Origin of the sequence: Pseudoalteromonas sp. Cn5-37 (assembly GCF_021532495.1) — a bacterium.
Taxonomy (GTDB): Bacteria; Pseudomonadota; Gammaproteobacteria; order Enterobacterales; family Alteromonadaceae; genus Pseudoalteromonas; species Pseudoalteromonas simplex.
Genome location: NZ_JAKGBA010000007.1, coordinates 1 through 57,671 on the forward strand (window position 1 = coordinate 1; position 57,671 = coordinate 57,671).

Below are 57,671 nucleotides of genomic sequence, written 5' to 3' on the forward strand. Positions count from 1 at the left end.
TCGATCAACTGCTTGTAACTCATGGTATCTACTCTTGTTTTTTGGCGATTACAGAGTACCACCAACAGGCAGTTGATCTCTTCTCACCGTTTAACCATGAGTGGTGCACTTATTATCTGAATTCGGGGTTCACATCTGCCATTAATAGTTGTAGTCCTTCAGATTGACGTACACCCGTCCCAGCTAATAAAGCCCATAAACAAATATCCCGATAGTTTGATGTTTGGTCTATAAGCTCCTCAGCTAAATCAAGTGGAAAAGCCTTATTATAAAAATCTTGATTACCAGCAGTAGAGCCAACAGTTTTAAACAACGAGCTTTGAACATACTTTGGCCCCCCTGAGAGGACTCCTGCCATCATCGAATTTGCTATTAATGCATTGGCCTGACTTTGGTTTAGCACTCTTCTTGTCGTCAATTCTGAGAACATAATGTCGGCTTCAACGTCGATATTTAGCAACCCACTTTCTTTCATCACAGTGAGTTCTGATTGTAGAATTGCAGAATCCTTTACAAATTGACTAACCGAGCTAAGCATTCTAGAACATGATGTGGCTTTTTTAGGTTCTTGCCCTGTAAGCCTCGCAATCTCACCTATAAAGCCATCAGCATATTCGCCTTCTTTAAGATAAATAGGATACGAAAGTATCAGGTCTGCTAAAACAGTTCTGGATAACAAGCCTGCTTTAAGATTTTTATATTTTTCGCAAACTATAGGAAAAGTGTAAATATACTCGAAGAATGTTTTTAGATCTTGAGCAATAGCTTTGATAGTGTTTGATGGTTCTTGAGCTAGTGCTAGTGCTTCAATGTATTGCTTCGGTTCTTCTAATACTCCAAGCTCCTGATGGAACAAAGCAAATGATGAGAAGCCGTTATGAACTTTATATTCGATTTTGCTGATCATTATGTATGCACTAAGCTCTTTAAGGTTTAACTTAAACCTATTATAGTGCATAAAAGTGCATATAAAAGAAATATCTATAAAATACTTTAAAGTTGTGCTTTTGATTTAAATGCTTGATAAATAATTAGTAAATGAGGGAGTAAGATGGCGTCCGTTCAGGGATTCGAACCCCGGACCGATGCCTTAGAAGGGCATTGCTCTATCCAGCTGAGCTAAACGGACTTTATATTAACTTTTCAACATGCACTAACACAGTAGGTTGATATAAGAACCTTCGACCAACGCCTTAGAAGGGCGTTGCTCTATCCAGCTGAGCTACGGGCGCATCGAAAACTTCATAAGTTTGCCTGTAAGCGCCGCTTCTTAAAGAAGAAGTGGTCGGCGATGCAGGATTTGAACCTGCGACCCCTTGGACCCAAACCAAGTGCGCTACCAAACTGCGCTAATCGCCGATGCTTACTGTTGTTTGCGAGTGACCTCGTTAACAACGGGGTGCATAATAGTGATTTGACCGAGTCAGGTCAAACATTTTTTTAAGAAAATAATTCAATCGGTCACTTTTAGTTCATAATGGTTAAATATTGCAAATATAAGCTAAAATTTGAACTCTTTTTTATAAAGTAGCGCTTTATATAAGATTGCATCTTGGCGCTATGATGCTTTTCTGCGAAAATACGCAGCATAAATAAATATGATCAAACAAACATGATTTGTGTATCCACGCCCCCTTTATTGGATAATCATATTTAGATGTATCAGTATCAAGTTAACTAACCCCAATTAAAGGTCACCCATGACGGCAAACATCATCGATGGTAAGGCAATAGCTAAACAAGTACGCAGCAATGTAGCAGAGCGAGTTGCAGAGCGTGTAGCGAATGGATTACGCGCTCCAGGACTAGCAGTTGTGTTAGTTGGTCAAGATCCAGCTAGCCAAGTGTATGTTGGTTCTAAACGTAAAGCATGTGAAGAAGTCGGCTTTGTATCTAAGTCTTACGATTTACCTGGCGACACAACTGAGCAAGACTTACTTGCATTAATAGGTCAACTAAACGAAGACAAAGAAGTAGACGGTATCTTAGTACAGTTACCTTTACCACAAGGTCTTGATGCTGAAAAAATTCTTGAACGCATCACACCACATAAAGATGTTGATGGTTTCCACCCTTATAACATTGGTCGTTTAGCTCAGCGTATGCCGGCACTTCGTCCTTGTACGCCGAAGGGGATTATCACCCTACTCGACTCTACCGGTGTTCGCTACAAAGGTATGCACGCAGTTGTTGTTGGTGCATCAAACATTGTTGGTCGTCCTATGTCACTTGAGCTTTTACTTGCAGGCTGTACAACAACGGTTTGTCATAAGTTTACTCAAGATTTAGAAACGCATGTTCGCCGCGCTGATTTGTTAGTTGTAGCGGTGGGTAAACCTGAGTTTATTCCGGGTGATTGGGTTAAAGAAGGTGCTATTGTAATCGATGTAGGTATTAACCGCCTTGAATCTGGCAAGCTTGTTGGTGATGTTGAATACGATATCGCTGAACAAAAAGCACATTTCATTACACCAGTACCAGGTGGTGTTGGTCCAATGACTGTGGCAAGCTTAATCGAAAACACCCTTGAAGCGTGTGAAAAGTACCACAGCTAAGAAGAGCTAAATTATTGCAAAAGGCTGCCAATTGGCAGCCTTTTTTGATTTTAAGTTTTTTGTAGTTTGAACAGCCTGAGCTTTAACATCTGGGGGAGCACTGAAAACACAATCATCATAAACATCAATAGGTATTGCCAGTCTTGATATTGTTCGTTTATGAGTAAAACAGCGCATACGATTCCCGCAATTGGGTTAGCTATCGTTCCGAATGAAAACTCAGCTACAGTCATGCGTCCTAATAACCAAACATACAGAATATAAGCGATGGCAGTATTGGGCACGATTAACCAAAATAATGCCGAATATTGCAGCGCTGAGATAGGCTCAAATACCACTTGGTATTGCTCTGGGTGAAGTAAACTGCCATCAATAAACGCAGCCAATAATAAAATAGTGCCGCCAATGATTAACTGCCAGGTAAGCACAACCCACCAATGAATATGCACCGACAAACTCTGTACTAAGGTGCTACCAATCACAATAGTCAGTAAGGCCCCAAATAAAGCAGCCACTCCCAATACATTTAATGACACGTGTGCTGGGTCAAACAACAACCATGCCAATACCACCAGCGCCATAGCGCAGAATGCTTGAATTTTTGCAGGGCGATGTCCTTTAGTAAGCCAAGCATATATCAAAGCCACAACCGGCACAGACACCATCCCTACCCCAGCTATAGCTGCAGGAAGGTTTACTGCCATGATAAAAATAAAGGCAAAAAACAACGCGATATTCACAGCACCTAGCGTTAACAAACTTGGCCACTGCGAACGGGTTGGCAAACTAGGTTTAAGTAATAAAAGTAACAACCCTGCAGGTAGTGCACGCAATGCGCCTAATAAAAGTGGCGGCCAATCAGGTGTGGCATATTTGGTCACGGCATAGGTGGTGCCCCATAAAAAGGCGGGGATCATGGCAAATAAAATATTCAATGTCTGTCCTTGTTAATACGAAGAGATGACAAGGTAAAACCTCAAGTAAAGTTGAGGTCAATAGCTGTATCGAGTTAAAAACAAAAAAGGTTGCCTCGTTGGCAACCTTTTTTAATGAGTTATCTTTCGATGGATACTTAGGCTTTACGCCACGTTGTTTTACCAGCAGAATCTTCGAGTACCACACCAAGTGCATTCAATGCATCGCGGGCTTCATCAGCTGCCGCCCAATCTTTGTTTGCGCGGGCTTCATTACGTTTTGCTATTAACGCTTCGATGTGTGCTACTTCATCATCAGCTTGGCCACCTTGTAAAAAGGCTTCTGGATCTTGTTGTGCAACGCCTAGTACCTCTGCAACACTGCGTAGTACATAAGCGAGCTTACCAGCTTGCTCTGCATCACTGTCTTTAACACGGTTTAGCTCTTTTGCTAGTTCAAATAACACGGGTAGTGCTTCTGGTGTGTTGAAGTCATCATCCATCGCTTTTCTGAATTTAGCCACATATTCATTGCTAGCTAAATCGCATTCGATTGGCGTTACCCCGCGCAGTGCAGTGTAAATACGTTCAAGTGACGAACGTGCTTGCTCAAGGTTTTCTTGCGAATAGTTAAGCTGGCTACGGTAATGACCTGATATTAAGAAATAACGAACTGATTCAGCATCGTATTCTTTTAATACGTCACGTACGGTAAAGAAGTTGTTTAATGACTTAGACATCTTCTCTTTATTAACCTGTACCATACCTGTGTGGATCCACGTATTCACGTACTTGCCGTTATTTGCACAGCATGACTGAGCAATTTCGTTTTCATGGTGCGGGAACTGTAAATCTGATCCACCACCGTGAATATCAAAATGTTCGCCTAAGTGCTTAGAGCTCATTGCTGAACATTCGATATGCCAACCAGGACGACCCTCACCCCATGGTGAAGACCATGACGGCTCTTCTGGCTTGGCTTTTTTCCAAAGCACGAAATCAAGTGGATCTTGCTTATCTTGTGCAACTTCAACACGTGAACCAGCCTGTAGCATGGTTAGGTCTTGTTGTGATAAAGCACCGTATTGCTCAAAAGTTGATACGTCAAACAATACATCACCATCTGCAGCAACATACGCATGGCCTTTGGCAATTAGACGCTCAACCATCGCGATGATTTCATCCATATGGTTTGTTACTGTAGGCTCAACATCTGGACGCAGCATATTTAAGCTGTCGAAATCTTCATGCATGGCTTTGGTCATACGAGTCGTTAAATCATTAATTGACTCACCATTTTCGTTAGCACGTTTAATGATTTTGTCGTCAACATCAGTGATGTTACGAACGTATTTTAAATCGTAACCGATGTGGCGTAGGTAACGCACAATCACGTCAAAACCAACGAAAGTACGAGCATGACCGATGTGACAGTAATCATAAATGGTGATACCACACACGTACATGTCGATTTTGCCATCAACAAGGGGTTTAAACTGCTCTTTTTGTCGCGTAAGTGTGTTGTAAATTTGTACCATTTATAAAATGTCCTTAACGGTGTTTCGAGATTCTCTATGGTAACACTTGCAAAGCCGCTGCTCTAGCGCTTTATCAATTGAATAAGCAGTTTGTTAATCGTTTTAAACAAGCTCTTTGTTAATCAAACACAACTACTATAAAATAGCCCCATTATTAAACCTGATATAGGAAACCTCATGGTTGTACTACACACAAACTTTGGTGACATCACTATCAAGATGCACGAAAGCGATGCACCAAACACAGTTAAAAACTTCTTAGAGTATGCCAGCGCTGGCTTTTACAACGGTACTATCTTCCACCGTGTAATCGATGGTTTTATGGTACAAGGCGGTGGTTTTGAGCCGGGTATGGTTCAAAAAGAAGTAAACAACCCTATCGAAAATGAAGCAAACAACGGCCTTGCAAATAAAGTGGGCACATTAGCAATGGCACGTACGCCGGATCCACATTCAGCGACTGCGCAGTTCTTCATTAACGTTAACGACAATGACTTCTTAAACTTCAGCAGTGAAACATCACAAGGCTGGGGCTACTGCGTGTTCGCAGAAGTTGTTGAAGGTATGGACGTGGTAAACAAAATCAAAGGTGTTGCTACTGGCAGCGCTGGCTTCCACCAAGACGTACCTCTTGAAGATGTTATCATCGAAAAAGTAACGGTTAGCTAATTAAATCGTTTAGTCTTTTTGAGCGGGCCTGTTGCCCGCTTTTTTGCGAGTAACCATGAAACAAAGTTATTTTATTGCCGATCTCCATTTAACAGAAAACCGCCCAGACATCACTGCGGCATTTTTTGATTTTCTTGATAACAAGATTATTAATGATGACGTTGATGCGCTGTATATTTTGGGTGATTTTTTTGAAGTATGGGTCGGTGATGACTATCAAACTGACCTTTCAAAGAGTGTTGCCGCACGTTTAAGCCAAGTCAGTGAAAGTGGTACTGAGGTGTTTTTTATCCATGGTAATCGCGATTTCATTATGCGAGAAGACTATGCAAAAAGCGCAAGTATGACTTTACTACCTGAACAAGTTGTTATTGATTTATACGGTACTCCAACAGTTATCTTGCACGGTGATGAAATGTGCACTCAAGATATTGAATATCAGAAGTTTCGTAAAAAAAGCCGTGGTTGGTGGTGGCCAAAATTAATGCTTGCTATGCCGCTTTGGTATCGCAAAAGGATTGCCCGTAACGCCCGCGAAAAATCAAAACAAAGCCAAGCTGGCAAAGCGTTAGAGATTTTAGATGTAACTGAAGATGCAGTACTAGCCATGTTTGAAAAGCATCAGGTTGCTAATATGATCCACGGTCATACCCACCGCCCCAATGTACATCACTATAATATAAATGGTAAAACGCTAACCCGCACTGTACTGGGTGACTGGTATGAACAAGGTTCATACTTAAGAGCTACTCCTGAAAAACAAAAACTAGTCCATACGCCCTTTAAATAAGCGTATTTTTAACTATGCTGTAAACAGTAATGTTAAATACCTTCTCTGTTTATGAACCGATTAAGCCTTTTCTGTTGCTGTTTACTGTTCAGCTTTTCAGTCCACTGCCAAACTTGGCAATTGGTCACTGAACCATTCCCACCCTATTTTATTGGTGAACAACACAAGCCTGGCTGGCTTCATGAAGTGATCATTGCAGCACTGAAAACACAAAATCAAAAAGCCTCTATCGAATATACTCAGTGGGCTCGAGCATTAAAACTGGCAAAACGACATAGACGTGTGGCAGTACTCGGGGCTTATTATACTGAGTTAAGAACGCGAAGCTTTATTTATTCACAACCTATTGCGACAGCTCACACAGTACTTTTTAAACGCGCAGGCAGCGAGATAACTTTTACTGGCTCACTATATTCACTAAAACCCTATACGATTAGTAAAGGAGAAGACTATGCAGTTAGCCCAGAGTTTGAACAACACCCAGAGCTTACTGTAACAACCACTGATAGCTTAATTGATAGCTTATTACTACTAAAACATGGCCGCGTTGATTTAGTTGCAGGCACAAAAGAAGTCGCTTTGTATTGGCTCAGCAACAGCGAGCGGTTACAACAAGCAAAGCAAGTAGAAGTTGAATATATTACCCCGACTTTAGCTACGCAAAATTTACACGTGATCAGCGACAAAAATCATCCCCAAGCAAAGCAATTTCAACGTAGCTTACATTTAGGTCTAAAAGCGATTGTGGCTTCAGGTGAACTAGAAGAGATTCTCCAAAGCTATGAGTTTACTGACGAGCAAACTCGTCAATTAACTCAATTATTAAGCAGAAACCTGCGCTAGTTGCGGTAATAAGAATTCAAATTTTAAGGAACTGAGCTTACTTGTGATACATAGGTACTCAAAAAAGCTTACCTAAGCTGGCACACCACTATGAAATTTAAAGTCTTCGTCAGGAGTTGATATAAGCTCAGCTTCAAGCAGACCAAAAAATTCAACACGCTCAGTGATATCAAACTCACTGATTTCTTGTGCAAGAGATAAATAGTCTTGGTAATGACGCGCTTCAGAGCGCAGTAGTGAAATATAAAAGTCACCTAAGCGCTTATCAACATGCGGGGCTAATTTAGCAAAACGCTCGCATGAGCGGGCTTCGATGTAAGCACCGATAATTAATTTATCTACCAAAGCATCAGGCTCGTAAGTTTTTACATGGCGCAGCATTCCTTTGGCATAACGACATGGGGTAATGCTTTTATATTCAATGCCGTATTCATCCATGATCTCAAGCACTTGATAAAAGTGATGAAGCTCTTCTTTTATAAGCATCACCATTTTATCGATAAGGTCTTGCCCGTAAGGTGAATTCGATTTTGGGATCATTGATTTAGTCAGCTTGTTTTTATCTGCAAGCTCTCGCCAATCACCTTCACGCTTATAAACAAGCGTTTCAAAGGGTTTTAACCACTCAAGCAACGCATCACTACTTTCTTTATCAACTGCATACTTACGAATTAAAAACATCGCAGACTGGGCTGCTTTTAATTCACAAATTAGGTGATCAATTAAAACCACATCTAAGTTTTCTTTTTTGGTTGCCGCAGCAATCCACTCATCAGGCGTTTCGCACTTTAAAAAAGAATGAATGGGCGCTAATAAATCAGAATAAGGCACTGAATAACTTCTCATCAAAAATCTTAATTCGATTTTATCACATAAATTAGCCCGCATTCCATGACCCACATCAGTGCAAAGTAATTTTCTATATGCACTAAAGAGTTACATTTAATCGGCTATATCGATTATTTCAGCTTCTTGACAAGATTTAATTACTGAACCATAACTTAATCAAAGCTGTACAAAAATAAAACAGCTCATATTCCTTTTTTACAGGGGCAATGATTATGATTCTAAACCACTTATGGGGCTTATACGCTCACCCACTCGAAGAATGGCAGACAATTGATAACCGTCACGAAAGCTTGCGCTATAGCTTATCGCACATTTTATTAATTGCTTGTATCCCTTCACTCATGGGCTACTATTCATCAGTTTATTTGGGCTGGAGTATTGGCGCAGGTGAAGCAGTATATCTAACCCATGATAGTGCATTACTTATCGCGGTTGCGATGTACTTTGCACTAATTGCGGGCGTGTTTGCACTTGCATACTTAGCTCATTGGATGGCAGTGACCTTTGGTGCAAAACCCACCTTTACACAAACCCTAGAACTTGCTGCGTATACAGCCACGCCAGTATTTATGTCTTCATTTGCGGCATTCTTACCTGAGCTATGGTTTGTGGTGTGTGTAGGTCTTGTAGCACTGGCCTACTCAGTTTACTTGCTCTATACAGGAGTGCCAATTTTAATGCATATTCCTGAAGAGCGAGGTTTTATCTATGCCAGTTCAGTAGTCACGTGCGGGCTGATTTTATTAGTAATTATTTTAGCTGCGACAGCTATTTTATGGACTAACGGAATTGTCCACCCTATGTTTACTTAAGTTCATTGTTATTTTCCTTTCTTTCCATAAACAAAAAAGGAGCTGTAAAGCTCCTTTTTTATACCAGTCAAATCAAGGCTGATTAATCAGCGCTGTTTTCTTCTTGGTTATGTAACTCTAAACTTGCTGACATCGCATTTTCACGAGTTGATTTCGCTGAATCATTACGTAAACGGTCAATGTGGTTTAGGTAATCTTGGTCGATATCACCTGTGATGTATTGACCATCAAATACTGATGTTTCAAAACGGGTGATTTCTGGGTTTTCTTGGCTTACTGCTGAGATTAAGTCATCTAGCGATTGATAGATAAGACCATCTGCACCAATGCTTGCGTTGATATCTTCAACTTCACGGCCATGAGCAATTAGCTCAGCTGCCGATGGCATATCAATACCGTAAACGTTCGGGAAGCGAATCTCTGGCGCTGCTGATGCGAAGTAAACGTTCTTAGCACCTGACTCTCGGGCCATCTCAACGATTTGCGCTGACGTTGTACCACGAACAATTGAGTCATCAACAAGTAATACGTTTTTACCTTTGAACTCACGGTCAATGGCATTCAGTTTTTGACGAACTGACTTCTTACGCATTTCTTGGCCTGGCATGATAAACGTACGGCCAATGTAGCGGTTTTTAACAAAACCTTGGCGGTATGGCAGGTTAAGGGCTGATGCAATCTCAAGTGCTACGTCACATGATGTTTCTGGAATTGGAATAACCACGTCGATGTCTTTGTCAGCCCATTCACGTGCGATTTTCTCACCTAACTTAGTACCCATGTTTACACGTGTTGCATAAACAGACATACGGTCAATTGTTGAATCTGGGCGTGCAAAGTAAACAAACTCAAAGATACACGGCGAGTAAGTTGCTTTTTCAGCACACGCTTGTGAGAAAAGTTGACCATCTTCAGTTACGTAAATTGCTTCACCTGGTGCAACGTCACGAACAAACTCAAAGCCATCTGTTTTTAAAGCAACGCTTTCTGATGCAAACATGTACTCAGTACCATTTGCAGTTTCACGCTTACCAAATACTAATGGGCGAATACCGTTCGGATCACGAAACGCAACAATACCGTGACCGATGATCATTGCAATCGTTGCATAACCACCGGTTACTTTATTATTCACTTCAGTAATCGCAGTGAAGATATCTTCAGCATCAAGTTTTAGCTTATTAGATTTGCTTAACTCATGTGCCACGATGTTAAGTAAAATTTCAGAGTCAGATGTTGTATTAACATGACGGCGAGCTTCTGAAAATAATTGCTGCTTTAATGCTTCTGCGTTCGTTAAGTTACCATTGTGCGCAAGTGCGATACCAAATGGCGAGTTAACATAGAAAGGTTGCGCTTCAGACGAGCTAGAAGAACCAGCTGTCGGGTAGCGAACATGGCCAATACCAATTGTACCTTGCAGACGTTTCATATGACGTGTATGAAATACATCTTTTACAAGGCCATTGGCTTTACGTAAGCTAAACGTGTTGTTTTCAATGGTAATGATGCCAGCTGCATCTTGACCGCGGTGTTGCAAAACAGTTAAGCCGTCATATAACGCCTGATTAACAGGAGAAGTTCCGACTATGCCAACGATACCACACATTAAATTTATCCTCGCCGATTAACGGTTTACAGAATTTAAAAAGCTCGAGTTGTTTTCGAGGTACGAGAAGAACCACTCAACAACAAAGCCAAATTCTGGAATCAAAATAGAGTTGCCCCACCAATGCGTATTAGGTGCACCGGTAAAAGCATCAAGAAAGAAGAGTAACGCGCTTACGACCAACACGCCACGAAGAGCACCAAACACTATGCCGAAAACACGGTCTGTGCCAGATAAACCAGTACGTTGTACAAGTTCACCTAAAATATAGTTTAGTAACCCACCCAACAGGAGTGTCGCAAAGAATAATATGGCTATTGCGGCTGCATTTCTTAAAAGGGGTTCTGAAATACTTGTTAGGAAGGATGCTAAATATTGGTAAAACAAACTAGAGATGATAAATGCGCCAGCCCATACAGCTAATGACATTGCTTCTTTTACAAAGCCACGTATTAAGCCGATGATAGTGGATAGTGCAATAATGCCAAGTATGGCGTAATCAACCCAGATCATAAGAACCAACTAGTCGTTAATTTGGGGCGCATTCTATAAGAGGTATACTCAAAATGCCAGATCATTTTGTAATTTCAAACTGAGTAACTTTGCCGTTTAACTTGGTTAACTGCTTTAACTCAGTAAGCTTACTTTCTAACTCTTTCTTGTTAAGTGAAGGTCCTACAAAGACTTTTGTCAGAGTGCCGTTCGGGGTTTTGATTGGGCGAGTGAAGGTTTTGAAACCATTCGCTTTTAATTTTTCTTGTAGTGATTTCACATTAGGTGCGTGAGAAAAACTGCCCAGTTGAATAACATAAGCCATTTGTGTGAGGTTCTCTTCTGGCTTACGGGTTGGCTCAGGGGCTTTAGCGACTGGCTTGGCAGGCTCTTGCACTGCAACTTTTGGCTCAGCTTTGTTAATTACCGGCTCATCGATAGAAGCTTCAACCATTTGCGGCGCAGTATCAATTTGCTGGGTTTCATTTGCGACAAGATCAGCGTCGTTTGCTTGCGTATCTTCAACCGGAATTTGCGAAGGTTGCTCGGCAGAGGCGACTTTATTATCAATCACCTCTTGCAAGTCTATCGTAGTGAACTCAGGGCGTTCAGGAATAGCTTTAAAGCCTTCTTTATAATGAACCTTCTCACCATCCAAAATGTTTGGAATGAAGACAATAGCCGCCACAACCACAATCGTGGTGCCTACTAAGCGATTAATAAACCCTGCGTTCACCGATTTCCTCTCTATTTTTTAAAGTAATTGATGGCTGCAGCCACAGTTATAAACGAGCCGAACACAATCACTAACGTGTTTTCATCAACATTTGATAATAACGTATCTAGCGCAGTTTCAACACTCTCATAGTGCGTACTAGGCGCTGTTGATGTGGTTTCGGCTAGTGCTTTAGCAAGATTCTCAACTTTATCGCCACGGAAACAATCTAAGCTTGCTAACGACCACTGGTCAACAACATTTGCCACGGCTGACATAGCAGCCACCTTATCTTTATCTGCAAGCATAGCGACTAATGCATGAATTTTAAACCCTTGATCTTTATACACGCTTAATTTGCGTGCCAAATATCGAGCTGACTCAGGGTTATGCGCAACATCGGTAAAAATAAGCGGCTGCTCACTTAACTGCTGAAAGCGCCCTTCTACAGTCAGATTCGCTAAGCAATCACGCACTTGTTGCTCGCTTGGTAGTAGCTCAAGCTTTGCAAGTAAGGTCAACGCGGTTGCTGCATTTTGACAAGGGATAGCAGGCTTAGCTAAGCGCCAATCGTTACCTTGGTACTGCCAGTTAAAGCCTTCACTGTCTTCTGTGAATATGAAGTCACGGCCTGATAACACCATATCAGCGTTAATTTCATTACCATAATCAGTCACTGTATGCGGAATCGCTAAATCGCCAACAATAGCTGGTGTGTTGGTACGGAAAATACCGGCTTTATCGTAACCAACAAGTTCTCGAGTATCACCTAGGTATTCTTTATGGTCTAAATCTATGGTGGTGATCACACAAGCATGTGGGTTCACTATATTAGTCGCATCAAAACGGCCACCCAGCCCCACTTCTAGCAGCACATAATCAACGGCGTGACGTTTGAAAATAGCCAGTGCGCCTAAAGTACCGTACTCAAAATAAGTAAGCTGCGTGTCACCACGGCCTTTTTCAAGCATATCGAAAGCATCAACGTGGAATTGATCGTCAAGCTCTTGGCCATTAATACGTACGCGCTCGTTATAACGAATAAGATGCGGCGAAGCATAAGTACCCACACTGTAACCCTGTGCAAGTAATAAACTTTCTAGGCAACGGGCTGTGGTCCCTTTACCGTTTGTGCCTGCAATGAGGATTATTTTGCTTGCTGTATCGAGTAAGCCGACTTGGTTTGCCACGCGTTCTACGCGCTCTAAACCCATTTCGATATTAGCAGGATGGACACTTTCTAAATAACAAAGCCAATCATCAAGGCTTGATGATTGGCTAGGAAGGATTTCTGTCATAGCGTTTAATCAGTTAAGCTGAAATTTACGCTACTCTATGCTCTTGTTCAGTAGAAGGCAAGTTCATAAATTTCGCTAAGATACGTGCAAGGGTGTCACGCATTTCACGACGGTCTACAATCATGTCGATTGCACCATGCTCTAGCAAGAATTCACTGCGTTGGAAACCTTCAGGAAGCGTTTCACGTACTGTTTGCTCAATTACGCGAGGACCCGCAAAACCGATAAGCGCTTTAGGTTCAGCAACGTTTACATCACCAAGCATTGCAAGTGATGCAGATACACCACCCATTGTTGGATCAGTTAATACTGAAATAAACGGTAAGCCTTTTTCGCTCATTTTTGCAAGTGCAGCACTTGTTTTAGCCATTTGCATTAACGACATAAGTGCTTCTTGCATACGTGCACCACCTGATGCAGAGAAACAAATAAGTGGCATGTTGTGCTCTAAGCATTGATCTACAGCTTCAACAAAACGAGCACCTACTACTGACGCCATTGAACCACCCATAAACGAGAACTCAAAAGCAACAGCAGCAACAGGAATACCTTTTAGGCGGCCTTTCATTGCTACAAGTGCGTCTTTTTCGCCGCTTGCTTTTTGTGCTTGGGTAATACGGTCAGAATATTTTTTAGAATCTTTAAACTTTAATACGTCTTTTGGTTCGTGCTCTGCACCAATTTCTTGGCGGTCAGCATCATCTAAAAAGTTTTCAAGACGTTTACGGCCACTTAAACGCATGTGGTGATCACACTTAGGACACACGTTGAGTGCTTTTTCTAATTCTGCTTTATATAAAATTGAATCACAGTCTGTACACTTAGCCCAAACCCCTTCTGGGATTTCTTTACGACCTGACGATTTAGTCGTTTTAGGTAAGATTTTTTCTAACCAACTCATTTGCAACTCTCTTAATGCTGTTCTGTGTCGCAGTCTGTTTAATTGGAAACACTAGCTTGTGTTTCTGATAACAAATAAACAGACAGATTTTTTCAATTAAAACATGAATTACCCGCAGACGATATAAAAAACTGGTCTTAGTAGTAGTCTACTAAAGTCTAACTGTCTGAATCAGGTAAAAACAAAGGCCCTAATGGTGTTTTAGGAATGCCAAAATGTTCTGGGTAATCCACGTCAACTAAGTAAAGGCCAGCGGCTTTTGCTGTTGCACTTGCCTTAGCGCGCTCTTTTAAATCAAGTAATTCTTTTAACCACACAGGTTCATGCTTATGAAGACCTATGTCCATCAAACACCCGGTAATGTTTCGTACCATGTGATGTAAAAACGCATTGGCTTTGATATCAATGATCACATAATCACCTTGGCGTTTTACCGATAAATGGTGAATAGTACGATTTGCTGTATTTGCTTGGCAGTGTAGTGCTCTAAACGAAGTAAAGTCATGCTCACCTATTAAATACTGACAGGCTTCTTGCATTTTAGTTTCGTCTAATGGGTGATGAAAATGGGTCACCCCTTCACTCATGATAGCGCCGCGATAGGTGTAATTATAAATCACATAACGATAGCGACGTGCTGTGGCACTAAAACGAGCGTGAAAGTCTTCGCTTACAGGCTTGGCAAAGCGAATAGCAATATCTTTTGGCAGTAAGGTATTCATACCCATCGTAAACGCGACCATTTCACGCTCAGCGTGAGTATCAAAATGGATCACCTGCCCAGTGCCATGTACACCCGCATCGGTGCGGCCTGCACAAACAATTTCGACTTGATGATTACAAATACGCGACAACGCCGTTTCTACTTCTTGTTGTACGCTATTGACGTGTGATTGACGTTGCCAACCACTGTAACGCGCGCCGTTGTACTCTACTCCAAGTGCTACTCGCATAATGCTCTATTTACCTACTGTACTAAATGACGGGGCATTTTATGCGATCTACGAGCGCAATAAAAGCCACTGTCGTAGATCACATTGTTCTGGTTACTCAGATATCACACCAACTCGCTTAACTATTGTTGCGAGCTAGTATTAATCTTCTTCGATGTTATCGAGGCCCTTGGTGCCATCTTTAGCACGAAGCTTGTGGTGGATGGCTGATTTGATCAGCATATAGCCGCTAATAGGTGCGGTGATCAGTAAGAAAATTGAAATCAAAATTTCTTTCACACTGATGCCATCGTGGGTGTAGCTAAAATACACCATGGCAGCAATTAGCAGTGATGCCATGCCAAGCGTTGTTGCTTTAGTTGGACCGTGCAGGCGCATAAAAAAGTCAGGCATTTTCACAAGTCCGATTGAACCTATAAGAATAAAGCAACCACCAATTAATAATAAGATTGATACAATCCATTCACTCATCATTTGCTACCTTATTCAATAATATCGCCACGCAGCAGGTATTTACATACCGCTACAGTGCTCACAAAGCCAAGCATGGCGATTAATAATGCGGCTTCAAAATATAAATCGGTGCCCATGCTCATGCCATACAGAATAATTAAAGCAATGGTATTTATGAACATAGTATCTAAAGCCAATATACGATCAGGTACCGACGGCCCAACAATTAAGCGCCATAGGTTTAACAATAAAGATATGGCTATCATTGCAAAAACAATTAGAAAAACGGTATCTAGCATCGAAAAATCTCCTTAAGCGGTGCTTCGTAGCGCTGCTTAATAGTATTAATTAACGCTTGTTCATCAGCTAAATCGAGTACATGAATCAATAAGTAGCGCTGCTGAATTTCTTCGCCCTCTTCGAGTGACTCAGGAATAGGATAAACCTCTGCGCTCACTGTACCTGGTGTTAAAGATACTGTGCTGGCCAAAATAGTGATTGGCATTTCATGGCTTAAATCCAACGGTACTTTGATAAAACCTGGGCGTAACTTTTTCGTTGGCCCAAGGATCAACAGGGCTACTTGTAAGTTAGCAGTGACAATATCGTACAGCACTAACAATAAGTGCCTAAACGCAAGACCTGGCCTAACAATAAGCGGCTGAGGATCACGAAATGGGAAAGTGATCCACGGAATAGTAATAGCAAAAAATGCAGCTAAAAACAGGTGTCCTGGCGACACACTGTTATTTAACAACAGCCATACAATGAATAATAAAACACTGCGAAATGGTGTTGGCAACCAACGAAAGCGAGCTTCTAAACGCATTATTGGCCTCCTTGTAATACAGCGTTGATGCTAGTGTTGATATCAAACAACTGCTCTGACGTTGCTAACATATAGTCTGAAATCGGTCCTGCAAATACAACCATTAATGGTGAACACGCAAGTAATGCAACCACAGCTATCACTTTAACAGGGTGTGCTTTGGTGCCTTCAATTGCTTCACTGTCTTTGTGGGTGTGATCCCAAAATAAGCTAGTACCAGCTCGTGAAACCGCCACTAATAACGCTAAACTAGACACTAGGTAGATTGGCCAAAACAACATGGCTTTTTCGCTATCTAGCGTGCTCTTTAAAATCCATACTTTGCCGACAAAGCCAGATAACGGTGGCATACCCACAACAGCAAGCGCAGCCACTACAAAACAAGTACCAAGTAAATATGGCTGTGCAACGGCGCGCCCTGCGACTAGTCGGTCGGCAACTTTACCGCGCTGTTGAGCAATTAAATCAGCAATTAAGAATAGTACAGCGCAAATAATGGTTGAATGCACTAAGTAGTATAGTAATGCCGCGGTTGCAGCAACATTTTGAATCGCAACCAGTGCCACTAAAGTACCGACAGATACAACCACCAGATTCGCAATAAGCTTTCTAAAATCTTGACTCGCTAATACACCAATACCACCCATTACGATGGTCGCTAGTGCTAAGCCCCATAACCAAGGCTGTGCCATATGAGCAAGCTCACCAGCATTATCACCAAATATTACGGTATACACGCGCAACATGGCATACACACCGACCTTGGTCATAATCGCGAATAATGCAGCAACTAATGGCATTGCACTGGCGTAGGTATTCGGTAGCCATAAATGTAACGGTAATAACGCGCCTTTTAACGCAAATACCACGATTAACAGCAAGCCACCAATTTTAGCAAGGTAAACATCATCACCCGTCAGCTGTGGTACTTTTTGCGCTAAATCAGCAATGTTCAATGTGCCTAGCACACCATAAAGTACACCCAGCGCAATTAAGAATACGCTTGAACCAATCAGGTTTAAAATGACGTACTGCAGTGCAGCTCGGGTACTATGTTTATTGCCGGCATGCATCAATAATGAATACGAAGCAATCAACAGCACTTCAAAAAATACGAACAGGTTAAATACATCGCCCGTTAAAAAGGCGCCATTTACACCTAACACTAAAAAGTGCACTAACGGATGGAAAAAGCTCCCTTTTTTATCATCGCCAGCACAGCTGTAAAGCACTACGACCGCACCAAGGAAACTGGTAAGTAGCACCAATAGCGTTGCTAGTCTATCGGCAACCAGCACGATACCAAATGGTGCAGACCAATCACCGATTGCGTAAACAAGCGGTGCGGTATTATTAACGTGGAATAATAAATAAGCACTTACCAAGAGTGTGACAATCGACAAAATAACCGACGAAACACGGCGGATATGTAAGTTTTTTCCACATGGCGGCATGAGTAAAATAACGCCTGCCAACATCGGAATTAAAATCGGTAAAGAAGCTAAATGCTGAATCATTTTTGCTCCTTCGATGATTTAACAAGATGGCCATCAACATGGTCATTACCCAAGTCAGCACGGCCACGAATCGCTAAAATAACCACAAAAGCGGTCATCGCAAAGCCAATTACAATGGCGGTTAAAACCAGTGCTTGAGGGAGTGGATCGGCATACTCACTACCTGTACCAAGTACAGCGGCTTTGTTAATAGTTAAGCGACCTGAAGAGAATAAAAACAGGTTAACTGCATACGACAACATAGTCAGGCCGAGTACCACCGGGAAGGTACGAGCCCGCAATATTAAGTAAATTCCGCATGCAACCAGCACGCCGACGCATGATGCGTACAATACTTCCATTAAATATTTACCTCTTGCTTGGGTGTATCAGCAGTTAATTTACCTAAACTTGCTAAAATCATCAGCGTTGCACCTACAACAGTTAAATACACACCTAAATCAAATACGATAGCACTAGCAAGTTCTGTCTTGCCGACTAGCGGAATATCAAAATAATCAAACCAGGTTGTTAGGAATGGACGTTCGAAGAACCAACTTCCAATACCTGTAAACAATGCAATAGCAATACCTGACGCAATAATCTTACGATAATTCACGTCAAATCTGTCTGCAATCCAATGCGAACCATTAGCCATATATTGCAAAATAAATGCAATCGCGGTAACCAGTCCTGCAATAAAGCCTCCACCTGGTAAGTTATGACCACGTAAGAAAATATACGCAGACACAAGTAATGCAAGTGGTAACAAGCTTTGTGAAATACTCGACAGTAGAATTGGGTAACGCTCTCTTGCCCATGGGCGCCCTTCACTATCACTTGCTGGCATAAACAGCGGCAAGTTAATAAGAAGCTTATAAATACCTAACGCAGCAATACCCAATACGGTAATCTCACCTAGGGTATCAAAACCCCTAAAGTCAACGAGGATAACGTTTACAACGTTAGTACCACCACCGCCAGTTTTTGCATTAGCAACAAAGAAGTCAGAAATTGACTCAAGTGGTCTTGTCAGCAGTGCATAACAAATACTCGCCACGACCACACCAATTGCCGATGAAATACCTAAATCACGCAGAATACGCAGTGAGCTTGACTCTTTCGGAGTACGCTGTGGTAAAAAGAACAGTGCAAGCATCAGTAGCATTACGGTAACAACTTCAACCGTTAACTGAGTCAGCGCTAAATCTGGCGCAGAGAATCGAGTAAATGCAACAGACACCATCAGGCCTACGATTGAAATCATAATCAAAGATATCATTCGTGAGCGGTGCCAAATAACCGTTGCCAGCGCACCAATTATTAGTAAGCCGGCACCAATAGCATTGTGGAAATCAATTGGGGTTAACTCACTTGCTCCCGCTAACTGGCGCATTTCAAATAAAGGCCAGCCCGCACACATGAGCACCACCGCAATCATTACAAAGGCATAGCGCTGTAACGAGCCATTTTCGATACGTTTAATCTTTTCTTGTGACCACTTAATTAAGCTATATAAGCCACGCTCAAAGCCTTTTTTAGCATTAAGAGTTGGTAATGACGCTTGGAAATGGAACAGATGCTTACGCTGCACATAAATCATCACACCCACGCTTGTTGCAATAAAGCTCATTAACAGCGGTAAATTAAAACCATGCCATACAGATAGCTTATAATCTGGGGCTGCATCGCCAAGCACTGCATAAGACGCCGAAGCTAAAATATCACTTACTGCAAAGTGCGGGAACATACCGACGAGTAAACATAGCACAACCAAAATTTCGATTGGTACACGCATATAGCGTGGTGGCTCATGAGGCTGTTTTGGCAAATCGATTGGGTCGCCATTGAAAAACACGTCGTGAATAAAGCGTGCTGAATACGCGACAGAGAGTGCACCAGCAATCGTCGCTAACACTGGTATTAACCACGACATAGAGCCAAGCACTTGTTGATGTAGAGTTTCGGCAAAGAACATTTCTTTCGACAAGAAACCATTTAACAGTGGCACGCCCGCCATGGCTGCCGCTGCCACCATAGCAAGTGTGGCGGTATACGGCATAAAGCGCCACATACCATTAAGTTTACGCATATCACGGGTGCCAGTTTCATGGTCAATGATACCCGTTGCCATAAATAACGACGCTTTAAAGGTTGCGTGGTTAATGATGTGGAAGATAGCAGCCACTGTAGCAAGCTCAGTATCTAAGCCTAAGAGTAATGTAATTAAACCTAGATGGCTGATTGTTGAATAAGCCAGCAAGCCTTTTAAATCATGCTTAAATAACGCGATGTAAGCGCCAACCAATAAAGTCGCCAGACCCGTCATTGCCACTAAGATAAACCAAGTATCTGTGCCTGATAGCGCTGGATAAAAACGCGCTAATAAAAAGATACCTGCTTTAACCATGGTTGCAGAGTGCAAGTAGGCACTGACTGGTGTCGGTGCCGCCATCGCATGGGGTAACCAAAAATGAAATGGAAATTGTGCAGATTTAGTAAATGCACCTAAAAGCACTAATACCAGCGCAGCTTCATAAAGTGCATGAGATTGAATAAGTGCTTTGCTTGCTAAAATCACATCAAGATTATAGCTACCAACAATATCACCAATCAGTAATAAACCTGCTAGTAACGCAAGACCACCGGCACCGGTAATAGCAAGTGCCATGCGTGCGCCTTTGCGAGCTTCTGACTTATGCCACCAATAGCTAATCAATAAGAACGAGCTAATACTGGTGAGCTCCCAGAAAAACCACAGCTGGATCACATTATTCGACATCACGATGCCGACCATTGCGGTCATAAATAGCATTAAATAGCAGTATAGCTTTGGCATTGAGTCGCTACTACTCAAGTAATAACGCGCATAAAAAATCACCAGGGTACCGATACCCAAGATCATATATAGAAAGAGTAACGTTAAACCATCAAGTCGAAACGAGACTTGCATGTTTAAAAGAGGGATCCACTCAGCAGTGTAGCGAATTGTTTCGCCAGAAAAGACTGCAGGGGTATACGAAAATACAATTCCAAGGGCAATCAAAGGCGCTAACATGGTCAAAGCAGTGCTTTGGTTACGTGTTAGTTTTGAAGTGCAGGATGAAATAACACTGCCGATTAAGGATAACAGGGGTATCCAGAGCAAAGTCATAATTAGGAGCCTTTTAGTGTCATAAGAATATCAATACCGCTCTAGTTTTAATTAGTTGCGTACTGTTCATTTGGATGGTTAAAAGTTGGCTTAAAAAAAGCTTACAATGCGTATAGTTATACTGATCAGGTGCTATTTTGTCTATAGGAGACACACCTATTTGCACAACATTTAACCGCTTTGCATACTAAAATAGCAATAAATAGACGATTAGTCAGAAAATTTATGCTCTTTGGAAGCTGTTGTAAACACTGGCTTTAAGCCTAAAAAGGCAAAATATTCAGAAAACCGAATCGGCTTTGTTAAGGGCTGGTTAATTTGTTTTTGCCAAAGCTCTCGGTATTGCTCAGACAGGCTCATAGTTTGGTATTGCATTATTGACCAATTAGGGCTTGGTTTATAGGCTTTTTTGTTGCTACAAGCGATACTTTTTTGCCACCCTTTTGGCGGAGAAACCTCATTTGCAATAAATAGATTTGGCGCAACTAGCCCCTGTTGATTACACAGCCACTGTTGTTTTTGCTCTGCTAAAACATATTCATCTTCAAAACCATTAAAATGCATTAGCTCATGTAGAAATACCGCGTAGGATTGCGATGAATTAATATGCATAATCCCGCCAAGCACATTAGCAGCCCCTTGCTTTGACATCATCACAATAAAGTCAAAACCTTCAGGCCATGAATACTCAGCCGCATTTTGCCAGTTACATTCAAGCGCCCCATCGTTGCCATCACAGCTAAACTTATCGGCAACATAAACAACCTCAGTAAAACAAAAGCTGCCTTTTGCAGGCTCAGGCGCTTTACTGTATTGCTGCTTATACTGCTTTAAAGTATCAATGCCTTTGTAATGATCTGTCATCATTAAAACATTAAATTGGCACTGACTGCTTGCCTGTACACTTGATGTTGATAAGGCTAATTGCTGTTGCTGCGCATAAGCTGGGTCAATTTGAGCTGGCGGCATTTGTTGCTGCAACAGCCAAGCTTGCTTGGCATCTCCGTCAGGTAACTTGCCAGCTTTACCTAGGTAACTTATATCGAGCCACTGGTTTGCTCTAACTAGCTGCTCCGCTAAGGTTTGTTGCTGCGCTGAAGTGAATTTAGCAAAGTAAGGCTGCCACCATAATTTTGCTGCGGTGTAATCATGTTGCTGCAAAAATCTGAGCGCAAGCTGATACGCCGCATTACTATCATTAAGCCTTGCTAACTGACGAAGCTGTGAGTTGCGCAGCACTAAATGCTGCAAATTAACGGCACTGGGTGCTAAATAATAGATAGCTGTTGCTTGTGAAGGAGTAGTATTTGCGTAATAAGCGTAAGCAGGAATAAAACGAGATACTGAGCTTGATACGAAAACCAAGCTCAGTAATAGAATAGCAGTAAAAGAAACCTTAGCTTGCGTTTTCACCAGCCATTAACTCAAGCTCTAAGCGGGCATATTTGTATTCAACAAACTCATGCACATTGGTGGCAAGGGCAAGTCTAAAGTAATCGGCAGCAAGATAGTTATCACCCGCCGCTTGATGCATCTTCGCTAGGTAGAAATAAGCTTCGCATAAGCGGTGCGCATACTCTTGCTCTGAAGTTACACCTTCAATAATGCCAGATAAAAACTCAAACTCACTAATGTCACCTAAATAAAGTGCCAACAGTTGGTAACCCCATTGAGACTCATCAACACCCTGCGAGTTAGCTTTTAAATCAACTAAGGCCTGCGCTTTATCAGCTTCTGATTGGGCTAAATAAAGCCATAGCACACGATAAGGATCGCTTGGCGAACGATTTAAAAACTGCTGTAAATCATCTTGTGCAAGTGATGGACGATCACCATAGTAAAGGGCAATACCACGATTTAAATAGGCATACTCATGCTGCTCGTTAAGCTCAAGTGCCGAATCAAAAAACTCATATGCTTGTTCATACTGCTGCATTAGTGTGTGATGGATGCCTAAGAAGTTATACACTTCTGCTAGGTCTGGTTTGAGCTTAATCGCACGGTTAAAGTCAATACGCGCCAAGGTCGACATACCTAAGCTGTCAAATAATACACCGCGATCATAATAAAGTTTGGCTTGTTGCTCGGCACTTAAATCAGCACGGTTTAGTAATTCAGAATAGCGAGCAATCGTAATTTCGTTACGAAAATCAGGCGCTAATGGTGCGGTAAAAGGCACATTAACAATAGGGACTGACTCAGGTTGTGAAGTTGTTTGACATGCACTTAAAGAAAAAATAGCCACAGCGGTCAATGCTAAGTGTTTAAAAATCATTAAATTCCTTAATACCTGAATTCTCTGTAGACAAAGGCGAAGCGGATAGGTTTCATTAAAGCATAAAAAAAGGGGCTAAACAGCCCCTTTTTCTTATATCCAGCAAATAACTGGTTATTCAATCATCATTAAGCGTCTTTAGACTCTTCTGCTTTTTCTTCAGCAGCTGGTTCCATAGCTTCTTTGATGCTTAGACGTACACGACCTTGGCGATCTACTTCAAGAACTTTAACTTTAACTTCTTGGCCTTCACTTAGGTGGTCAGTTACGTTGTTAACACGCTCTGTGCTGATTTGTGAAATGTGCACTAGACCGTCTTTACCCGGAAGGATATTAACGAACGCACCAAAATCAACGATACGTACAACTTTACCAGTGTAGATAGTACCTACTTCTAGCTCAGCAGTTAATTGCTCGATACGCTTGATTGCATCGTTTGCGCTGATGCCGTCAGTTGCAGCGATCTTGATTGTACCGTCATCTTCGATTTCAATCGTTGTGCCCGTTTCTTCAGTAAGTTGACGGATAGTTGCGCCACCTTTACCGATAACTTCAGCAATTTTCTTCGCAGGGATTTGCATTGTGTAGATGCGAGGTGCGAATTGAGATAACTCTTCAGAAGGTGCTGCAATCGCTTCGTCCATAACACCTAAGATGTGTAGACGTGCTGCTTTCGCTTGTTTAAGGGCGATTTGCATGATTTCTTTAGTGATACCTTCGATCTTGATATCCATTTGTAGTGCAGTGATACCGTTTGAAGTACCTGCTACTTTAAAGTCCATGTCACCTAAGTGATCTTCATCACCTAAGATATCTGAAAGAACAACGAAATCGTCGCCTTCTTTAACTAGACCCATCGCGATACCAGCAACAGATGCTTTAATTGGTACACCTGCATTCATAAGTGCTAGTGATGTACCACATACTGATGCCATAGACGATGAACCGTTTGATTCAGTGATTTCTGAAACAACACGGATTGAGTATGGGAAGTCAGTAAGTGTAGGTAGTACCGCAGCGATACCACGCTTAGCTAGGTTACCGTGACCAATTTCACGACGCTTAGGAGAGCCTACAAAACCTGTTTCACCAACGCAGAATGGAGGGAAGTTGTAGTGAAGCATGAAGTGATGCTTGTTAGTACCTGTTAAGTCGTCGATTAACTGTGAATCACGCTCAGTACCAAGCGTTGCAGTTACAAGTGCTTGCGTCTCACCACGCGTGAAGATTGCAGAACCGTGAGTACGTGGTAAAACACCCGTCATTACGTCTAGTGCACGAACCATATCTGGTTCACGACCATCGATACGTTTTTCACCAGCGATGATACGGCCACGAACGATTTCTTTTTCTAAAGAACCGAATAGTTTACCAACTTCTTGCGTATCTAGCTCTTCGCCTTCAGCAAGTTCAGCTGTTAATGTAGCAACCACTTCTTCTTTCGCTGCACCTAGTGCTTCTTTACGCGCTACTTTGTCAGTGATGCGGTATGCTTCACCTACTTTATCAGCAGCAATTGCAGAGATTTTCTCAGCAAGTGTTACGTTTTTCTCTGGTGCAGTCCAATCCCAAGCTGGTTTACCCGCTTCAGCTTTGAACTCGTTGATTGCGTTGATGATAGCTTGAGATTGCTCATGACCATAAACAACCGCACCTAACATTACGTCTTCAGATAGTGTTTCAGCTTCTGATTCAACCATAAGTACTGCGTTATCAGTACCAGCAACTACTAGGTCTAATTGGCTTTCTTCAAGCTCAGCTAGTGTTGGGTTAAGTACGTATTCACCGTTGATGAAACCAACACGTGATGCACCGATAGGACCATTGAATGGGATACCAGAGATAGCAAGTGCTGCTGAAGTACCGATCATAGCAACCATGTCAGGTTGGATTTCTGGGTTAACAGAAACAACTGTCGCGATTACTTGTACTTCGTTTACGAAGCCGTCTGGGAAAAGTGGACGGATTGGACGGTCGATTAGACGAGCGATAAGTGTTTCGCCATCGTTAGGACGACCTTCACGCTTAAGGAAACCACCAGGGATACGACCCGCAGCGTACATACGCTCTTGGTAGTTAACTGTTAGTGGGAAGAAGTCTTGACCTGGTTGTGCATCACGCTTACCAACAACAGTAACTAATACTGAAGTGTCGCCAATGCTTGCTAGTACTGCGCCGTCAGCTTGACGAGCGATAGCACCTGTTTCTAGGGTCACAGTGTGTTGACCTAGTTGAAATTCTTTAATAATTGCTTGCACTTAAAAATGTCCTTTAAATGTAAAAGCAACTCAGAGCTATGCTCCGAATTGGTAAAAAATAGTCCATCAAAGTACCAATTACAGTACTTAATTGTGCTTATGAAAACACGATTAAGTACTACAATTGGCAATGATGTTTTTTGATATCTAAGCAGTATCCACTACCTAGGTGTGCGCTAGTATACCTTTCATGCGCGCACAAAAAAAGGGGCTAAATAGCCCCTTTTCTCGTAATCTAGTTCTTAGCGACGTAGGCCAAGCTCTTGGATTAACGCAGTGTAACGTGCAATGTCTTTACCTTTAAGGTAGTCAAGCAGTTTACGGCGTTGGCTTACTTTGCGAAGAAGACCACGACGTGAGTGGAAGTCGTGCTTGTGGCTAGCAAAGTGACCTTGAAGCTTGTTGATATCGAAAGTTAGAAGTGCAACTTGTACTTCAGGTGAACCAGTGTCGCCTTCAGCGCGTGCAAATTTAGCGATGATTTCAACTTTTTCTTGATTGCTTAGTGACATAGTAACTCCAAAAATTAATTTAAATTGTGTTTTAGCCGATCACTAATTCAGCCAAAACGATTGAGCGGGGCGTATTCTACCCAGCTTTGCTAATAACTACAAGGTAATCTTTACTCAGGCAGTTGATTTGATAAGCCACGCTTTGATTTTAAGTGACCGTCTTTATGACGCTCACCAGTACCAATGAACACCCCATCAGCCATTACCTTTACCACACCATCTGGTACAGGCTTACCAATCACCACTGTTTGACCATGACTAAATGCCACTCCCTGCTCTTGAGTGATCTCAATCACAGGTAAATCAACCAAAGCAGTATCCATTGGCAGTAGTAGCTCATCGAGGTAGCTTGAAGGCGCAACATCGTCTGCTTTTGCCTGCTGTAGCTTTTCTTCAAGTTGCTCAAGAGTAACCATTTTTTCACTTGGATAGTGGCCAACAGCACTGCGATGTAACATGATGACATGCGCACCACAGCCAAGTTTTTCACCTAAGTCGTCAACAATAGTACGAATATAAGTGCCTTTAGAGACGTGTGCCGTCATTTGTACTTCGTTATTAGCTTCATCAAACTCATCAAGCGTTAAACTAAATACATTAATTTTTCGACACTTACGCGGCACTTCAATACCTTCGCGGGCATATTTATACAAAGGCTGACCTTGGTATTTAAGCGCAGAGTACATCGAAGGGTATTGATCCGACTCACCTAAGAAACTGGCAATTTGCTCAGCTAATTGTTCACGGGTGACCGATACGTCACGCGTTTCAACCACTTCACCATCTGAATCAGAGGTCGTGGTTCGCTCACCAAGTTTGGCGCGTACAACATAGGTTTTGTCAGTATCAAGCAAGAACTGGGTAAACTTTGTCGCTTCACCAAAACAAATAGGCAGCATACCCGTCGCGAGCGGATCAAGCGCACCGGTGTGGCCTGCTTTTTGTGCAAAGTAAATTCCCTTTGCTTGCTGCAATGCTTTGTTTGATGAAATACCTTGCGGCTTATTAAGTAATAAGATGCCGTCAATAGCACGACCTTTACTGCGTCTAGCCATTAGTCTTTAGTGCCTTCTTCGCTGTCATCTTCGTCTACATGCTTGGCATTGTCTTCACGAATAACTGAGTCAACCAAGTTTGAAATACGCATACCTTCCATAAGCGAGTTATCGATCACAAAACGTAACTCAGGCATGATGCGCGCACGAATGCGTTTACCTAATAAAGAACGAATATAACCCGTTGCTTCATTTAAGATCTTAGCGCTTTGCTTGGCTTTATCTTCATCGTCAGTATTAAACACTGTGATAAATACTTTTGCGTAAGATAAATCGCGAGATACCTCAACCGCAGACACTGTCACCATGCCTAAGCGTGGATCTTTGATTTCGCGTTGCAGAATAACAGCAATCTCTTTTTGAATTTGCTGTGCAACACGATCAGTGCGAGAAAATTCTCTCATTTCATTTCACTCTAAAATAATAACTTATTGATGTTAAAGAATAAGTTAATTTAATTACGAATACACAAATGGGGGCTAGGCCCCCATTTAAAGCAATAACTTAAACGAAATTAAAGTGAACGTTGTACTTCAACCGTCTCGAATACCTCGATTTGGTCGCCAACTTTAACATCGTTGTAGTTCTTAACGCCGATACCACATTCCATACCGTTACGAACTTCTTGTACGTCATCTTTAAAGCGACGTAGTGACTCAAGTTCACCTTCATAGATAACCACGTTATCACGAAGTACACGGATAGGCGCGCTACGCTTAACGATACCTTCAGTAACCATACAACCTGCGATTGCACCAATCTTAGGTGACTTGAACACGTCACGAACTTCAGCAAGACCAATGATCTCTTGCTTGAATTCTGGTGCAAGCATACCTGACATCGCTTGTTTAACTTCTTCAATCAGGCTGTAGATTACGCTGTAGTAACGTAAGTCTAAGTTTTCTGACTCAATTACTTTACGAGCTGATGCATCAGCACGTACGTTAAAGCCAACAACGATTGCGTTTGACGCCGCTGCAAGCGTTGCATCAGTTTCAGTGATACCACCTACACCTGAACCAACAATCTTCACTTTAACTTCATCAGTAGAAAGCTTAGTTAATGAATCAGCGATTGCTTCAATTGAACCTTGTACGTCAGCTTTAAGAACGATGTTAACTTCTGATACATCGCCTTCAGCCATGTTCGTAAACATGTTTTCAAGCTTCGCTTTTTGTTGACGAGCAAGCTTCACTTCACGGAACTTACCTTGACGGTAAAGTGCTACTTCACGCGCTTTACGCTCATCTTTAACTACTGTTGCTTCATCACCAGCAGCAGGGATACCAGACAGACCTAAAATCTCAACTGGGATAGACGGACCCGCAGACTTGATGTCTTTACCGTTCTCATCTTTCATCGCACGTACACGGCCATATTCAAGACCACACAGTACGATATCACCTTGGTTAAGCGTACCAGACTGAACTAGGATTGACGCAACTGGACCACGGCCTTTATCAAGACGTGATTCAATTACAACACCTGCAGCCATACCTTCAGCTGGTGCAGTTAGCTCTAGGATTTCAGCTTGCATTAGTACTGCTTCAAGTAGGTCATCAATACCTAAACCTGTTTTTGCTGAGATATGAACGAATTGCGTGTCACCACCCCACTCTTCTGGGATAACGTCTAATTGTGCTAGTTCGTTCTTAACGCGATCTGGGTCGATGCCTTCTTTATCCATCTTGTTTACTGCGATGATTAAAGGAACGCCTGCAGCACGGGCGTGCTGAACCGCTTCTTTAGTTTGAGGCATTACACCATCATCCGCAGCAACGACTAGGATTACGATATCCGTTGCTTTAGCACCACGAGCACGCATTGATGTAAACGCGGCGTGGCCCGGAGTATCTAAGAACGTGATCATGTGACCATTTGTTTCAACGTGGTATGCACCAATGTGCTGTGTAATACCACCTGCCTCACCTGAAGCAACTTTTGCTGAACGAATGTAGTCAAGTGTTGACGTTTTACCGTGGTCAACGTGACCCATTACTGTTACAACCGGTGCACGAGGAATTGCTTTACCTTCTTCGCTACGATCGCTTAGTACTTTCTCTTCTAATTCGTTTTCTTTAACGATAATAACCTTATGACCCATTTCTTCAGCTACAAGTTGTGCTGTTTCTTGGTCGATCACTTGGTTGATGGTAACCATGTCACCCATCTTCATCATCGTTTTAACAACTTCAGCACCTTTAACAGCCATACGTGATGCAAGCTCAGCAACAGTGATTGTTTCACTGATACGAACTTCGTTTTTCACGTCTGCTGTTGGTTTTTGGAAACCATGTTGTAAAGACGTTGGTGCTTTCAGCTTACCTTTCTTGCCTTTAGGACCAGTAGGCTGTTTCTCTTTTTGAGGTCCTTTTTTCTTTTTCTTACGACGAGCGCTTTGCTCTTCACGTGCATCAGATTCATCTTCTGCTTCACGTGCGTAAGTAGAAGTCGTAAGGTGGTGATCAGCGTTTTCTTCACGCTGCTTACGCTCTTCTTCTTCCTTTTTCCAGCGAGCTTCATTTTCTTCAGCTAGCTTTCTTGCCTCTTCTGCTTGACGTTTCGCTTCTTCTTCAGCTTTTCTCAATGCGGCCTCTTCTGCTTCTTTTTGCAGACGCTCAGCTTCGGCGCGATCTTGTTCAGACTTAGCACTTTGCTCTGGGGTCATCTGCTTCTGTTTCGCTTTACGCTCAGCTTCAGCTTTACGTTTAGCCTCTTCTTTGGCTTTACGCTCAGCTTCTTCTTTCGCTTTGCGCTCTGCCTCTTGTTTCGCTTTAAGCTCTTCAGCTTCTTGCTGGGCTTTAAGCTCTGCTGCTTTACGTGCAGCTTCTTCTGCAGCTAAACGCTCTTCTTCTTGCTGTTGCTCAATGGCGCTTTTCTTAACGTAAGTACGTGTTTTACGTACTTCAACTTGCACAGACTTCGCTTTACCTGTAGAGCCAGTTACGCTTAGCGTACTTTTGCTTTTACGTTGCAAAGTCATGCGAGCTGGGCCTTCTGAGCCCGTGCCGCCGTGCTGCTTGCTCAAGTGATCTAATAACGTCGACTTTTCAGACTCAGTTACCATATCACCTGCTTTTTTAGAAATACCGGCTTGTTCTAGCTGCTGTAGTAATTTATCAACAGTTGTACCAATATCTCCGGCTAGTTTTTCAACATTTACTTCTGCCATAGTGTGTAATACCTCCGTTAATAAATTACTCGTCTGCGAACCAACAAATGTTACGCGCAGCCATAATTAGTTTGCCAGCTTCTTCTTCTGAAAGTTCAGTGATGTCTACTAACTCATCAATGCCTTGCTCAGCTAAGTCTTCAAGTGTTACTACACCTTTACTTGCCATAACAAATGCAAGGTGACGCTCTAAACCTTCAAGTGCTAGTAGGTCTTCTGCAGGTTCTGCACCTTCTAGGCTTTCTTCTGTTTTAAGCGCTTTCGTTGTTAATGCGTCTTTTGCACGTGAACGTAAGATATCAACTGTTTCTTCATCTAAACCGTCAATTTCTAAGAATTCTGATGCTGGTACGTAAGCCACTTCTTCAAGTGTTGAGAAACCTTCGTTGATAAGTAAAGTTGCAAACTCATCATCAATATCTAGGTATTCAGTGAATAAGTTGATTAACTTATCTGATTCAGCTTCGTTCTTCGCACGCATGTCATCAACTGTCATTACGTTTAATTCCCAACCAGTTAACTGGCTAGCAAGACGAACGTTTTGACCATTACGACCGATTGCTTGTGCTAGGTTATCGGCTTCAACAGCGATATCCATTGAATGTGTATCTTCGTCCATTACGATTGACGCAACTTCTGCTGGCGCCATTGCATTGATAACGAATTGCGCTGGGTTGTCATCGTAAAGAACGATATCAACACGCTCACCACCAAGCTCAGTTGAAACTGCTTGTACACGTGCACCACGCATACCAACACACGCACCTACTGGGTCGATACGTTTGTCGTTAGATTTTACCGCGATTTTTGCACGAGAACCTGGATCACGTGCAGCTGCACGTAGTTCAATCATCTCTTCGCCAATCTCTGGCACCTCAATGCGGAAAAGTTCCATTAGCATTTCTGGCTTAGAACGCGTTACAAATAACTGCGCGCCACGAGCTTCTGGCTTAACTTCGTATAGAAGACCACGGATACGGTCACCCGGGCGGAAGTTTTCACGCGGTAACATATCATCACGGTAGATAACCGCTTCAGCATTGTTACCAAGGTCAAGTACGATAGCATCACGGGTTGCTTTTTTAACAACACCTGTTACTAATTCGCCTTGTTGATCTTTGTATTCTTCAACCACTAATGCACGCTCAGCTTCACGTACTTTTTGTACGATAACTTGCTTAGCCATTTGTGTTGTAATACGGTCAAACTTGATTGACTCAATTTGTTCTTCAACGTAATCGCCTAATTGTAGGCTTTCGTCTTCAACCTGTGCCGCTTCAAGTGTGATTTCGCTGTAAGGGTTTTCTAAAGAACCATCTTCAAGAACTTCAGCAATCTTCCAACGACGGAATGTGTCGTAATCACCTGTTTTACGATCGATTGATACGCGAACTTCAATTTCGCCATCGTGTTTTTTCTTTGTCGCAGTCGCTAATGCGAACTCTAACGCTTCAAAAATCTTTTCTTTTGGAACCGCTTTCTCATTGGAGACGGCTTCAGCAACCAATAATATTTCTTTTGCCATGGGTTATGCCTCGCTTGCCCTATTCCTTCGCACTCGAATTAAAACTTTGCGATGATGTTCGCACGTTCAATGTTACTGATCATAATCATATGCTCAGTGCCATCTGCTGAAAGTGTGATCATATCACTGCTAACTGATACTAAATCGCCTTTAAAGTTACGACGACCATCTTGCGGAAGCTTAGTACGCACACGTACTTCTTCTCCTTGCGCCTTCTCGTAGTGATCTTGTTTGAATAATGGACGATCAACACCAGGAGACGAAACTTCCAAATCATATTCATTTGTAATTGGGTCTTCGACGTCTAAAATTGCGCTAACTTGACGACTAACGTCGGCACAATTGTCAACCGTAATCCCTGCATCGTGATCGATATAAACACGTAATGTAGAGTGGCGACCAGCTTGCACAAACTCAAGACCATGTAACTCAAAGCCTAACATTTCAACGGCCGGTGAGAGCATGGCTACTAAATCTTGCTCAAGTTTTGTCACGAAAATCCTCCATACAAACAAAAAAAGGGCATATAGCCCTGAAATACTGAGTTTAATAATGATTTAAAATCACCGCCAAGCAGATACAACAACGCCCCGAACCAAGCGGGGCGTCACACCTAAAGCATAAAACTGTGTGGCCTAGGGCCAAGCTTGGTTGCGAGTCAGTCACCTGACTAAATTAAACTAGATAGCCTAAACGCAAAACGCGCATTACCAGAATGCGCGACTTCATACAGTAAAAATTACTGTGCATACTAAGTACACTTACAATGCCTTAGCATGTATTTGGTTGCGGGAGCCGGATTTGAACCGACGACCTTCGGGTTATGAGCCCGACGAGCTACCAGGCTGCTCCATCCCGCGCCAATAGATATTAAAAGTAACTTAATATCGTTTAATCGAGTGCTAAACACCTCAATTCAATGGCGGCTATTATAAGCATGTAGCGCTCAATTAGCAACCTTCCTACATGAATTAGTTAGACTATTTTTTGCCTAAAAATTTTATGACAACCTTGTCATAAAATTTCCCATAACTGAAAATTCTCGTCTATATTTAGTCATATAATAAGAATAACCTATAGCCTTGGCTATTAAGCGATTTACTATGAGTCTATCTTCATTTCAAAAAAGACTGTTACTACAAGATATTGAATTGCTAAAACCAGATTTCCATCAGTTTACAAGCGCATATCATCGCAGTCTTAATGCTCGTCAGTTAACCATGACAGTGCCTGAGCAAGACAGCATAACTAAGCGCAGCTATATTCTTTACTGTGCGCTCAACAAAGTTGTAAGTCACCTTGATGACTTACAGCAAGTCACGCCGTTTATTCATTATTTAGCGAATAACCTGAGCTTTTTAAACGTAGCGTCAAAAGATATTGATATTCTTTGTGGGGCTTTTATTGAGACTCGTCTACTCTTTATCAAGACCTACAATAGCCATCAGCAACAAGCTTGGGAGCTGGCTATTCGTATTTTTTCTAATATTGTGAAAAGTTACTTATTTTCACACTCTACCGTGGTTTCTATTAAAACAAGACGCTTCGTTTATAAAGCTCACAATTGACTCAGTTCATTTCGAAGTCTATCAATTTGCCTTTGCTCAACAGAGATAAGTGTATTGAAGCGGCTTGTCAACGCACTCATTTTATCAACTAAAGCTTGATCACTATTTGCGTCAGCTAAGTTATTTGGTCTATGACTAACTTGCTTTTCTAGTAGGCTAATCTGTTGGTTTAGTTGTTCGTTATAAGTATCGATCTTATTTTCATGCTCAGCGATTTGTTGCATGATTTGTTTGCTGCGAATAAAGCTATCAACCTCATCGTTATTTGATAGTTCATTGAAACTATTGTTTATTCTGTTATTTTCGGCGATTAGTCTGTCAATACTTCGCTGTTCATTGTCAATAAGAACAGCATAACGCTCAGATACAGCACTCATTTGCTTTGCAATAGCGGCTTGTTTTTTTGCACCAACTAAGTTTTGTAACTGCGCATCGGACTGATTATTTAATGCTGCAATTTCATTATTCATACGAAGCTTAAAGGTATCTATTTTATTATTATGCTCAGCTATTTCTGCTGCTATTTGTTTGGTCCTGATATAGCTATCAACTTGACCAGTCGTTTGAGAATATACTGACTCAGTACTTTTTCCTTGTACAGCATTGGATAGGAAAGGGTTTTGCTCTTTTATTGTTATTAATTTAGCATCTTCCCCACATGGCAACTGACTAAACTCAACCACACCATTTTTTTCGCACTGATACACTGATGCACTCGCCGCAGTGCTTATAAATAAACATGTAGCCCAAATAATATGAGTATTAATAGTGTTAGATTTCATTTTTTGCCTTCCATAGTTATACCTTATTTATACACTAACTTTATCGATCTATCTCCTAGTTTGTTTCGTAGTTAATTCAATTATGATCCACTAAGGTTTTTAGAAGTGCAATATGCCACCCTGAGATTTATCTTTGGCGATCAACTCAATGCAAGTCATAGCTGGTTTAAAAATAAATCACAACCAGACACGCTGTACGTGATTGCCGAATTGAAACAAGAAACAGACTATGTAAAGCATCATTTGCAAAAAGTGACCGCTTTTTTTGCTGCAATGAAAAACTTTGCTACAGCACTCAAAAATGCCAACTTGAACTGCCTGCATTTAACACTTGATAATACAGAAGATGATGCCACGTTACCTGAATTGCTCACCCGCTTAGCGAAGCAGTATCAATGCCAAAATATTGAGTATCAATATCCAGACGAATACCGCCTTAAAAAGCAACTTGCAGATTTTTCACAGCAGAGCGAATTTAATGTCAATGCAGTTGATTCGGAACACTTCTTGTTACCTTTTAACGATATTGACCAGCACTTTAAGCCAAATAAACCGGTAAAAATGGAGTTTTTTTATCGTGCTATGCGCAAACGTTTTAATATTTTAATGGACGATGATAACCAACCTCGTGGAGGCAAATGGAATTTTGATCAGCAAAATAGAAACAAGTTAAAACCAAGCGATCTTAAAGAAATTCCCGAACCTTTGTGCTTCGGTCACGATGTTAGCCACATCCTTAAACGGATAGAAAAGCACAAAATAAATACCTTTGGTGAGTGCAGCGATACCTTAATTTGGCCAACCACGCGCGCTGAAGCAAAGCAGTTACTTGATTTTTTTTGCGACCATTTACTGGTGCATTTTGGTCAGTTTCAAGATGCCATGACATGCCAGTCCCAGTACCAATGGTCTTTGTATCACAGCCGTTTATCGTTTGCTCTTAATACGAAAATGCTGCACCCGATGCAGGTCATCGAACAAGTGTTAACTAGCTTTGATAAGCAACCTATTGATATTGCTCAAGTTGAAGGTTTTATTCGGCAAATTCTCGGTTGGCGCGAGTATGTACGTGGTATTTATTGGCAAAATATGCCTGATTACGCCAGCAAAAATGCCTTAAATGCAAAGCGTGCCCTACCCGACTATTTTTGGCACGGCAAAACAAACATGAATTGTATGCACCATGCCATTACACAAAGCCTGCAAACGGCTTATGCACACCACATACAACGTTTGATGATCACGGGTAACTTTTGCTTATTAACCGCTATTAAGCCTAGTGAAGTAGATGAATGGTATTTAGGTATTTATATCGATGCCATAGAATGGGTAGAAATGCCCAACACTCGGGGAATGAGCCAATTTGCTGACGGGGGATTAATTGCCACTAAACCTTATGCTGCCAGTGGAAATTACATCAACAAAATGAGTGATTATTGCAAACACTGTAGCTACAACATTAAAGAAAAAACCACTGAGGATGCTTGCCCATTCAACAGCCTATATTGGCATTTTATGTTAGAACATGAACAGCAGCTATCACAAAACCCTCGTATCGGTATGATTTATAACAACTGGTATAAGCAAGATGAATCTGTTCAGCAAGCAACTCTTAAACGTGCTAATTGGTGCTTGGATAATTTAGAAAAACTGTAATGACAAAGTACCATATTGGGTAAACTTGTTAATTAAATGCTTAATTATTTTGTCACTCTAGTGTAATCACGCTCTTTTTTAATAGCGCTGCATATTAAATAACACTTTGAGGACACAATGAAAAAAACACTTATTAGCGCAGCGTTTTTAATTGCATGCAGCAGTAACGTACATGCGTTTAGTCAAGAAACCCACAAACGTATCGTGATTGATGCCGTTAACTACATGCAACAACACCCAAGCACAACACAATACGCTGCGTTAGTCAGCTATGCTCAGCAAAATAATATGACTGTCGCTCAGCTTGGCGAGCTACTTGGGCAAGCAGCCTATGACGTCGATGATTTTGAGGACACGTTTTTTTGTGGTGCTATTACAGGTTCTTGCGTACAAGCACCAGTTTGGGGTGCTGCAGAAAGTATTGTGAAATACACCAGTTATTGGCACTTTCAAAATCACACCCAAGGTGCTGATCAACATGGCAACGACTTTGGCGGCTACAACTATCAAAAACTAACAGTATGGGGAGCTGTTGATAATCTTGCCGCAACGTGGCTCAAAGGTGATTACCTTGATGATGGTAAAGGTGGTGAAACAGGCTGGTTCAATGCTGACTCTTCAAAATATAATAGCTATGGCGTTACTGAAGCCCATTACCGTATTGATAGCCAATCAAGTTACAGCATGTATGATGACTTTGAGGAAATGCCATTCCAACCTATCGATAACTTAGGGCAATATTGGTATCAAAGTTACTTACAAAGCGGTAATCCACAGATTTTAGGTTTTGTATTTCACACTACCGATTTACTCCAACCTCATCATACTTGGACAACCTCCGATTTAAATCACTCAAGCTGGGAAAGTTGGGTGAATGACTACTACGACCAAGAAAACCTCAATGATCCAGCACTCGTTTCACAAGCCATGGCGACCTTTGCTGCATTAGATACACAATCAACTGATGTACGCCCTTTGTTAACCCAAGGCGGTGCATTTTCGTATGCACAAGGTGGGATCGTGTTAAATTCAAAAGATCATTACGACCGACTCGATACTGCAAAACAAGTGGTTCCCCATGCGATTGCAATGGTGGTTCACCTACTTAATCATGCCATGGTTGCTCGATAATGCGTGGGCTTTACATTTTGACAGCACTGCTAGGTTTGCTTTTTAGCAACCTAGCAGTTGCTGCGTTTAATCAATACACAGAATCTGAAATTGATCTCATGTGGCAGGTCTACAAAGAACAAAGCCCAGATATTAGCAAACAGCAAACACGTGAACGCCTTTACGAAAATCAATTTTTACTTAAGTACGCACAGAAAAACATGCCTGAGCTTGTAGAGCGCCAAGCGAGTGTTGGCTTTTCAACTCATTACCATGTAATGCGCTACTTAGATAATCTGTTTATTCATCAGTTAAATCTCACCGGTAAACCAGCTACAACTGGGCTTGAACCATTTGATAAACACTGGCTGAAAACCAACTTAGGGCTATATCCTCTGGATGGTCAGTACAGTGATGCCCAAATCAAACAGTTCAATGATATTAAACTCGATATGTTTGAAAACCCAATGACGCTGTACGAATTTATTGCACCTCTTTCTATGCAGACTCGCTTTCGTTTGCATCAAGGAGATAGCGAACTGTTCAAAACCGAAGTTTTAAAACATCGACAATTTCTTTTGCATTTAAAGCAAGCTGATGCGGTCATACAAACACAGCAAATTTCGCTTCCCCATCTTTATTCTATAGCCAAGGGCGATATCCTAAGGCCTTCGATTCAAAGCTGGTTAGGGGTAAAAGGTATTATGCATGTAGAGAGCCCTGTGTTAACTCGCTTAGAGAACAAGGTTACTGACGCTGAAATCCAGCAATATTACCAACAACACAAAGAAAGATTTCATTATCTAAAATCGGTTAAGGCCCATGGCGGCGAATTTACCGATAGAGAAGCGGCTTTAGCATTTAAAAAGCAAGCTGAAACAAGCTCAATACAACACGCACTAAAGCAATTAAATCAGCCCGATATTTACGCTCAATATAATAACTACTTAACCCGAGAGCATAAATGAAATTGGGCAGTACAATTAGCATTCACACAAAAGCCTCAACAGTTAAGTGAGGTAATACGCTCACCGAATGGTTTTTGGGTGGTAGTAATGAGCTATGATCATGCGTTTGGCTACTTTGACGCAAATGACGAAACAGTACGCTATCAAGCCAAAAAAGCCATCGCAGTTGAAAAAGCCATAATTAACTACCAACAGAGTTGGTTGGCGTGGCAAAAAGCGCATGGGATTAAGTTATGAAATGGCTAGCTTTAGCACTTTGTGTACTTTTTAGTGCTGCGGTTATTATGCATGTGCAATCAAAACATATTGCTTTAGTGCCTGCTGAAAAAGCACTGGTGTCCGTTGAGGTTGAGAAAAAAGATGTTCGTAATCAACAAGCAATGACCAGTATGCACGTAAAGCCAACTTTAATTGCCAGTGAAACAATCGATGAGGCCGTTACAAATGCGGCAATCACAACTCCCGATTACTTTCCACCCATTGCAAAGCAGCCCCAGCAGACGAAGCGGTTTACAGGTGATCTTAATGACCATAAAGCGTATCAGGCATACCATCAAACACAACAAACTGAATTAGAACTTCGCTTTATTGATGCCGCAGAAAGTAAAATTGCTACTCTCGAATCCCTTTTAGAACGTGGTAAGCAAGCGGGATTGTCAGAAGATAAGCTTAATGAAGCCGAAGATAAAATTGCGGCTTTAAAGACGATGCAAGCGGAATTAGTTGCTAAACATAACGAAAAAAGCCGCCTCAAATGAGGCGGCAAAACTAACTAGGGGAAACAATGCTGTTGGTAATTACTTGTTTTCGAGTAATTTACCATTACCGATTTCAATTTTACGTGGTTTTAAAGCTTCTGGAATTTCACGCTCTAAATCGATACTTAGTAAGCCGTTTTCAAGGTCTGCACCAAGTACTTTAACGTGGTCACCTAATTGGAACTTACGTTCAAAGTTACGCTCTGCAATGCCTTGATGGATAAACTTACGCTCAGCATTATCTTGTTTATCAGCTTTAGTACCGCTGACTTTCAATGTGTTGTTTTCTGACTCGATGGTCAATTCACTGTCACTAAAACCTGCTACAGCCATAGTGATACGATATTTGTCTTTATCGAGTGCTTCGATGTTGTACGGAGGAAAACTTGGCTGCTTGTCTGTGCGAGCTGCCGCATCCATTAATGATGCTAAATGATCGAAACCGATGAATGAACGATAAAGTGGTGATAAGTCTACTGTACGCATAATTATATCCTCATATTTAAGCGATATTCTGTTAGTACTCTTCTATTGAACCAGTGCTAACAAAGTTAAATTAATACTATATATTTCAATTACTTTAGTTTGTTTGGGACCCATCAGGCGTCCTCACTAAACTATTTATGGGCGGGTAAAATCTTTTCAAGATTTTTAGCAAAAAAAATTGTAATTTTTTTAAATTAAATGAAAGTTAAGTGCTCTCAAACTGGTCTGAATAGGTTGATTTTAAAGGGCTAACCACGTACAAAATAGCAATGAAAAAAAATCCAACTTTTTTAAAAAAATTTATCCGTGTGCTAAAAAATGTCGTTTTAATGGCAGTCGTTGTGTATGCCGTGACCGCATTTCAGCAACGTAATTTACTCTCAACTGATAAAACCCCTGCCCCCTATTTTAATTTAGCAACTTTAAAAGACCCGACAGAGCGGATGACCATTGCACAATTACAAGGCAAGCAAACAGTGGTGTATTTCTTTGCGCCTTGGTGCTCAATTTGTCGTTACAGTATGCCAAATTTAGAAAAGGCTCATCAGCAAGGTAAGTTAAATGCCATAGCAATTGCCCTTGATTACCAAAACATTACTGAAGTAAAACAGTTTACTGATTCACTCGAATTAACAATGCCGGTGCTACTTGGCAGTAAAAGTACAGGTCAAGATTATAAAATCAGTGCCTACCCAACTTATTATGTTATTGATGAACAGTTGGCCATTACTGCGCATTCTATGGGTTACTCAACAGAACTTGGCCTTAGAATGCGAACTCTAGATTAGCTCAATCGCTAATAATGAGAAAAAACAGAATAGTGCAATCGATTTTATGCGCTGTTTTTATTCATTTAATCCGTTAAGATGATAACCAGATAAACCATCGAGGAGAGCGATATGTTAACTGTAATTTTTGGCCGCGAAGGCTGCCCATACTGTGTTCGTGCAAAAGACGTTGCTGAAAAACTAGCAAATGAGCGTGACGATTTTAAATACCGTTATATCGACATCATTAAAGAAGGCATCAGCAAAGCAGATTTAGAACAGTCTGCAGGCAAACCTTGCCCAACCGTACCACAGATTTTTATTGACCAAGCCCACATTGGTGGCTTTACTGAATTCGAAGCATACGCTAAAGAAAATTTAGGGTTATATCAATAAATTGTAAACGTGGTTGATTTTGGTAATTTTAAACTGATTAAATTATGACCAACATCAACCACATACAAATTAGTTGTAATTTATACAAGCAATTGCCTTGTATTTCCTATACAATGCGCGCCTCTTTAAATTCGTTGAGGCGTATTAATGTCAGAACCAGTCACGTTTGAATCTCTAAATCTTTCTCCTGCAATCCTTAAAGCAGTTGAAGAGTTGGGTTACAAGACTCCATCTGAAATCCAAGCTCAATGTATACCGTTATTGCTAGAAAGAAAGGACGTACTGGGACTAGCGCAAACGGGTACAGGTAAAACAGCAGCATTTGCACTGCCGTTACTAAATAATATTGACCCGTCTGTGAAGCAGCCACAGATCCTTGTTTTAACGCCTACGCGTGAACTTGCGATCCAAGTAGCTGAGGCATTCGAACAATATGCTAAGCATACTCGTGGTGTTGAAGTTTTAGCCCTTTATGGTGGCCAAAGCTATAGCATCCAACTAAGTGCACTTCGTCGTGGCGCGCAAATCATTGTTGCAACGCCAGGTCGCTTAATTGACCACATTAACCGTGGCACAATCAAGTTTGAGAGCTTACAAGCCCTTGTTCTTGATGAGGCAGACGAAATGTTACGCATGGGCTTCATTGATGATGTAGAAAGCATCATGGAGAAAACGCCACGTGAAAAGCAAACATGTCTTTTCTCTGCGACCATGCCTAAGCAAATTCAAAATATCAGCAGCAAGTACATGAATGAGCCTGAGCAAGTTCATATCTCTGCGCGTAACTCAACTGTATCAACGGTTGAGCAAGTATTTTGGAATGCACACGTACACAAAAACAAAGCTATCGTTCGCTTCTTAGAAGCAGAACAATACGATGGTGCAATTGTTTTCGTACGTACACGTAACGACACGGTACAGTTAGCTGAATTACTTGAGCGCGAAGGTTTCTCTGCGGCACCACTTAATGGTGACATGAACCAACAAGCACGTGAACGTACAGTAGATCGTTTGAAAAACGGCCTAGTTGATATCGTTATTGCAACAGACGTTGCTGCACGTGGTCTTGATGTAGACCGTTTAAGCTTAGTAATTAACTACGATATTCCACAAGATTCAGAAGCCTACGTTCACCGTATTGGCCGTACTGGTCGTGCGGGTCGTCAAGGTAAAGCGATTCTTTTCGTAAAACATAACGAGCGTTATTTACTTAAAAATATCATTCGTCATACGAAATCTGATATCGCACAAGTTGATTTACCAACAGCTAAAGTTGTTGAAGAAAAGCGCATTAAAGCGCTTCAAGACAAGCTTACAATTGCGCTTGAAAACAAAGACATCACTTTCTTTAATCAAGTTGCTGCTGATATGGCAGAAAAACTTGAATTAAGTGCTGAAGACTTAGCAGGTGCATTACTTTGTTTAGCGCAGCAACAATCACCAATCAAGGTTGAAGAAGTTAAAGTTCAACCGCGTGGCGAGCGCAACGAGCGTCGTCGCAATGACCGTGGTGATCGTGGCGACCGCCAAGGACGCGAGCGTAAACCTCGTGAGCCGCGTGAGCGCAACAGCCGTAACATGGGTCCTATGGATACTTACCGTATCGAAGTAGGTCGTGAGCACGGTGTACAAGTTAAAAATATCGTTGGTGCGATTGCTAACGAAGCTGATATCTCAAGCAAGTTCATTGGTGATATTCGCTTACATGACAATCACAGTACGGTACAGTTACCACAAAACATGCCAAAAGATGTGCTTGATCACTTCCAAAAGGTATTTATCTGTAAACGTCCGATGAATATGACGCTAACGCAAGACCAAGGTCCTGCGGCTCCTCGCTCAGAGCGCCCAAGCGGTGATCGTGGTGATAAGAAGCGTAACTTCAAAGACCGTGGTGAAAAACGTGGTGGCCCTCGTAAAGAGCGTCGTCCTGTGAGCTTCACTGCGAACTAATTCAAGATTAAGCTGTAAGCAATAAAAAACCTTGTCATGAGAGTGACAAGGTTTTTTTGTGTCTGTAGTAAAGCTGTCAGCCGTCAGACTTCAGTTTTTAAAGCCTCACGCTGGATTGCTGAGGCTTTGTCATTATGAGCCAATGGCTGGGTATGCGTAGCTTGATTGAAGACCTAGTGGAATGCCTAAGCCCCAGTACGCGAGTAAGAAGATACTCCAACCGATTAAGAAGGCGATTGAGTACGGTAACATCATCGCGATTAAGGTGCCGATACCGGTGCCTTTAACATACTTTTGGCAGTACACAACAACCAGTGGGAAGTATGGCATTAGTGGCGTGATGATATTCGAGCTTGAGTCACCTACACGGTACGCAGCTTGCGTTAAATCAGGTGAAATACCCAGTTGCATCAGCATGGGTACAAAGATTGGCCCTAATAGCGCCCATTTTGCTGAGCTTGAGCCAACAAATAGATTCACGAACGCTGTTAAGAAGATAATACCGACCACAGTGACTGAACTTGGCAGAGCCATTGCTTTTAATAGTTGCGCCCCTTCAATTGCAAGTAATGCACCTAGGTTTGATTTACTAAATGCAGCAATAAATAACGCACAGAAGAACGCCATAACAATATAGTAAGCCATACCGCTCATCGCTTTGCTCATTGCATCGATCATATCTTTAGAGCTTTTGAAGGTACCCACGGCAAAACCGTAGACGGCACCTGGGATCCAAAACAGTAAGAAGATAAGTGGCACAATTGATTGCATTAACGGTGAACGGAAATTAGTTAATGAGCCATCACTGCTTCGCATTGCAGAGTCGGCTGGCGCTGAGACAAACCAAAGTAGAGCAAGGCCTGCAATCATCACTGTGCTTGCAATATAGAACGCACGTTTTTCATCACTGCGTGCTTCATCAAAGGCAGGTAGGTCTTCTGTATCACCATCAAGTGGCGTATTTTGTAAACGCGGCTCGATGATTTTATCTGTGATATACCAGCCTAATAAGATAATAAACAGGCTCGAAGCTGAGGTGAAAAACCAGTTATTAAGCGGGTTAATCGCCATATCTGGGTCAATAATTTGCGCCGCACTTTGGGTAAAGCTTTGCAGTAACGGATCAATCCCTGATGGAATAAAGTTTGCGCTAAAGCCACCACTTACCCCAGCAAACGCTGCTGCAATACCAGCAAGCGGATGACGCCCCATCGCATAGAAGATAACCCCAGCAAGTGGGATAACTAGTACGTAACCGGCATCAGTTGCGGTATGGCTGACAATCGCCACTAAAATAATAGACGGTGTTAAAAGCTGCTTAGGCGTTACTTTTAACATTAATTTAAGGCCGGTATTGATAAAGCCAGAATGCTCAGCAACACCAACACCTAACATAGCAACCAGCACTACACCAAGCGGCGCAAAGCCAGTGAAGGTTTTCACCATCGAAGATAAGAAGGTGGCAAGGGAGTCCCCTGCTAATAGGTTATTTACAACGATGGCTTCGCCAGTGCGCGGATCGATTGCATCAAATGTAGTGCCCGAGAAAAGCCAAGATAAAAACCAAATAAGTAGCATTGCGACTAAAAAGATAATCGCTGGATCAGGTAGCTTGTTACCCACCCTCTCAATGGTATTTAGAAAACGTGCGATTGCACCACTTGGTGCCTGCACATCATTATTGTTATTCATTTTCAAATTCCCTAGAAAAATATCTCGTTAACCTTAACGTATCTAACTAATAAGGTAAATTTTAAGTTAATGGAATTACCTGATAAAGGTAAAGTGATTATGTAAAAAAAGCGACACAGGTCGCTTTACAGAATTTTATTTAATTAGATTAGGCTGCAAGTGCTTTCACTTCATCCCACAGGCGCACAACAAGCTCTTTATCTTCTTCGTTTAACTCACCGTTGCGATAAGCTTTAACGAGGCTAGATTCAACTTGATTGTTTAACTCATCAATCGATAAGTTTAATTCTTCTACTTGTGCATAGCCTACAGCTAAGTCAAAGTGACCACGTAAATAGCCACCAGCAAATAGCTCGTCGTCAGTTGCTTTATCGACTAAATCATCAAAATATTGCTGCGCTGCATCAATATAACTTACTAAACTCATTGTTACTTCTCCTCTGGGTGCAGCCCATCTTGATGACCCACTGCATACATAATATGGTCATTGAAACCGGTGGTTACGCGAATATAACCACTTAATTCATCGTCTAACTCACTATCACCCGTATCGGCAATCAGTGGTCGGCCATTCAAGGCCTGTAATTTAGTTTTAGTGGCTACAACAATAATGTTGTCGCGGCCAATAGCACGAATAAGTGCAGGGCTTAATTGCTGATTACCTCGGCCGAAGATATGGCCTTGGCCACCAATTAAGGTGATCACCAATTTGGTTTCTTTACCTTGTGTGAGCTCAAGTAATTGCTGAGCAGTTAAATCCTGCGCGATAAGCTCTTGGTCTGCCACTAAGTCTACACCTAGCAAGGTATTTTCAAGACCCATTTCTTCCATAATTGCCGCGACTGTAGAACCACTGCCCATCACATATAAGCAGTCTTCATCCATTTCACTAACAACATAGGCAGCTATATCGGCAAGCACTAATTCATCGGTTTCTTTACCGCCATTTTTAACTGCCTGTACATAACGTACTTCACTAGGCACTTGCATTTCACCATAGCGCTTAGCTTTTACCGTGCCTTCGCGAAATGCTTCTTCGTCGATATCCATCACATCAGCATCGCCAAGGCTGACAAGTTCACCTTTAACTAGCATCTCAACAACACGCCCAGCTGCTTTTGGGGTAATAGCATAAACCCCAGAATGAATTTTGCAGCCTGCAGGAATACCTAATACAGGAGTGCTATCGCCAACCGCATGACAAACATTGCGGGCAGTACCATCGCCACCTGCAAATAAAATTAGGTCGACACCTTGCTCAACTAATAGCTTGGCTGCCTGCTCTGTGTCATCTGGGGTGGTGATATCGTTTGTTTGGTAAATAACGTGGCTTTGAAAGCCTAGCTGCTTTGCCGTTTGCTCGCCCATTTCACCGTTTACAGTGTAAATGGTTAAATCATCTTGATGGGCAAGCAGCACTTCAAGTGCCGCGCGGGTGCGTAAGTTTGCTTTTGGCTCAGCACCAAGTTGCATTGCTTTTGCGGCGGTATCTGCGCCATCACTGCCCTTTAGTGCGACACTGCCACCTAAGCCGGCAACCGGATTTACAATCAAACCTAATTTAAACTGCATCAGATAAAGCTCCTGGGTTGCCATGAAAATCGCGCTGCCACGTAAACTGTGCAGCCGTTAGTGGCCATGGGGTTTTATAGAAATCACTCAATGCTTTAAGCAGTGCTGTCGTGCGCTGGTTAAAGCCAGATGCTAAAAAGCTCAACACTTGCTGGTGAACGCGCGCTTGAAAATCGAATCGGCAGGTTTGCTCGCCATTTAAATTATCAACCGATACATTAAAATCGAAACCTGCTGCAGTACTGAGCGCCCATTCAATAGCTTGGGGCTTTACTTCAACTGCTTCAAATTCAGCTTGCTGGTGCTTATCACGACCATCTGGGCAATACCAATAGCCATAATCTTCTTTTAACCGACGTGCCTCACCAGCCACCAGCCAATGGGCAATTTCGTGTAAGGCGCTGGCATAAAAACCGTGGGCAAACACAATTTGGTGATAAGGCGTTTGCTCATCAGCAGGCAGGTAAATAGGTTCATCATCACCCTTTATCAAACGCGTGTTATGGCTTTGATAAAAGGTGCTTTCAAAAATAGCGATTAAGTCAGCAATCTGATGCATACGGCTTGAATTCATCTCGTTAAAAGCGTCACTAAAAACGAGGCGAATTGTACGGACTTTTCACTCCAAAGTAAAAGCAACCGCCCTCAGTTACAGGTATTTTGCGATATCAACATCATCGATTTGCTCTGGGTTTAAATAGCGTTTTGCATACTTTAGGTAAATACCAGAAGTTAAAAATAGCTCAAATACATCATGGTCAATGTGATCGTCAGCAACCATTTTCGCTAAAATATCAATGGCAACACTGAGTGGTTTGGCTTTTTTGTAAGGTCTATCTGCCGCGGTTAATGCTTCGAAGATATCAGCAAGTACTAACACACGTTCGGGTATTGATAACTGCTCAGCGGTTAATTTTCGCGGATAGCCTGTCCCTTTTAAAGTTTCGTGATGAGTAGAAGCATAGCGCGGAACTTTCGCTAATTCTTTCGGGAATGGCACACTACCTAGCATACGAATTGTGCTGATCACATGCTCATTGATCTTAAATCGGTCTTCCGCTGTTAACGTGCCTCGTGCCACAGATAAGTTATACACTTCACCAAGGTTATATTTATACTCAGGAATTGCCATGTTAATGCCTAAACTTTCTGGGTACTCAACGGCTTTTTCGTGTGGAATTAAATCACTTGGCTTATCGCTCAGGAGTGACTCTTCAACAGGTAAATGCTGATTTTTCAAATCAGCCATACGCATTTCTTCAAGGGGCGATAAACCTAAACTTGCGTCAAAATGACGCTGCCACTTGATGCTAGCAACCTCATGTAAACGAGACAACTGCGCTTCATCCATAAACTCACCACCAACATTACAAGCGGCAATGAAGCTAAAGTCTGCGTGTAACTTCTCTGTTTGTTGCTCAAGCTTTTGTTTAAGCACAGATTGCTGCTCTGGATGCGCTAATAGTTGCTCATAGTAGGTAATTTTTGCATCACGTAGTAGCACTTCAAATCGGGTGCGTACCTCATGAATACGGTTATAAATGGTTTCGAGCTTAGTGCCTTTATCAACAATATGCTCTGGTGTAGTGATTTTACCGCAGTCATGTAGCCACGCTGCTAAGCGGAATTCTCGTCGCTCATCCGGGGTTTTAAAACTGAACTCAGAAAACGCCTCATCTGTTGAACCTGATGCTGCATCAGCAAGCCAAATACCCAACTCAGGCACCCGCTCACAATGCCCTGCCGTATATGGCGATTTATCATCAATGGCTTGCGCTATAAGCTCTACAAACGACTCCATCAACGCTTTTTGTGAGTTTTCATGTTGCTCAATCGAGCGACTCATATCAACCATCGAACTAGCTAAATAATGAATTTCTAAAATATGACTCGAAAGCGTTGAAACCTCATTGTAGTCACGCTGTTGAATTTTTTTATTCTCACCCACTAATTTAAGTATTGGGTTAACGATTGAAGAGGCAAAAAACCAAGAGACAGGCAGCAGCAAAAGCAAACATAACCCTGTAACTAATATTGAGATCTGAATCTTTTCTTTAATAATTGCTAGTACATCGTTTTTAGCCACAAGAACCGCAAAATAATCAATTTCATCAGATTGCATTTCACTACTGAGTGGCAGTTGCAATACAAACATATATTTCTCAACACCATCCTCATTCACACTTAGCATTTTGCCAAATTGATGTTGTCCATTAGCGAGTCTTATGGTTTGCTCATTTGTTTTGATTATCTTGGATAAGTCATCAAACGAGTGATGATGACCTTGTGTTTTACTTTTAGCGATTATTTCACCATCTCCACGATAAACGTACATTTCGGAAGAAACTAGAAACTGCATTTTTTGCTGTTGTTTAATTAAAAATGCACTCAAGCTAGAACTTGCAACATCAATAGCAAGCACTCCTCCCGTTTGTTCAGATTTTATTGTGTACGTATAACCAGGTATCTTTAGTAGATTAAAAATATACTGTTGAGTTTTGGTAACTGTGCCAACTTTTGCATCGTTAAACCATAACCGCTTTCGAGGGTCGTAATCTGGAGTTTGTTTGTATTTCCTATTTAATGATAGGTTTTCATCTAAATAATATGTAGTTTGATGACGAGACTCACCCTGCCCTAACACCTTAAAAATAAGCCATCTATCTTCAGCTCTAAGATCGTTAGGTTTTGGTAATTGAGCATGACCACGTAAATTCACAACTTCAATGAAGTCACCATTAGCATACCCTAACAACAATGAATGGAAGTCTGGGTGTTTGTTTAATACTTCTATTAGAATATTTCGCAAAGAATTATTTTCATCAAAGTTCCCTGAAAACAGTCTGTTATCGTGGATCATAACACTTAATGTATTATCTACCCGCTGATTTATTCGAGTGATGTGGTCAGCTATTTGTTGGCTGGTTGATTTGAATTGTTCGGTTTTGGTTTGAAGGACTAATTTTTCACTGAAATAATAGTGCAGACTGATCGCCACAATTCCAGTTAGCAAACTCGCTAGTGCAAATATTAATAACACACTTACGCGTATTGAAATTTTAAATCTTCTTTCATTCTGTGAAAACAATGTGCGACTCCCTGCTAGCTCTAAATAATTATCCAGATATAAATAAATCTAATACATTTTGCTAAACTTACACATAAACCAAATAATCTAGACTCGTTAAATTTTTACTACTAACTGATTTCTACCACTACCTTTTGCTTCGTAGAGTGCAGCATCAGCTCTAGCTATCACTGATTTTTGCTGCTCCTCTCGCATTACTGTTAAACCAAAGCTAGCTCTAATTAATAATGAAAGCTCTCCAACTTCAAATGGTTCAGTATTAAGCTTGGTGATCATATTTTCGATTATTTTTGCAGCATCAGACACCGAACAAAGCGGTAAAACAATAACAAACTCTTCACCACCAAAACGATAAACATCATCGGAAGTGCGTAATGACTGAGTTAAGAAAGTAGAAAAAAGCTCAAGTATACCATCGCCAACTTCATGACCATGGTTATCATTGACCTGTTTAAAATAATCTATATCAGCCAAAATAACGCACACTTGCTTCATTTTTTGCTGCTGTTGCTTAGTTATCCGTTGATAGTCTTCATAACTATTATCAAAAGCTCTTCTATTCGGTAATTGAGTCAGTGCATCTTTAAATGCTTGGCTCTGCATTTCTTGCGCTAATTGACCTAGTTGCGTATTTCGAACAAAAAGTTCGCGGCGCATTAGGTGCTGATGGGCTGACATAATCATACCCGTTAAGTTCGCTGCAACATGTGCCAAAATAACCATATACGAGGTATGGCTATTAATTTCTTTTGTAAAAAAGATCACAGATAAAGCTATTAAGCTGTAAGCCCACCCGAAAAATGCCGACAATTTGAAAGGCAGTAACGCCGAAAAGTAAAACGTAATAAGAATAATGACGTCAAAAAACAGATGTAAAACATAGGCGCGGTCAAAAGTATAAGCCATTGATTGCATGCTGATTGATAAAAAAACCATAAACAAAGAAATTGCAAGCTTAAACTGCCTTAGAGTTTGAATGTAAGCAAGAACAACAGCACTAAAGATACAAACTGAGACAATAATGCTACGACCAGTCAAAGCAATATTTGGCCAAAAAAATGATTGGATGATCATTTTATCAAAAAAGGTTATAAAAATAGTGAGAAGCGCGATGGTGCAACACAAGAATTGGGCAATTTTTTTATCCTGTTTAAATTTGCTTTGTAAAAATATTTGCTCGACCTGCAATGAATTAAACTGGCAAGCAAAGCGCTTTATTGTCAGATCTTTGTTTAATAACTTTGCAGCAAATGCGCCCATAAATACGTGCCTAATGAAATGAGTAACAGAGGAATGTTCAAATAAAGAGCTATTCCCCTATTATAGAATGATAGTTCATTAATTAAACTAGTCATTTTGTATAGAAATACCTCAAATTAGCCATTAAAAAGCAGGGATTGGTTACAAAGTATTAATAAAATACTCTTTATTTTTTTACCAAGCATTCTCGCCGGCCTCATCAGACTTGACTATATCGGTTTCTTTTAACGCTTCTCGAATCCAGGTTTGCATGACTGGACACGCAAATACATGCTGACAATAAGCTTGTGCAGCACGCGAAAGCGTAACCTGATACGTTTTAAAGCGCAGTACCACAGGTGCAAACATCGCATCAACAATAGAGAACTCACCAAATAACCACGCATTAGGATACCTTTGCTGCTGAGTAGAAAATATCTCATCTATACGGGCAATATCTTTTTTAGCTTGTTCTGATAATTCAACATGCCTTTTAGCGCGAATATTCATTGGCATTTCATTACGAAGTGCAGCAAAACCAGAGTGCATCTCGGCAGCTAAACTGCGTGCTTTTGCTCTTTGGGCTATTTCACTAGGCCAAGCAGCACCATTTAGATAAGCATCATTGATGTATTCACAAATAGCGAGTGAATCCCACACGATTAACTCAGCATCAATAAGGGCCGGCACTTTTTGCACGGGAAACTTACTTTTTAATGCTTCATAAAACTCAGGCGTATCTAGAACTAATTGTTGTTCTGTAAAAGAAACATTGAATTTACTCAGTAAATACCACGCTCGTAATGACCAAGTTGAGTAGTTTTTATTGCCAATAAATAATTGCATTGTACTTCCTTTAACGTTTAGATTGGACTCACTATAAAACAGCAATTGGGCAATTACTCGCCAATTGTTTTTATGTTAACTATAAGAAATGCTGATACATTATGGATATTGATGCCCTTAGGACTTTTTGCGCCTTTGTTGATACAGGCAGTTTCACCCGCGCTGCAGCACAAATTTGCAGAACCCAATCTGCAGTAAGTATGCAAATGAAAAAGCTGGAACAAGACCTCGCAAGTCCGCTATTTGAAAAGCAAGGCCGTCAACTGGTGCTAACCCATCAAGGCCACCAGCTAGCAAGTTATGCAAAGCAATTGATAGCGCTTCATGATGAAGCCTTTAAGCAATTAAAAGCTGGCACTGGCAATTTACGTGTGCGCATTGGTTGTCCTGACGACTATGCCCACTCTTTACTACCAGAGCTTGTTGATACTTTACACCAACAGTTTAATGCGCTGGATCTACAAATAAGCTGTGCCCCAAGTACTGAGCTTAGAGCCAAACTAGACCAAGGTATGCTCGATTTGGTGATTGCCACTCGCTCGCCAGACAGCGAAGAAGGCTACTTATTACAATCAAGCCAAGGTGTGTGGGTGAAAAGCCCTGCTTTTGAGATTAACGATTCAACCCCACTTCCAATCGCCTTGTTTCAACGAGACTGTAAGTTTCACCAAGCCAGTATTGAGGGTCTATTAAAAACTGAGCGTCGTTTTAATATTATTGCCTGTTGTGGCTCAGCGGAGCGTTACATGGCTTGATTAAACAGGGACTGGCAATTGGCAGTATGGCACGAATAAGCATGCAATCAGGTGTGGAAGAGGTGAACGACAACTCCCTACCGACACTACCTGTCATTGATATCGTCCTGCTATACGGTAATCATGCCCACAACCCTCTCAGTCATGAGCAGCTTAAGCAGCTTGTAGAATTAATTAAGACATAAAAAAGCGCGATGATAATCATCGCGCTCATTAATTGCGTTTTCTTTATTTAAGACTGCGCTTAAATCGAACCTTTTATTGGTCCATGTTCGTGACTTACATGTGGGTTTTGACCACGTTGGCGCAATAAGTGATCCATTAAGGTAATCGCCATCATCGCCTCAGCAATAGGAATTGCACGAATACCTACACATGGATCATGACGTCCTTTAGTGATCATCTCTACCGCTTCGTTGCTGGTATTAATGCTATTACCCGGTATGGTAATGCTTGAAGTTGGCTTAAGTGCGATAGAGGCAATGATGTCTTGCCCTGTCGAGATACCTGCAAGTACACCACCCGCATGATTTGATGTAAAACCATCAGGAGTTAACTCATCACGGTGTTCAGAGCCCTTTTGCTCTACCACATCAAAGCCATCACCAATCTCAACGCCTTTTACTGCATTAATGCTCATTAATGAGTGTGCAAGCTCTGCATCTAGGCGATCAAATACTGGCTCGCCAAGACCAACAGGTACATTTTTAGCAACCACTTTAACTTTAGCGCCTACCGAATCACCTTGTTTTTTTAGGTCGCGCATGTACTCATCAAGCGCTTCTAGCTTGCTGGTGTCTGGAAAGAAAAATGCATTGTTTTCCACTTCATCCCAGTTGTAATCTTCAGCTTTAATTGGCCCAAGCTGGCTCAAACAAGCACGCACTTCAATATCGTGAAATTGTTTTAGGTATTTTTTTGCAATTGCACCCGCCGCTACACGAATCGCCGTTTCACGGGCAGAAGAGCGACCACCACCTCGGTAATCACGGATACCGTACTTATGCCAATAGGTATAATCACCATGACCTGGGCGAAATACATCGGCAATTTTGCCGTAGTCTTTTGAACGTTGATCGGTGTTTTCAATCAGTAAACCAATGCTAGTACCTGTGGTTTTACCTTCGAATACACCAGAAAGAATTTTTACTTCGTCACTTTCGCGGCGCTGTGTTGTATATCGACTTTGCCCCGGCTTGCGACGGTCTAAATCAATTTGTAAATCGGCCTCGCTAATTTCAAGACCTGCTGGTGTGCCATCAACAACGCCGCCTAATGCAACGCCGTGGCTCTCACCAAAGGTGGACACTTTAAATAGTTGCCCGATGCTATTACCTGCCATTAATTTTCCTCATTCCTAATGACTACTGAGACCGAGCCCTCAGGCTCGGCTTTTAAAATCTGCTGTTAATCTGCGAAATATTTAACAAGTTGCTGTTTGCTGATCACAAACACGCCAAGACCACCTTGTTCAAATTCAACCCACTCAAATGGTGCGCCTGGGTACAGCTCTTCCATATGTACCATAGAGTTACCAACTTCGACAAATAACAAACCGTTATCAGTTAGATGCTCAGCAGCTTCAGCTAGGATGGAGCGAGTAACATCAAGACCATCATGACCCGATGCTAAACCAAGCTCTGGCTCGTGATGGAATTCACGTGGTAAATCAGCCATATCTTCAGCATCAACATACGGTGGGTTAGCTACGATCAGGTCATATTTTTGACCCGGGACACCACTAAACACGTCTGACTGAATTGGCAGTACACGATCATTCAGCATGTAATCGCTAATATTAATATCAGCAACTTCGAGCGCTTCATATGAAATATCAACCGCATCGACCTGCGCATCTTCAAATGCTTGTGCAAGTGCAATAGCGATACATGCAGAGCCGGTACATAAATCAAGTATGCGCATTACTGAGCTTGGCTCTTCTAACCAAGGTGCAAAGCGATTATTAATTAACTCTGCAAATGGCGAACGTGGAATTAACACGCGCTCATCAACATAAAACGGCATACCTGCAAACCACGCGGTGTTGGTCAGGTACGGTACTGGCGTACAATCATTAATACGTTCTGCAATAAGTTCAGCTAAGCGGTTTTTCTCGGTGCTGGTTAAACGCGCATGCATAAGCTCTTTTGGCGCATCGATTGGCAAGCTTAATGCTGGTAATAGTAAGCTAACTGCTTCATCCCACGCATTATCTGTGCCGTGCCCAAAGAAAATACCACTGCTGGCAAATTGACTGGTTGTCCAACGTAACCAATCATGCAACGTTGAAAGTTCTGCAATTGCCTCGTCTAAAATTGCGTCTTCTATCTGGAAATGGTTCATGTATGTTCCTTAACTTTCAAAGTCTGTTCTGACGCGTATTGTACCGTCTTTTCAGTTGGTTTTTACTCGATTTTTAGCGTTTTTTTGTTTAGACTGCCGCCATGAAAAAAGATCCCCACGCCAACAACCACATTAGCACTGACGATATTGACTTATTTCGTCAGAGTATCAGTGGTGCCAAAGCATTTAAACAAGACACTATTCGATTCACCAATAAGCCTAAAGTGTCACAAGCGAAGCAATTTTCCCAGCAAAAAAAGCAACATCAGGCAGAATTTTTCTTTTCTGATGAATATGTACCAGACATCGACACTCATGGCACCGTAAGTTATGTCAAACCAGGTCACGATAGCTTTTTAGCAAAGCAACTTCGCCGTGGAGATTACCCACCTGAGTTAACCCTTGATTTACATGGCTTAAATAAAGAATTAGCCAAAGATGAGTTGGCGGGTTTAATTCATGAGTGTAAAAAACAGCATTACTATTGCGCTTGTGTTGTGCATGGCATTGGTGAGCGCATACTTAAACACAAGGTACCGCAATATTTAGTTCAACACCCTGATGTGATTGCTATGCACCAAGCGCCTCTTGAATTTGGTGGTAAAGGTGCTGTACTTATTTTAATTAATCTTCCACAAAGTGATGAGTTCAGACGCTAACGTCTTCTTGTCATAAGGCCTAAAGTGCATATTTTTTCGATTATCTTTCCACTGATTTTTATCGTGTTAAGTGGCTATATCAGCTCGCGAAGCACGTTTTTATCGAAAGAGCATATTGCAGGGTTAAGTAAGTTTACTTTTTACATTAGCGTGCCTGCTTTTCTATTTTTAAATATGGCCCAAGCCGATTTACAAAATAGTGTATCTATTGCAGGCTTTTTGAGTTTTTACATCCCGGTATTGGCCATTTACGCCCTCGGCTATGTTATTGACCGCTACCTCATTAGCAAGCAATCTGCGCCGTCACGTCATGCTGTATTTGCCCTTGGCAGTAGTTACTCAAATACGGTACTGGTAGGTTTGCCTATTATTATTGCAGCACTTGGGCAACAGATGGTCGGTATTGTATTTATGATCATCACTTTTCATAGCGCACTTTTGTTTACCCTCACCTTTTTGCTCAGCGCTAAATCGCAGCAAACATTCTCTTGGCGAGCATTTGCTAAAAACATGCTGCTCAATCCAGTCGTGTTAAGCATCAGTAGCGGCTTGGCTGTTAACCTGCTTGGCTTAACACTTTTTGATGATTTTGCAAATGGCCTGAGTCTACTTGCGAAACCTGCCATTGCCTGTGCGTTATTTGTATTAGGGGCAAACCTTGCATTTTATAAAGTGGCCGACAACTTACAAGCATCACTCATTGCAACCATCATCAAGCTTTTAGTGTTACCGTGCGGAGTCTACTTTTTTGCAGGCAGCGTATTCAACCTAGAGCAATCATTACTGAACGTGTTAGTACTTTTAAGCGCCTCTCCTTTAGGGGTCAACGCTTATCTAATCGCCAATCAAATTAAGCAACACCAAGCGACACTGGCAAGTAGCGTCGTGCTTTCAACAGTATTGAGTGTAGTGAGCTTTAGTGCTTGGTTAAACGTATTACTCTAGCTAGAAGTCATTACTAAAAATATTGAAAAAGCAGTATTTAATATATTCGCTATAATGAACTTGACTTATAATTGCACAACATCGTCTTTTAACTAATCACAAATTTATAAGCACCACTTTAGAAAGGCTTTCAGTGAAAACGATTTTACGGCATCAACGAAACTTATATAGCATTTTAATTTGCATCATTTTCGTCATTGGTTACGCATCTTATCTCACTATAAGTAATATAGTGGCTGAACAAAGTCGCTTACAACAACAGTCTATTGCCCCTGTTTTTTCATTGGTTGTCGAAGAACTCTACAAGCCTGTTCATACTGCTCAAGCCTTAGCGAGCACAGGAAGCTTAAGTAACTTACTTACTGATAGTGAACTAGACCAAGCCGCCATTCTAAACCACTTAGAACAGCTTCAGGAAAATTTAAATATGCTCGTTTTTGTAGCAAGTGAGCAACAACAAATGCAATTTAATTCTGATGGCACAACGATTGATTTACAAAAAGAGAATATCGAGTGGTATCCAAAAGTAAAAGCAATGCAAGGCGATACCGTTGCTATCTTAGGAAACCGCGAGAACGTACATTTATACGTAGATATCAAAGTTTATTCTGAGCAAGGCAACTTTTTAGGCTTTATAGGTGTAGGTAAAAGTCTTCAGTCATTTTGGGAAGCTTTTCAACAATATAAAGCTACACATGGCTACGACTTACTTTTTGTCAATAACGTTGACGAGGTGGTGCTTTCTTCTCATCGAGACTTTCAAGCACAGTTTACTGATATTGTTAACTTAAATGAACTTAGTTGGTTCAAAAATGCGGCACAAGAGCTGGCCAACATGGAGAATTTGAGCAGTATCATTATCCAAATAGAGCAGGATGATCATGTTGTTACGCAATTCAACTTGCCCCAACTAGATTGGCGAGTTTTTTTAATATCGCCTATGGCTAAAAGACAAGCAGAAATTAACTATGCATTTTTCAGTCACAGCGCTCAATTGGCTGCAATTTTGTTTTTCTTATTATTGTTTATTTATGCTGCATTTGCTTATCAGCGTAAAAGTATTGAGGCGAGAATAAACATAGATCCACTCACAAAACTGGCGAATAGAGACAAAATAAACCACTGGTTTGAAGAACACACCGAAAAAGAGAATAGCCTCGCTTTAATCATGGTTGATATTGATCATTTTAAGAACATTAATGATCTGTATGGCCATAATACCGGAGATAAGGTTATTAAAGAGGTAGCAAAAATACTCAGAAGCAACCTAGGAGAGCAAGATGTTGCTAGCCGTTGGGGAGGTGAAGAATTTATTATTTTGATGCCTAACACAAGTCTATCGGTTGCGAGCCAGTTAGCTGAAAAGATTAGAAAAGACATTGAGTTAAATTTATTTACCGTAAATAGTCAATCATTAAAGGTGACGGCAAGTTTCGGAGTTACTCAAGCACAAAGAGCTGAAAAACTTGAGAGCATTGTAGCTGATGCTGATAGAGCGTTGTATGAAGCAAAGCAGCAAGGCCGCAATCGTGTGTGTAAAGCTTTTTAACTTAACGACTTAAAGCCCGCCTGATACATCGATAAAACTGCCTGTTGTGAATGAGGCTTGCTCACTTGCCAAAAAGTAAATCGCTGAGGCGACCTCTTCTGCTTCACCACCACGCCCTAGCGGCAACTTAGATTTTAACCTATCAACTCGGTTTGCTTCACCGCCATCGCGGTGCATATCGGTATAAATAAGGCCTGGTCTTACCCCATTAACCCGAATACCTTTACTCGCGACTTCTTTAGCAAGGCCTATCGTGAAGGTATCAAGCGCTCCTTTTGATGCGGCATAATCTAAATATTCATTTGGTGAACCTGTGCGTGAAGCACCCGATGAAACATTCACAATACTGCCTTTGTCCATACGCTTTACTGCTTCGCGCGCGCACAGAAAGGCGCCAGTAACATTACAGCTTAAAATAGCGTTGATACGCTTAGCATCCATCTCTAATAACGGCATTTGTGGCATCATCATCGCTGCGTTATTAACTAACACATCTAACCGAGAAACCTGAGTATCTAATTTAGCGAACATGGCGAGTACTTGCTGCTCATCGGCGATATCGGCTTGCAACAAATAGGCATTCACGCCAAGCGCTTTTATCTCATCAGCGACCGGCTCTGCACTTGCGTGATCTGACTTATAGTTAATACACACATCATAACCATGTCTCGCAAACAGTTTTGCTGTCGCTGCCCCTATACCGCGGCCGCCTCCGGTAATAAGAACCACTGGATTCGTATTCATTCTGACTCCTTGAAAACTAACCTAAACTGCTCACACACCAACGGCATCTCAGGGTGACATTGATAGCCTGTACCTGCGAGCTCTCGCTGATAATAATCCCAATGCACATGCTGCCAGTACTCAAGGCT

The 57,671-nt window shown here is 41.6% G+C and carries 56 protein-coding genes, 3 tRNA genes and 1 pseudogene (1 of these 60 running past the window's edge); 19 read left to right on the forward strand and 41 right to left on the reverse strand.

What is annotated here, in order from left to right:
- Positions 1-112: 112 nt before the first annotated feature.
- The 3 genes from L1266_RS10675 to L1266_RS10685 form a co-directional block, all read right to left on the reverse strand.
- A complete protein-coding gene (locus tag L1266_RS10675; protein WP_235377508.1) occupies positions 113-907 on the reverse strand; it encodes a hypothetical protein in 795 nt (264 codons plus the stop codon).
- Positions 908-1,052: 145 nt separating this feature from the next.
- A tRNA-Arg gene (locus L1266_RS10680) sits at positions 1,053-1,129 on the reverse strand.
- A 153-nt stretch (positions 1,130-1,282) separates the two neighbouring features.
- Positions 1,283-1,359 (reverse strand) — tRNA-Pro (locus tag L1266_RS10685).
- Positions 1,360-1,700: 341 nt separating this feature from the next.
- Between L1266_RS10685 and folD the strand changes: the two genes are divergently transcribed.
- A complete protein-coding gene (gene folD, locus L1266_RS10690; RefSeq protein WP_235377509.1) occupies positions 1,701-2,555 on the forward strand; it encodes a bifunctional methylenetetrahydrofolate dehydrogenase/methenyltetrahydrofolate cyclohydrolase FolD in 855 nt (284 codons plus the stop codon).
- 50 nt (positions 2,556-2,605) lie between these two features.
- Here the strand turns inward: folD and L1266_RS10695 are convergent, their stop codons facing one another.
- Together L1266_RS10695 and cysS are read right to left on the reverse strand one after the other, a co-directional pair.
- Positions 2,606-3,490 (reverse strand): DMT family transporter, encoded by an 885-nt coding sequence (locus L1266_RS10695; RefSeq protein WP_235377510.1) that lies wholly within the window; start codon positions 3,488-3,490, stop codon positions 2,606-2,608.
- A 137-nt stretch (positions 3,491-3,627) separates the two neighbouring features.
- Positions 3,628-5,007 carry a cysteine--tRNA ligase gene (cysS, locus tag L1266_RS10700; protein WP_054553153.1) on the reverse strand — a complete coding sequence of 460 codons (1,380 nt, stop codon included), beginning with the start codon at positions 5,005-5,007 and terminating at the stop codon, positions 3,628-3,630.
- Positions 5,008-5,184: 177 nt separating this feature from the next.
- Here cysS and L1266_RS10705 point away from each other — a divergent pair, with 177 nt between their 5' ends.
- From L1266_RS10705 to L1266_RS10715, 3 genes are read left to right on the forward strand one after another with little or no spacing between them, the layout of a single operon-like run.
- Positions 5,185-5,676 carry a peptidylprolyl isomerase gene (locus L1266_RS10705; protein ID WP_054553154.1) on the forward strand — a complete coding sequence of 164 codons (492 nt, stop codon included), beginning with the start codon at positions 5,185-5,187 and terminating at the stop codon, positions 5,674-5,676.
- A gap of 55 nt (positions 5,677-5,731) precedes the next feature.
- The gene (locus L1266_RS10710) at positions 5,732-6,466 is read left to right on the forward strand and encodes a UDP-2,3-diacylglucosamine diphosphatase (protein ID WP_166341594.1); all 735 of its coding nucleotides are present in this window, start codon (positions 5,732-5,734) and stop codon (positions 6,464-6,466) included.
- 51 nt (positions 6,467-6,517) lie between these two features.
- Positions 6,518-7,309, forward strand: a complete 792-nt coding sequence (locus L1266_RS10715; protein ID WP_235377511.1) for a transporter substrate-binding domain-containing protein — start codon at positions 6,518-6,520, stop codon at positions 7,307-7,309.
- Between the two features lie 72 nt (positions 7,310-7,381).
- Here the strand turns inward: L1266_RS10715 and miaE are convergent, their stop codons facing one another.
- On the reverse strand, positions 7,382-8,140 hold the full coding sequence (gene miaE / locus L1266_RS10720) for a tRNA isopentenyl-2-thiomethyl-A-37 hydroxylase MiaE (RefSeq protein ID WP_138599049.1): 759 nt from the start codon (positions 8,138-8,140) through the stop codon (positions 7,382-7,384).
- A gap of 230 nt (positions 8,141-8,370) precedes the next feature.
- Between miaE and L1266_RS10725 the strand changes: the two genes are divergently transcribed.
- Positions 8,371-8,970, forward strand: coding sequence for a Yip1 family protein (locus L1266_RS10725; RefSeq protein ID WP_054553157.1), 600 nt, complete (start codon positions 8,371-8,373; stop codon positions 8,968-8,970).
- Positions 8,971-9,052: 82 nt separating this feature from the next.
- Here L1266_RS10725 and purF read toward each other — a convergent pair whose 3' ends face one another.
- The 22 genes from purF to L1266_RS10835 all read right to left on the reverse strand — a co-directional run bounded on the left by purF (position 9,053) and on the right by L1266_RS10835 (position 32,527).
- Positions 9,053-10,579 (reverse strand): amidophosphoribosyltransferase, encoded by a 1,527-nt coding sequence (gene purF, locus L1266_RS10730; RefSeq protein ID WP_054553158.1) that lies wholly within the window; start codon positions 10,577-10,579, stop codon positions 9,053-9,055.
- Between the two features lie 18 nt (positions 10,580-10,597).
- Entirely contained in the window at positions 10,598-11,092 is a 495-nt protein-coding gene (locus L1266_RS10735; RefSeq protein ID WP_036969851.1) for a CvpA family protein, read from the reverse strand.
- A 61-nt stretch (positions 11,093-11,153) separates the two neighbouring features.
- On the reverse strand, positions 11,154-11,807 hold the full coding sequence (locus tag L1266_RS10740; protein WP_235377512.1) for an SPOR domain-containing protein: 654 nt from the start codon (positions 11,805-11,807) through the stop codon (positions 11,154-11,156).
- An 11-nt stretch (positions 11,808-11,818) separates the two neighbouring features.
- Entirely contained in the window at positions 11,819-13,084 is a 1,266-nt protein-coding gene (gene folC / locus L1266_RS10745) for a bifunctional tetrahydrofolate synthase/dihydrofolate synthase (RefSeq protein WP_235377513.1), read from the reverse strand.
- A 25-nt stretch (positions 13,085-13,109) separates the two neighbouring features.
- Complete coding sequence (gene accD / locus L1266_RS10750) at positions 13,110-13,985, reverse strand: acetyl-CoA carboxylase, carboxyltransferase subunit beta (RefSeq protein WP_054553161.1); 876 nt, start codon at positions 13,983-13,985, stop codon at positions 13,110-13,112.
- A 158-nt stretch (positions 13,986-14,143) separates the two neighbouring features.
- Positions 14,144-14,938 carry a tRNA pseudouridine(38-40) synthase TruA gene (gene truA / locus L1266_RS10755; RefSeq protein WP_235377514.1) on the reverse strand — a complete coding sequence of 265 codons (795 nt, stop codon included), beginning with the start codon at positions 14,936-14,938 and terminating at the stop codon, positions 14,144-14,146.
- 141 nt (positions 14,939-15,079) lie between these two features.
- On the reverse strand, positions 15,080-15,412 hold the full coding sequence (locus L1266_RS10760) for a Na+/H+ antiporter subunit G (RefSeq protein WP_054553163.1): 333 nt from the start codon (positions 15,410-15,412) through the stop codon (positions 15,080-15,082).
- Positions 15,413-15,420: 8 nt separating this feature from the next.
- On the reverse strand, positions 15,421-15,690 hold the full coding sequence (locus L1266_RS10765; protein ID WP_054553164.1) for a K+/H+ antiporter subunit F: 270 nt from the start codon (positions 15,688-15,690) through the stop codon (positions 15,421-15,423).
- Positions 15,684-16,220: a Na+/H+ antiporter subunit E gene (locus L1266_RS10770; protein WP_054553165.1), complete on the reverse strand. Its 537-nt coding sequence runs from the start codon at positions 16,218-16,220 to the stop codon at positions 15,684-15,686. The genes L1266_RS10765 and L1266_RS10770 overlap by 7 nt, the downstream gene beginning before the upstream one ends.
- Positions 16,220-17,737 carry a monovalent cation/H+ antiporter subunit D gene (locus tag L1266_RS10775; RefSeq protein ID WP_235377515.1) on the reverse strand — a complete coding sequence of 506 codons (1,518 nt, stop codon included), beginning with the start codon at positions 17,735-17,737 and terminating at the stop codon, positions 16,220-16,222. Before L1266_RS10775 ends, L1266_RS10770 begins: the two co-directional genes overlap by 1 nt.
- Positions 17,734-18,078: a Na+/H+ antiporter subunit C gene (locus L1266_RS10780; protein WP_054553167.1), complete on the reverse strand. Its 345-nt coding sequence runs from the start codon at positions 18,076-18,078 to the stop codon at positions 17,734-17,736. The genes L1266_RS10775 and L1266_RS10780 overlap by 4 nt, the downstream gene beginning before the upstream one ends.
- Positions 18,078-20,870 carry a monovalent cation/H+ antiporter subunit A gene (locus L1266_RS10785; RefSeq protein ID WP_055021722.1) on the reverse strand — a complete coding sequence of 931 codons (2,793 nt, stop codon included), beginning with the start codon at positions 20,868-20,870 and terminating at the stop codon, positions 18,078-18,080. Before L1266_RS10785 ends, L1266_RS10780 begins: the two co-directional genes overlap by 1 nt.
- Before the next feature lie 210 nt (positions 20,871-21,080).
- On the reverse strand, positions 21,081-22,283 hold the full coding sequence (locus tag L1266_RS10790) for a hypothetical protein (RefSeq protein WP_235377516.1): 1,203 nt from the start codon (positions 22,281-22,283) through the stop codon (positions 21,081-21,083).
- Positions 22,267-23,145, reverse strand: a complete 879-nt coding sequence (gene nlpI / locus L1266_RS10795; RefSeq protein WP_054553170.1) for a lipoprotein NlpI — start codon at positions 23,143-23,145, stop codon at positions 22,267-22,269. Before nlpI ends, L1266_RS10790 begins: the two co-directional genes overlap by 17 nt.
- Positions 23,146-23,273: 128 nt before the next feature.
- Complete coding sequence (gene pnp, locus L1266_RS10800) at positions 23,274-25,403, reverse strand: polyribonucleotide nucleotidyltransferase (RefSeq protein ID WP_054562096.1); 2,130 nt, start codon at positions 25,401-25,403, stop codon at positions 23,274-23,276.
- Positions 25,404-25,645: 242 nt separating this feature from the next.
- On the reverse strand, positions 25,646-25,915 hold the full coding sequence (gene rpsO / locus L1266_RS10805) for a 30S ribosomal protein S15 (RefSeq protein ID WP_054553172.1): 270 nt from the start codon (positions 25,913-25,915) through the stop codon (positions 25,646-25,648).
- A 110-nt stretch (positions 25,916-26,025) separates the two neighbouring features.
- Complete coding sequence (gene truB, locus L1266_RS10810; RefSeq protein WP_054553173.1) at positions 26,026-26,970, reverse strand: tRNA pseudouridine(55) synthase TruB; 945 nt, start codon at positions 26,968-26,970, stop codon at positions 26,026-26,028.
- The gene (rbfA, locus tag L1266_RS10815) at positions 26,970-27,374 is read right to left on the reverse strand and encodes a 30S ribosome-binding factor RbfA (protein WP_054553174.1); all 405 of its coding nucleotides are present in this window, start codon (positions 27,372-27,374) and stop codon (positions 26,970-26,972) included. The genes truB and rbfA overlap by 1 nt, the downstream gene beginning before the upstream one ends.
- A 110-nt stretch (positions 27,375-27,484) precedes the next feature.
- Positions 27,485-30,142, reverse strand: a complete 2,658-nt coding sequence (gene infB / locus L1266_RS10820; protein ID WP_054553175.1) for a translation initiation factor IF-2 — start codon at positions 30,140-30,142, stop codon at positions 27,485-27,487.
- Between the two features lie 25 nt (positions 30,143-30,167).
- The gene (gene nusA, locus L1266_RS10825; protein ID WP_054553176.1) at positions 30,168-31,667 is read right to left on the reverse strand and encodes a transcription termination factor NusA; all 1,500 of its coding nucleotides are present in this window, start codon (positions 31,665-31,667) and stop codon (positions 30,168-30,170) included.
- A 38-nt stretch (positions 31,668-31,705) separates the two neighbouring features.
- Positions 31,706-32,161, reverse strand: a complete 456-nt coding sequence (gene rimP, locus L1266_RS10830; RefSeq protein ID WP_054553177.1) for a ribosome maturation factor RimP — start codon at positions 32,159-32,161, stop codon at positions 31,706-31,708.
- Between the two features lie 289 nt (positions 32,162-32,450).
- Positions 32,451-32,527 (reverse strand) — tRNA-Met (locus tag L1266_RS10835).
- Positions 32,528-32,770: 243 nt separating this feature from the next.
- Between L1266_RS10835 and L1266_RS10840 the strand changes: the two genes are divergently transcribed.
- Positions 32,771-33,235, forward strand: coding sequence for a hypothetical protein (locus L1266_RS10840; protein ID WP_235377517.1), 465 nt, complete (start codon positions 32,771-32,773; stop codon positions 33,233-33,235).
- On the opposite strand, the gene L1266_RS10845 is transcribed toward L1266_RS10840, so the two are convergent.
- Positions 33,226-34,017 carry a DUF4124 domain-containing protein gene (locus tag L1266_RS10845; protein ID WP_199529210.1) on the reverse strand — a complete coding sequence of 264 codons (792 nt, stop codon included), beginning with the start codon at positions 34,015-34,017 and terminating at the stop codon, positions 33,226-33,228. The genes L1266_RS10840 and L1266_RS10845 overlap by 10 nt on opposite strands.
- A gap of 105 nt (positions 34,018-34,122) precedes the next feature.
- Between L1266_RS10845 and L1266_RS10850 the strand changes: the two genes are divergently transcribed.
- The 5 genes from L1266_RS10850 (at position 34,123) to L1266_RS10870 (ending at position 38,509) form a co-directional block, all read left to right on the forward strand.
- Positions 34,123-35,673: a cryptochrome/photolyase family protein gene (locus L1266_RS10850; protein WP_235377518.1), complete on the forward strand. Its 1,551-nt coding sequence runs from the start codon at positions 34,123-34,125 to the stop codon at positions 35,671-35,673.
- A 117-nt stretch (positions 35,674-35,790) separates the two neighbouring features.
- On the forward strand, positions 35,791-36,804 hold the full coding sequence (locus L1266_RS10855; protein ID WP_235377519.1) for a phospholipase: 1,014 nt from the start codon (positions 35,791-35,793) through the stop codon (positions 36,802-36,804).
- A 17-nt stretch (positions 36,805-36,821) separates the two neighbouring features.
- Entirely contained in the window at positions 36,822-37,751 is a 930-nt protein-coding gene (locus L1266_RS10860) for a peptidylprolyl isomerase (RefSeq protein ID WP_235377520.1), read from the forward strand.
- Between the two features lie 87 nt (positions 37,752-37,838).
- Positions 37,839-37,988 carry a hypothetical protein gene (locus L1266_RS10865; protein ID WP_235377521.1) on the forward strand — a complete coding sequence of 50 codons (150 nt, stop codon included), beginning with the start codon at positions 37,839-37,841 and terminating at the stop codon, positions 37,986-37,988.
- Positions 37,985-38,509, forward strand: a complete 525-nt coding sequence (locus L1266_RS10870; protein WP_235377522.1) for a hypothetical protein — start codon at positions 37,985-37,987, stop codon at positions 38,507-38,509. The genes L1266_RS10865 and L1266_RS10870 overlap by 4 nt, the downstream gene beginning before the upstream one ends.
- Before the next feature lie 39 nt (positions 38,510-38,548).
- Here L1266_RS10870 and L1266_RS10875 read toward each other — a convergent pair whose 3' ends face one another.
- The gene (locus L1266_RS10875; RefSeq protein ID WP_054562102.1) at positions 38,549-38,995 is read right to left on the reverse strand and encodes an Hsp20 family protein; all 447 of its coding nucleotides are present in this window, start codon (positions 38,993-38,995) and stop codon (positions 38,549-38,551) included.
- 329 nt (positions 38,996-39,324) lie between these two features.
- Here L1266_RS10875 and L1266_RS10880 point away from each other — a divergent pair, with 329 nt between their 5' ends.
- From L1266_RS10880 to L1266_RS10890, 3 genes are all read left to right on the forward strand, one after another.
- Complete coding sequence (locus L1266_RS10880) at positions 39,325-39,783, forward strand: TlpA family protein disulfide reductase (protein WP_235377523.1); 459 nt, start codon at positions 39,325-39,327, stop codon at positions 39,781-39,783.
- Between the two features lie 111 nt (positions 39,784-39,894).
- On the forward strand, positions 39,895-40,158 hold the full coding sequence (locus tag L1266_RS10885; RefSeq protein ID WP_054553185.1) for a GrxA family glutaredoxin: 264 nt from the start codon (positions 39,895-39,897) through the stop codon (positions 40,156-40,158).
- A 147-nt stretch (positions 40,159-40,305) separates the two neighbouring features.
- The gene (locus L1266_RS10890) at positions 40,306-42,111 is read left to right on the forward strand and encodes a DEAD/DEAH box helicase (protein ID WP_138619858.1); all 1,806 of its coding nucleotides are present in this window, start codon (positions 40,306-40,308) and stop codon (positions 42,109-42,111) included.
- Between the two features lie 132 nt (positions 42,112-42,243).
- Here the strand turns inward: L1266_RS10890 and L1266_RS10895 are convergent, their stop codons facing one another.
- The 7 genes and pseudogenes from L1266_RS10895 to L1266_RS10925 form a co-directional block, all read right to left on the reverse strand.
- Complete coding sequence (locus L1266_RS10895; RefSeq protein ID WP_054553187.1) at positions 42,244-43,803, reverse strand: AbgT family transporter; 1,560 nt, start codon at positions 43,801-43,803, stop codon at positions 42,244-42,246.
- A 148-nt stretch (positions 43,804-43,951) separates the two neighbouring features.
- Entirely contained in the window at positions 43,952-44,230 is a 279-nt protein-coding gene (locus L1266_RS10900; RefSeq protein WP_054553188.1) for a YfcL family protein, read from the reverse strand.
- Between the two features lie 2 nt (positions 44,231-44,232).
- Complete coding sequence (locus L1266_RS10905; protein WP_138598994.1) at positions 44,233-45,375, reverse strand: ATP-NAD kinase family protein; 1,143 nt, start codon at positions 45,373-45,375, stop codon at positions 44,233-44,235.
- Positions 45,365-45,934 (reverse strand): elongation factor P hydroxylase, encoded by a 570-nt coding sequence (locus tag L1266_RS10910; RefSeq protein WP_058586361.1) that lies wholly within the window; start codon positions 45,932-45,934, stop codon positions 45,365-45,367. Before L1266_RS10910 ends, L1266_RS10905 begins: the two co-directional genes overlap by 11 nt.
- Positions 45,935-46,024: 90 nt before the next feature.
- A pseudogene (locus tag L1266_RS10915) lies at positions 46,025-47,632 on the reverse strand (HD-GYP domain-containing protein); the annotation flags it as partial.
- 927 nt (positions 47,633-48,559) lie between these two features.
- On the reverse strand, positions 48,560-49,723 hold the full coding sequence (locus L1266_RS10920) for a GGDEF domain-containing protein (protein WP_138598997.1): 1,164 nt from the start codon (positions 49,721-49,723) through the stop codon (positions 48,560-48,562).
- 174 nt (positions 49,724-49,897) lie between these two features.
- Complete coding sequence (locus L1266_RS10925; RefSeq protein WP_194442565.1) at positions 49,898-50,548, reverse strand: glutathione S-transferase family protein; 651 nt, start codon at positions 50,546-50,548, stop codon at positions 49,898-49,900.
- 101 nt (positions 50,549-50,649) lie between these two features.
- Between L1266_RS10925 and L1266_RS10930 the strand changes: the two genes are divergently transcribed.
- Positions 50,650-51,303, forward strand: a complete 654-nt coding sequence (locus tag L1266_RS10930) for a LysR family transcriptional regulator (RefSeq protein WP_328260211.1) — start codon at positions 50,650-50,652, stop codon at positions 51,301-51,303.
- Positions 51,304-51,329: 26 nt separating this feature from the next.
- Positions 51,330-51,488, forward strand: a complete 159-nt coding sequence (locus L1266_RS22405) for a hypothetical protein (RefSeq protein WP_328260213.1) — start codon at positions 51,330-51,332, stop codon at positions 51,486-51,488.
- Between the two features lie 59 nt (positions 51,489-51,547).
- On the opposite strand, the gene aroC is transcribed toward L1266_RS22405, so the two are convergent.
- Together aroC and prmB are read right to left on the reverse strand one after the other, a co-directional pair.
- Positions 51,548-52,645, reverse strand: coding sequence for a chorismate synthase (gene aroC / locus L1266_RS10935; protein WP_063528838.1), 1,098 nt, complete (start codon positions 52,643-52,645; stop codon positions 51,548-51,550).
- Between the two features lie 65 nt (positions 52,646-52,710).
- Positions 52,711-53,646 carry a 50S ribosomal protein L3 N(5)-glutamine methyltransferase gene (gene prmB / locus L1266_RS10940; protein WP_235377525.1) on the reverse strand — a complete coding sequence of 312 codons (936 nt, stop codon included), beginning with the start codon at positions 53,644-53,646 and terminating at the stop codon, positions 52,711-52,713.
- 101 nt (positions 53,647-53,747) lie between these two features.
- Here prmB and smrB point away from each other — a divergent pair, with 101 nt between their 5' ends.
- From smrB to L1266_RS22410, 3 genes are all read left to right on the forward strand, one after another.
- Positions 53,748-54,305 carry an endonuclease SmrB gene (gene smrB / locus L1266_RS10945; protein ID WP_054553197.1) on the forward strand — a complete coding sequence of 186 codons (558 nt, stop codon included), beginning with the start codon at positions 53,748-53,750 and terminating at the stop codon, positions 54,303-54,305.
- 24 nt (positions 54,306-54,329) lie between these two features.
- Positions 54,330-55,250: an AEC family transporter gene (locus tag L1266_RS10950; RefSeq protein ID WP_235377526.1), complete on the forward strand. Its 921-nt coding sequence runs from the start codon at positions 54,330-54,332 to the stop codon at positions 55,248-55,250.
- A 232-nt stretch (positions 55,251-55,482) separates the two neighbouring features.
- Positions 55,483-56,799 carry a sensor domain-containing diguanylate cyclase gene (locus L1266_RS22410; RefSeq protein WP_138619849.1) on the forward strand — a complete coding sequence of 439 codons (1,317 nt, stop codon included), beginning with the start codon at positions 55,483-55,485 and terminating at the stop codon, positions 56,797-56,799.
- A 9-nt stretch (positions 56,800-56,808) separates the two neighbouring features.
- On the opposite strand, the gene L1266_RS10960 is transcribed toward L1266_RS22410, so the two are convergent.
- Both L1266_RS10960 and L1266_RS10965 read right to left on the reverse strand, forming a co-directional pair.
- On the reverse strand, positions 56,809-57,543 hold the full coding sequence (locus L1266_RS10960; protein ID WP_235377527.1) for an SDR family oxidoreductase: 735 nt from the start codon (positions 57,541-57,543) through the stop codon (positions 56,809-56,811).
- Positions 57,540-57,671 carry the 3' portion of an ASCH domain-containing protein gene (locus L1266_RS10965; RefSeq protein WP_235377528.1) on the reverse strand. 345 nt of this gene lie beyond the right edge of the window, so the window shows 132 of its 477 coding nt (coding positions 346-477); the start codon falls outside the window, past its right edge; the stop codon is at positions 57,540-57,542. Before L1266_RS10965 ends, L1266_RS10960 begins: the two co-directional genes overlap by 4 nt.

Excerpts from the sequence above, each read along its gene's own strand:
- L1266_RS10760 (WP_054553163.1), bottom strand. The coding sequence starts at position 15,412 with ATGATGAGTGAATGGATTGTATCAATCTTATTATTAATTGGTGGTTGC.
- L1266_RS10905 (WP_138598994.1), bottom strand. The coding sequence starts at position 45,375 with ATGCAGTTTAAATTAGGTTTGATTGTAAATCCGGTTGCCGGCTTAGGT.
- L1266_RS10890 (WP_138619858.1), top strand. The coding sequence starts at position 40,306 with ATGTCAGAACCAGTCACGTTTGAATCTCTAAATCTTTCTCCTGCAATC.
- L1266_RS22405 (WP_328260213.1), top strand. The coding sequence starts at position 51,330 with ATGGCACGAATAAGCATGCAATCAGGTGTGGAAGAGGTGAACGACAAC.
- L1266_RS10775 (WP_235377515.1), bottom strand. The coding sequence starts at position 17,737 with ATGATTCAGCATTTAGCTTCTTTACCGATTTTAATTCCGATGTTGGCA.
- L1266_RS10765 (WP_054553164.1), bottom strand. The coding sequence starts at position 15,690 with ATGCTAGATACCGTTTTTCTAATTGTTTTTGCAATGATAGCCATATCT.
- cysS (WP_054553153.1), bottom strand. The coding sequence starts at position 5,007 with ATGGTACAAATTTACAACACACTTACGCGACAAAAAGAGCAGTTTAAA.
- L1266_RS10770 (WP_054553165.1), bottom strand. The coding sequence starts at position 16,220 with ATGCGTTTAGAAGCTCGCTTTCGTTGGTTGCCAACACCATTTCGCAGT.
- L1266_RS10930 (WP_328260211.1), top strand. The coding sequence starts at position 50,650 with ATGGATATTGATGCCCTTAGGACTTTTTGCGCCTTTGTTGATACAGGC.
- L1266_RS10780 (WP_054553167.1), bottom strand. The coding sequence starts at position 18,078 with ATGGAAGTATTGTACGCATCATGCGTCGGCGTGCTGGTTGCATGCGGA.
- aroC (WP_063528838.1), bottom strand. The coding sequence starts at position 52,645 with ATGGCAGGTAATAGCATCGGGCAACTATTTAAAGTGTCCACCTTTGGT.
- L1266_RS10710 (WP_166341594.1), top strand. The coding sequence starts at position 5,732 with ATGAAACAAAGTTATTTTATTGCCGATCTCCATTTAACAGAAAACCGC.
- L1266_RS10880 (WP_235377523.1), top strand. The coding sequence starts at position 39,325 with ATGGCAGTCGTTGTGTATGCCGTGACCGCATTTCAGCAACGTAATTTA.
- L1266_RS10870 (WP_235377522.1), top strand. The coding sequence starts at position 37,985 with ATGAAATGGCTAGCTTTAGCACTTTGTGTACTTTTTAGTGCTGCGGTT.
- L1266_RS10920 (WP_138598997.1), bottom strand. The coding sequence starts at position 49,723 with ATGGGCGCATTTGCTGCAAAGTTATTAAACAAAGATCTGACAATAAAG.
- smrB (WP_054553197.1), top strand. The coding sequence starts at position 53,748 with ATGAAAAAAGATCCCCACGCCAACAACCACATTAGCACTGACGATATT.
- folC (WP_235377513.1), bottom strand. The coding sequence starts at position 13,084 with ATGACAGAAATCCTTCCTAGCCAATCATCAAGCCTTGATGATTGGCTT.
- rpsO (WP_054553172.1), bottom strand. The coding sequence starts at position 25,915 with ATGTCACTAAGCAATCAAGAAAAAGTTGAAATCATCGCTAAATTTGCA.
- L1266_RS10725 (WP_054553157.1), top strand. The coding sequence starts at position 8,371 with ATGATTCTAAACCACTTATGGGGCTTATACGCTCACCCACTCGAAGAA.
- L1266_RS10735 (WP_036969851.1), bottom strand. The coding sequence starts at position 11,092 with ATGATCTGGGTTGATTACGCCATACTTGGCATTATTGCACTATCCACT.
- prmB (WP_235377525.1), bottom strand. The coding sequence starts at position 53,646 with ATGAACCATTTCCAGATAGAAGACGCAATTTTAGACGAGGCAATTGCA.
- nusA (WP_054553176.1), bottom strand. The coding sequence starts at position 31,667 with ATGGCAAAAGAAATATTATTGGTTGCTGAAGCCGTCTCCAATGAGAAA.
- L1266_RS10715 (WP_235377511.1), top strand. The coding sequence starts at position 6,518 with ATGAACCGATTAAGCCTTTTCTGTTGCTGTTTACTGTTCAGCTTTTCA.
- truA (WP_235377514.1), bottom strand. The coding sequence starts at position 14,938 with ATGCGAGTAGCACTTGGAGTAGAGTACAACGGCGCGCGTTACAGTGGT.
- folD (WP_235377509.1), top strand. The coding sequence starts at position 1,701 with ATGACGGCAAACATCATCGATGGTAAGGCAATAGCTAAACAAGTACGC.
- L1266_RS10875 (WP_054562102.1), bottom strand. The coding sequence starts at position 38,995 with ATGCGTACAGTAGACTTATCACCACTTTATCGTTCATTCATCGGTTTC.
- infB (WP_054553175.1), bottom strand. The coding sequence starts at position 30,142 with ATGGCAGAAGTAAATGTTGAAAAACTAGCCGGAGATATTGGTACAACT.
- accD (WP_054553161.1), bottom strand. The coding sequence starts at position 13,985 with ATGAGTTGGTTAGAAAAAATCTTACCTAAAACGACTAAATCGTCAGGT.
- rbfA (WP_054553174.1), bottom strand. The coding sequence starts at position 27,374 with ATGAGAGAATTTTCTCGCACTGATCGTGTTGCACAGCAAATTCAAAAA.
- L1266_RS10925 (WP_194442565.1), bottom strand. The coding sequence starts at position 50,548 with ATGCAATTATTTATTGGCAATAAAAACTACTCAACTTGGTCATTACGA.
- L1266_RS10885 (WP_054553185.1), top strand. The coding sequence starts at position 39,895 with ATGTTAACTGTAATTTTTGGCCGCGAAGGCTGCCCATACTGTGTTCGT.
- L1266_RS10900 (WP_054553188.1), bottom strand. The coding sequence starts at position 44,230 with ATGAGTTTAGTAAGTTATATTGATGCAGCGCAGCAATATTTTGATGAT.
- L1266_RS10675 (WP_235377508.1), bottom strand. The coding sequence starts at position 907 with ATGATCAGCAAAATCGAATATAAAGTTCATAACGGCTTCTCATCATTT.
- L1266_RS10895 (WP_054553187.1), bottom strand. The coding sequence starts at position 43,803 with ATGAATAACAATAATGATGTGCAGGCACCAAGTGGTGCAATCGCACGT.
- L1266_RS10845 (WP_199529210.1), bottom strand. The coding sequence starts at position 34,017 with ATGAAATCTAACACTATTAATACTCATATTATTTGGGCTACATGTTTA.
- L1266_RS10855 (WP_235377519.1), top strand. The coding sequence starts at position 35,791 with ATGAAAAAAACACTTATTAGCGCAGCGTTTTTAATTGCATGCAGCAGT.
- L1266_RS10705 (WP_054553154.1), top strand. The coding sequence starts at position 5,185 with ATGGTTGTACTACACACAAACTTTGGTGACATCACTATCAAGATGCAC.
- L1266_RS10960 (WP_235377527.1), bottom strand. The coding sequence starts at position 57,543 with ATGAATACGAATCCAGTGGTTCTTATTACCGGAGGCGGCCGCGGTATA.
- truB (WP_054553173.1), bottom strand. The coding sequence starts at position 26,970 with ATGGCTAGACGCAGTAAAGGTCGTGCTATTGACGGCATCTTATTACTT.
- L1266_RS10865 (WP_235377521.1), top strand. The coding sequence starts at position 37,839 with ATGAGCTATGATCATGCGTTTGGCTACTTTGACGCAAATGACGAAACA.
- nlpI (WP_054553170.1), bottom strand. The coding sequence starts at position 23,145 with ATGATTTTTAAACACTTAGCATTGACCGCTGTGGCTATTTTTTCTTTA.
- purF (WP_054553158.1), bottom strand. The coding sequence starts at position 10,579 with ATGTGTGGTATCGTTGGCATAGTCGGAACTTCTCCTGTTAATCAGGCG.
- L1266_RS10910 (WP_058586361.1), bottom strand. The coding sequence starts at position 45,934 with ATGCATCAGATTGCTGACTTAATCGCTATTTTTGAAAGCACCTTTTAT.
- L1266_RS10840 (WP_235377517.1), top strand. The coding sequence starts at position 32,771 with ATGAGTCTATCTTCATTTCAAAAAAGACTGTTACTACAAGATATTGAA.
- L1266_RS10785 (WP_055021722.1), bottom strand. The coding sequence starts at position 20,870 with ATGACTTTGCTCTGGATACCCCTGTTATCCTTAATCGGCAGTGTTATT.